The organism is Bacillus sp. BPN334 (assembly GCF_008368885.1).
GTDB classification, from domain to species: Bacteria; Bacillota; Bacilli; order Bacillales; family Bacillaceae_G; genus Bacillus_A; species Bacillus_A wiedmannii.
This window is the reverse complement of the sequence record NZ_QOZW01000027.1, coordinates 1-55,914: the sequence shown is the minus strand read 5'-3', so window position 1 is coordinate 55,914 and position 55,914 is coordinate 1. Positions and strand designations below refer to the sequence as shown.

Annotated in this window: 72 protein-coding genes and 2 other annotated features (1 of these 74 only partly in view); of the genes, 70 read left to right on the top strand and 2 right to left on the bottom strand. The window is 39.1% G+C overall.

Translation table 11 applies throughout. The features are described 5' to 3' along the window. The 68 genes from DN393_RS30640 to DN393_RS30305 form a co-directional block, all read left to right on the top strand. Positions 1–155, top strand: partial view of a protein-arginine kinase McsB gene (locus DN393_RS30640; RefSeq protein WP_061672638.1) — the 3' end only. It extends 910 nt beyond the left edge of the window; 155 of the gene's 1,065 nt are visible here — the last part of the coding sequence; its start codon lies off the left edge, out of view; its stop codon occupies positions 153–155. A 21-nt stretch (positions 156–176) separates the two neighbouring features. Then, positions 177–2,612 carry an ATP-dependent protease ATP-binding subunit ClpC gene (clpC, locus tag DN393_RS30635; RefSeq protein ID WP_000971181.1) on the top strand — a complete coding sequence of 812 codons (2,436 nt, stop codon included), beginning with the start codon at positions 177–179 and terminating at the stop codon, positions 2,610–2,612. A gap of 96 nt (positions 2,613–2,708) precedes the next feature. Continuing rightward, positions 2,709–4,085, top strand: a complete 1,377-nt coding sequence (gene radA, locus DN393_RS30630; protein WP_001085204.1) for a DNA repair protein RadA — start codon at positions 2,709–2,711, stop codon at positions 4,083–4,085. 3 nt (positions 4,086–4,088) lie between these two features. Beyond that, positions 4,089–5,162, top strand: coding sequence for a DNA integrity scanning diadenylate cyclase DisA (gene disA, locus DN393_RS30625; protein ID WP_000392165.1), 1,074 nt, complete (start codon positions 4,089–4,091; stop codon positions 5,160–5,162). Between the two features lie 160 nt (positions 5,163–5,322). Beyond that, a complete protein-coding gene (locus tag DN393_RS30620) occupies positions 5,323–6,426 on the top strand; it encodes a PIN/TRAM domain-containing protein (RefSeq protein ID WP_000919687.1) in 1,104 nt (367 codons plus the stop codon). Between the two features lie 16 nt (positions 6,427–6,442). Continuing rightward, positions 6,443–7,123: a 2-C-methyl-D-erythritol 4-phosphate cytidylyltransferase gene (ispD, locus tag DN393_RS30615; protein WP_064475094.1), complete on the top strand. Its 681-nt coding sequence runs from the start codon at positions 6,443–6,445 to the stop codon at positions 7,121–7,123. A gap of 115 nt (positions 7,124–7,238) precedes the next feature. Continuing rightward, a complete protein-coding gene (ispF, locus tag DN393_RS30610; protein ID WP_000488386.1) occupies positions 7,239–7,715 on the top strand; it encodes a 2-C-methyl-D-erythritol 2,4-cyclodiphosphate synthase in 477 nt (158 codons plus the stop codon). Positions 7,716–7,804: 89 nt separating this feature from the next. Then, on the top strand, positions 7,805–9,262 hold the full coding sequence (gene gltX / locus DN393_RS30605; RefSeq protein ID WP_064475095.1) for a glutamate--tRNA ligase: 1,458 nt from the start codon (positions 7,805–7,807) through the stop codon (positions 9,260–9,262). A gap of 47 nt (positions 9,263–9,309) precedes the next feature. Further along, positions 9,310–9,556 (top strand) — a binding site (T-box leader). 147 nt (positions 9,557–9,703) lie between these two features. Then, on the top strand, positions 9,704–10,369 hold the full coding sequence (gene cysE / locus DN393_RS30600; protein WP_098103321.1) for a serine O-acetyltransferase: 666 nt from the start codon (positions 9,704–9,706) through the stop codon (positions 10,367–10,369). Beyond that, positions 10,350–11,747 (top strand): cysteine--tRNA ligase, encoded by a 1,398-nt coding sequence (gene cysS, locus DN393_RS30595; RefSeq protein WP_064475097.1) that lies wholly within the window; start codon positions 10,350–10,352, stop codon positions 11,745–11,747. The genes cysE and cysS overlap by 20 nt, the downstream gene beginning before the upstream one ends. Positions 11,748–11,749: 2 nt before the next feature. Then, the gene (locus tag DN393_RS30590) at positions 11,750–12,157 is read left to right on the top strand and encodes a Mini-ribonuclease 3 (RefSeq protein WP_087979119.1); all 408 of its coding nucleotides are present in this window, start codon (positions 11,750–11,752) and stop codon (positions 12,155–12,157) included. Then, a complete protein-coding gene (gene rlmB / locus DN393_RS30585) occupies positions 12,154–12,897 on the top strand; it encodes a 23S rRNA (guanosine(2251)-2'-O)-methyltransferase RlmB (protein ID WP_000093757.1) in 744 nt (247 codons plus the stop codon). Before DN393_RS30590 ends, rlmB begins: the two co-directional genes overlap by 4 nt. A gap of 3 nt (positions 12,898–12,900) precedes the next feature. Then, complete coding sequence (locus DN393_RS30580) at positions 12,901–13,413, top strand: NYN domain-containing protein (RefSeq protein ID WP_000997888.1); 513 nt, start codon at positions 12,901–12,903, stop codon at positions 13,411–13,413. 67 nt (positions 13,414–13,480) lie between these two features. After that, positions 13,481–14,140 carry an RNA polymerase factor sigma-70 gene (locus DN393_RS30575; protein ID WP_000387198.1) on the top strand — a complete coding sequence of 220 codons (660 nt, stop codon included), beginning with the start codon at positions 13,481–13,483 and terminating at the stop codon, positions 14,138–14,140. A 128-nt stretch (positions 14,141–14,268) separates the two neighbouring features. Continuing rightward, positions 14,269–14,415 (top strand): 50S ribosomal protein L33, encoded by a 147-nt coding sequence (gene rpmG, locus DN393_RS30570; protein WP_002070160.1) that lies wholly within the window; start codon positions 14,269–14,271, stop codon positions 14,413–14,415. A 32-nt stretch (positions 14,416–14,447) separates the two neighbouring features. Further along, positions 14,448–14,627: a preprotein translocase subunit SecE gene (gene secE, locus DN393_RS30565; RefSeq protein ID WP_001241321.1), complete on the top strand. Its 180-nt coding sequence runs from the start codon at positions 14,448–14,450 to the stop codon at positions 14,625–14,627. Between the two features lie 131 nt (positions 14,628–14,758). Then, the gene (gene nusG, locus DN393_RS30560) at positions 14,759–15,292 is read left to right on the top strand and encodes a transcription termination/antitermination protein NusG (protein ID WP_000415794.1); all 534 of its coding nucleotides are present in this window, start codon (positions 14,759–14,761) and stop codon (positions 15,290–15,292) included. Between the two features lie 167 nt (positions 15,293–15,459). Then, entirely contained in the window at positions 15,460–15,885 is a 426-nt protein-coding gene (gene rplK / locus DN393_RS30555; RefSeq protein WP_001085872.1) for a 50S ribosomal protein L11, read from the top strand. A 176-nt stretch (positions 15,886–16,061) separates the two neighbouring features. After that, positions 16,062–16,754, top strand: coding sequence for a 50S ribosomal protein L1 (gene rplA / locus DN393_RS30550; RefSeq protein WP_002096939.1), 693 nt, complete (start codon positions 16,062–16,064; stop codon positions 16,752–16,754). Positions 16,755–16,803: 49 nt separating this feature from the next. Continuing rightward, positions 16,804–16,947, top strand: a sequence feature (ribosomal protein L10 leader region). Between the two features lie 39 nt (positions 16,948–16,986). After that, the gene (gene rplJ / locus DN393_RS30545) at positions 16,987–17,487 is read left to right on the top strand and encodes a 50S ribosomal protein L10 (RefSeq protein WP_000048721.1); all 501 of its coding nucleotides are present in this window, start codon (positions 16,987–16,989) and stop codon (positions 17,485–17,487) included. A 67-nt stretch (positions 17,488–17,554) separates the two neighbouring features. After that, positions 17,555–17,914: a 50S ribosomal protein L7/L12 gene (rplL, locus tag DN393_RS30540; RefSeq protein ID WP_000159737.1), complete on the top strand. Its 360-nt coding sequence runs from the start codon at positions 17,555–17,557 to the stop codon at positions 17,912–17,914. A 75-nt stretch (positions 17,915–17,989) separates the two neighbouring features. Continuing rightward, the gene (locus tag DN393_RS30535) at positions 17,990–18,589 is read left to right on the top strand and encodes a class I SAM-dependent methyltransferase (protein WP_064475099.1); all 600 of its coding nucleotides are present in this window, start codon (positions 17,990–17,992) and stop codon (positions 18,587–18,589) included. A gap of 291 nt (positions 18,590–18,880) precedes the next feature. After that, the gene (gene rpoB / locus DN393_RS30530; protein ID WP_064475100.1) at positions 18,881–22,414 is read left to right on the top strand and encodes a DNA-directed RNA polymerase subunit beta; all 3,534 of its coding nucleotides are present in this window, start codon (positions 18,881–18,883) and stop codon (positions 22,412–22,414) included. 37 nt (positions 22,415–22,451) lie between these two features. After that, on the top strand, positions 22,452–26,063 hold the full coding sequence (rpoC, locus tag DN393_RS30525; RefSeq protein WP_000567948.1) for a DNA-directed RNA polymerase subunit beta': 3,612 nt from the start codon (positions 22,452–22,454) through the stop codon (positions 26,061–26,063). A 113-nt stretch (positions 26,064–26,176) separates the two neighbouring features. Next, positions 26,177–26,425: a 50S ribosomal protein L7ae-like protein gene (locus DN393_RS30520; RefSeq protein ID WP_000121828.1), complete on the top strand. Its 249-nt coding sequence runs from the start codon at positions 26,177–26,179 to the stop codon at positions 26,423–26,425. 114 nt (positions 26,426–26,539) lie between these two features. Next, positions 26,540–26,962 (top strand): 30S ribosomal protein S12, encoded by a 423-nt coding sequence (gene rpsL, locus DN393_RS30515; protein WP_001142341.1) that lies wholly within the window; start codon positions 26,540–26,542, stop codon positions 26,960–26,962. Between the two features lie 29 nt (positions 26,963–26,991). Further along, positions 26,992–27,462: a 30S ribosomal protein S7 gene (gene rpsG / locus DN393_RS30510; RefSeq protein WP_001137489.1), complete on the top strand. Its 471-nt coding sequence runs from the start codon at positions 26,992–26,994 to the stop codon at positions 27,460–27,462. A gap of 208 nt (positions 27,463–27,670) precedes the next feature. Continuing rightward, positions 27,671–29,749 carry an elongation factor G gene (gene fusA / locus DN393_RS30505; protein ID WP_000196381.1) on the top strand — a complete coding sequence of 693 codons (2,079 nt, stop codon included), beginning with the start codon at positions 27,671–27,673 and terminating at the stop codon, positions 29,747–29,749. A gap of 117 nt (positions 29,750–29,866) precedes the next feature. Continuing rightward, complete coding sequence (tuf, locus tag DN393_RS30500) at positions 29,867–31,057, top strand: elongation factor Tu (RefSeq protein ID WP_001029616.1); 1,191 nt, start codon at positions 29,867–29,869, stop codon at positions 31,055–31,057. Between the two features lie 402 nt (positions 31,058–31,459). Next, positions 31,460–31,768: a 30S ribosomal protein S10 gene (rpsJ, locus tag DN393_RS30495; protein ID WP_001040595.1), complete on the top strand. Its 309-nt coding sequence runs from the start codon at positions 31,460–31,462 to the stop codon at positions 31,766–31,768. A gap of 34 nt (positions 31,769–31,802) precedes the next feature. After that, entirely contained in the window at positions 31,803–32,435 is a 633-nt protein-coding gene (gene rplC / locus DN393_RS30490; protein WP_000160209.1) for a 50S ribosomal protein L3, read from the top strand. A gap of 25 nt (positions 32,436–32,460) precedes the next feature. Beyond that, positions 32,461–33,084, top strand: a complete 624-nt coding sequence (gene rplD / locus DN393_RS30485) for a 50S ribosomal protein L4 (RefSeq protein ID WP_001127258.1) — start codon at positions 32,461–32,463, stop codon at positions 33,082–33,084. After that, positions 33,084–33,374, top strand: coding sequence for a 50S ribosomal protein L23 (gene rplW / locus DN393_RS30480; protein ID WP_001205558.1), 291 nt, complete (start codon positions 33,084–33,086; stop codon positions 33,372–33,374). The genes rplD and rplW overlap by 1 nt, the downstream gene beginning before the upstream one ends. Before the next feature lie 28 nt (positions 33,375–33,402). Then, entirely contained in the window at positions 33,403–34,233 is an 831-nt protein-coding gene (rplB, locus tag DN393_RS30475) for a 50S ribosomal protein L2 (RefSeq protein WP_000511583.1), read from the top strand. 60 nt (positions 34,234–34,293) lie between these two features. Continuing rightward, positions 34,294–34,572 carry a 30S ribosomal protein S19 gene (gene rpsS, locus DN393_RS30470; RefSeq protein ID WP_000124454.1) on the top strand — a complete coding sequence of 93 codons (279 nt, stop codon included), beginning with the start codon at positions 34,294–34,296 and terminating at the stop codon, positions 34,570–34,572. Between the two features lie 17 nt (positions 34,573–34,589). Next, positions 34,590–34,931, top strand: a complete 342-nt coding sequence (rplV, locus tag DN393_RS30465) for a 50S ribosomal protein L22 (protein WP_001148024.1) — start codon at positions 34,590–34,592, stop codon at positions 34,929–34,931. Between the two features lie 3 nt (positions 34,932–34,934). Beyond that, positions 34,935–35,594, top strand: a complete 660-nt coding sequence (gene rpsC, locus DN393_RS30460; protein ID WP_000529958.1) for a 30S ribosomal protein S3 — start codon at positions 34,935–34,937, stop codon at positions 35,592–35,594. A gap of 1 nt (position 35,595) precedes the next feature. Further along, the gene (gene rplP / locus DN393_RS30455) at positions 35,596–36,030 is read left to right on the top strand and encodes a 50S ribosomal protein L16 (protein ID WP_000928969.1); all 435 of its coding nucleotides are present in this window, start codon (positions 35,596–35,598) and stop codon (positions 36,028–36,030) included. Beyond that, complete coding sequence (gene rpmC / locus DN393_RS30450; RefSeq protein ID WP_000855718.1) at positions 36,020–36,220, top strand: 50S ribosomal protein L29; 201 nt, start codon at positions 36,020–36,022, stop codon at positions 36,218–36,220. The genes rplP and rpmC overlap by 11 nt, the downstream gene beginning before the upstream one ends. Positions 36,221–36,240: 20 nt before the next feature. Continuing rightward, a complete protein-coding gene (gene rpsQ / locus DN393_RS30445) occupies positions 36,241–36,504 on the top strand; it encodes a 30S ribosomal protein S17 (protein ID WP_000004106.1) in 264 nt (87 codons plus the stop codon). Between the two features lie 43 nt (positions 36,505–36,547). Next, positions 36,548–36,916, top strand: a complete 369-nt coding sequence (gene rplN / locus DN393_RS30440; RefSeq protein ID WP_000615912.1) for a 50S ribosomal protein L14 — start codon at positions 36,548–36,550, stop codon at positions 36,914–36,916. A 38-nt stretch (positions 36,917–36,954) separates the two neighbouring features. Continuing rightward, complete coding sequence (gene rplX / locus DN393_RS30435) at positions 36,955–37,266, top strand: 50S ribosomal protein L24 (protein ID WP_000558201.1); 312 nt, start codon at positions 36,955–36,957, stop codon at positions 37,264–37,266. 26 nt (positions 37,267–37,292) lie between these two features. Beyond that, a complete protein-coding gene (rplE, locus tag DN393_RS30430; RefSeq protein WP_001080829.1) occupies positions 37,293–37,832 on the top strand; it encodes a 50S ribosomal protein L5 in 540 nt (179 codons plus the stop codon). Positions 37,833–37,865: 33 nt separating this feature from the next. Further along, on the top strand, positions 37,866–38,051 hold the full coding sequence (gene rpsN / locus DN393_RS30425) for a 30S ribosomal protein S14 (RefSeq protein WP_001085700.1): 186 nt from the start codon (positions 37,866–37,868) through the stop codon (positions 38,049–38,051). Positions 38,052–38,080: 29 nt separating this feature from the next. After that, positions 38,081–38,479: a 30S ribosomal protein S8 gene (gene rpsH / locus DN393_RS30420; protein WP_000245511.1), complete on the top strand. Its 399-nt coding sequence runs from the start codon at positions 38,081–38,083 to the stop codon at positions 38,477–38,479. A 32-nt stretch (positions 38,480–38,511) separates the two neighbouring features. After that, positions 38,512–39,051, top strand: a complete 540-nt coding sequence (gene rplF, locus DN393_RS30415) for a 50S ribosomal protein L6 (protein ID WP_064475101.1) — start codon at positions 38,512–38,514, stop codon at positions 39,049–39,051. A gap of 31 nt (positions 39,052–39,082) precedes the next feature. After that, positions 39,083–39,445 (top strand): 50S ribosomal protein L18, encoded by a 363-nt coding sequence (rplR, locus tag DN393_RS30410; protein ID WP_000628818.1) that lies wholly within the window; start codon positions 39,083–39,085, stop codon positions 39,443–39,445. Positions 39,446–39,466: 21 nt separating this feature from the next. Continuing rightward, on the top strand, positions 39,467–39,967 hold the full coding sequence (rpsE, locus tag DN393_RS30405) for a 30S ribosomal protein S5 (protein WP_000554646.1): 501 nt from the start codon (positions 39,467–39,469) through the stop codon (positions 39,965–39,967). 13 nt (positions 39,968–39,980) lie between these two features. Continuing rightward, on the top strand, positions 39,981–40,163 hold the full coding sequence (rpmD, locus tag DN393_RS30400; RefSeq protein WP_001085231.1) for a 50S ribosomal protein L30: 183 nt from the start codon (positions 39,981–39,983) through the stop codon (positions 40,161–40,163). Positions 40,164–40,196: 33 nt separating this feature from the next. Continuing rightward, complete coding sequence (gene rplO / locus DN393_RS30395) at positions 40,197–40,637, top strand: 50S ribosomal protein L15 (protein ID WP_000766083.1); 441 nt, start codon at positions 40,197–40,199, stop codon at positions 40,635–40,637. Next, positions 40,637–41,938 (top strand): preprotein translocase subunit SecY, encoded by a 1,302-nt coding sequence (gene secY, locus DN393_RS30390; RefSeq protein WP_000490119.1) that lies wholly within the window; start codon positions 40,637–40,639, stop codon positions 41,936–41,938. The genes rplO and secY overlap by 1 nt, the downstream gene beginning before the upstream one ends. 56 nt (positions 41,939–41,994) lie before the next feature. Next, a complete protein-coding gene (locus DN393_RS30385) occupies positions 41,995–42,645 on the top strand; it encodes an adenylate kinase (RefSeq protein WP_001048998.1) in 651 nt (216 codons plus the stop codon). Next, positions 42,645–43,391 carry a type I methionyl aminopeptidase gene (map, locus tag DN393_RS30380; protein WP_000582542.1) on the top strand — a complete coding sequence of 249 codons (747 nt, stop codon included), beginning with the start codon at positions 42,645–42,647 and terminating at the stop codon, positions 43,389–43,391. Before DN393_RS30385 ends, map begins: the two co-directional genes overlap by 1 nt. Positions 43,392–43,459: 68 nt before the next feature. Beyond that, the gene (infA, locus tag DN393_RS30375; protein ID WP_001029884.1) at positions 43,460–43,678 is read left to right on the top strand and encodes a translation initiation factor IF-1; all 219 of its coding nucleotides are present in this window, start codon (positions 43,460–43,462) and stop codon (positions 43,676–43,678) included. 35 nt (positions 43,679–43,713) lie between these two features. Then, positions 43,714–43,827, top strand: a complete 114-nt coding sequence (rpmJ, locus tag DN393_RS30370) for a 50S ribosomal protein L36 (protein ID WP_000868344.1) — start codon at positions 43,714–43,716, stop codon at positions 43,825–43,827. Positions 43,828–43,848: 21 nt separating this feature from the next. Next, on the top strand, positions 43,849–44,214 hold the full coding sequence (gene rpsM / locus DN393_RS30365; RefSeq protein WP_000090790.1) for a 30S ribosomal protein S13: 366 nt from the start codon (positions 43,849–43,851) through the stop codon (positions 44,212–44,214). 24 nt (positions 44,215–44,238) lie between these two features. Continuing rightward, positions 44,239–44,628 (top strand): 30S ribosomal protein S11, encoded by a 390-nt coding sequence (gene rpsK, locus DN393_RS30360; protein WP_000101797.1) that lies wholly within the window; start codon positions 44,239–44,241, stop codon positions 44,626–44,628. A 180-nt stretch (positions 44,629–44,808) separates the two neighbouring features. After that, complete coding sequence (locus DN393_RS30355; protein WP_000569644.1) at positions 44,809–45,753, top strand: DNA-directed RNA polymerase subunit alpha; 945 nt, start codon at positions 44,809–44,811, stop codon at positions 45,751–45,753. A gap of 35 nt (positions 45,754–45,788) precedes the next feature. Next, positions 45,789–46,151, top strand: a complete 363-nt coding sequence (gene rplQ / locus DN393_RS30350; protein ID WP_000331490.1) for a 50S ribosomal protein L17 — start codon at positions 45,789–45,791, stop codon at positions 46,149–46,151. A 103-nt stretch (positions 46,152–46,254) separates the two neighbouring features. Beyond that, positions 46,255–47,097, top strand: a complete 843-nt coding sequence (locus tag DN393_RS30345; protein WP_064475103.1) for an energy-coupling factor ABC transporter ATP-binding protein — start codon at positions 46,255–46,257, stop codon at positions 47,095–47,097. Continuing rightward, positions 47,073–47,954, top strand: a complete 882-nt coding sequence (locus DN393_RS30340; RefSeq protein WP_000406519.1) for an energy-coupling factor ABC transporter ATP-binding protein — start codon at positions 47,073–47,075, stop codon at positions 47,952–47,954. The genes DN393_RS30345 and DN393_RS30340 overlap by 25 nt, the downstream gene beginning before the upstream one ends. After that, positions 47,942–48,736 (top strand): energy-coupling factor transporter transmembrane component T family protein, encoded by a 795-nt coding sequence (locus tag DN393_RS30335; protein ID WP_064475104.1) that lies wholly within the window; start codon positions 47,942–47,944, stop codon positions 48,734–48,736. Before DN393_RS30340 ends, DN393_RS30335 begins: the two co-directional genes overlap by 13 nt. A gap of 14 nt (positions 48,737–48,750) precedes the next feature. Further along, a complete protein-coding gene (gene truA, locus DN393_RS30330) occupies positions 48,751–49,494 on the top strand; it encodes a tRNA pseudouridine(38-40) synthase TruA (protein ID WP_002096935.1) in 744 nt (247 codons plus the stop codon). A gap of 152 nt (positions 49,495–49,646) precedes the next feature. After that, entirely contained in the window at positions 49,647–50,084 is a 438-nt protein-coding gene (gene rplM / locus DN393_RS30325) for a 50S ribosomal protein L13 (protein WP_001260795.1), read from the top strand. Between the two features lie 21 nt (positions 50,085–50,105). Continuing rightward, positions 50,106–50,498: a 30S ribosomal protein S9 gene (gene rpsI / locus DN393_RS30320; RefSeq protein WP_000079986.1), complete on the top strand. Its 393-nt coding sequence runs from the start codon at positions 50,106–50,108 to the stop codon at positions 50,496–50,498. Between the two features lie 161 nt (positions 50,499–50,659). Continuing rightward, the gene (locus DN393_RS30315; protein ID WP_001101006.1) at positions 50,660–51,088 is read left to right on the top strand and encodes a YbaK family protein; all 429 of its coding nucleotides are present in this window, start codon (positions 50,660–50,662) and stop codon (positions 51,086–51,088) included. 66 nt (positions 51,089–51,154) lie between these two features. Next, positions 51,155–51,868 (top strand): N-acetylmuramoyl-L-alanine amidase CwlD, encoded by a 714-nt coding sequence (cwlD, locus tag DN393_RS30310; protein ID WP_000822446.1) that lies wholly within the window; start codon positions 51,155–51,157, stop codon positions 51,866–51,868. 143 nt (positions 51,869–52,011) lie between these two features. After that, positions 52,012–53,079 (top strand): Mrp/NBP35 family ATP-binding protein, encoded by a 1,068-nt coding sequence (locus DN393_RS30305; RefSeq protein WP_064475105.1) that lies wholly within the window; start codon positions 52,012–52,014, stop codon positions 53,077–53,079. Between the two features lie 56 nt (positions 53,080–53,135). Here the strand turns inward: DN393_RS30305 and gerD are convergent, their stop codons facing one another. Beyond that, a complete protein-coding gene (gene gerD, locus DN393_RS30300) occupies positions 53,136–53,753 on the bottom strand; it encodes a spore germination protein GerD (RefSeq protein ID WP_064475106.1) in 618 nt (205 codons plus the stop codon). A 139-nt stretch (positions 53,754–53,892) separates the two neighbouring features. On the opposite strand from gerD, the gene kbaA reads away from it, so the two are divergent. Continuing rightward, complete coding sequence (kbaA, locus tag DN393_RS30295; RefSeq protein ID WP_046958112.1) at positions 53,893–54,504, top strand: KinB signaling pathway activation protein KbaA; 612 nt, start codon at positions 53,893–53,895, stop codon at positions 54,502–54,504. A gap of 128 nt (positions 54,505–54,632) precedes the next feature. On the opposite strand, the gene pdaB is transcribed toward kbaA, so the two are convergent. Continuing rightward, positions 54,633–55,397 carry a polysaccharide deacetylase family sporulation protein PdaB gene (gene pdaB, locus DN393_RS30290; protein ID WP_064475108.1) on the bottom strand — a complete coding sequence of 255 codons (765 nt, stop codon included), beginning with the start codon at positions 55,395–55,397 and terminating at the stop codon, positions 54,633–54,635. A 170-nt stretch (positions 55,398–55,567) separates the two neighbouring features. Between pdaB and DN393_RS30285 the strand changes: the two genes are divergently transcribed. Further along, positions 55,568–55,786, top strand: coding sequence for a hypothetical protein (locus DN393_RS30285; protein ID WP_000900298.1), 219 nt, complete (start codon positions 55,568–55,570; stop codon positions 55,784–55,786). Positions 55,787–55,914 lie beyond the last annotated feature (128 nt).

The following is a 55,914-nucleotide window of genomic DNA, read 5'->3' as shown; positions in this document are numbered from 1 at the left end:
TAAAAGGTGTATCGAGAAATATTTTGACTGAGCTAATGGTTCTTACACAACCAGGCATTTTACAACAATATGCAGGTGGACCTTTAGGACCAGAAGAAAGAGATTATCGAAGAGCAACCTTAATCCGTGAGCGATTACGTATTGAAAAAAACTAAGCGCAAGTAGGAGGGATTTCTATGATGTTTGGAAGATTTACAGAAAGAGCACAGAAAGTATTAGCTTTATCTCAAGAGGAAGCAATTCGTATTGGGCATAATAATATTGGAACAGAACACATTTTACTTGGGCTTGTACGCGAAGGGGAAGGAATTGCAGCAAAAGCGTTAATTGCTCTTGGATTAAGTCCAGAGAAGGTTCAAAAAGAGGTAGAAGCGTTAATTGGACGCGGAACAGAAGCTTCTCAAACTGTACATTATACACCGCGTGCTAAAAAGGTTATTGAGTTGTCTATGGATGAAGCTCGTAAATTAGGTCATTCTTACGTTGGAACAGAACATATCTTACTTGGTTTAATCCGTGAAGGTGAAGGTGTAGCAGCACGTGTTTTAAATAACTTAGGTGTTAGCCTAAATAAGGCAAGACAACAAGTATTGCAACTTCTTGGAAGTAATGAAGCAAGTTCAGGTCACCAAGGTGGTTCTTCAACGAATGCCAATACACCGACACTGGATAGCTTAGCACGTGATTTAACAGTTGTTGCACGTGAAAATCGTCTAGATCCTGTTATCGGTCGTGGTAAAGAAATTCAACGTGTAATTGAAGTTTTAAGCCGTAGAACAAAAAACAATCCTGTATTAATTGGAGAACCTGGTGTAGGTAAAACGGCAATTGCAGAAGGATTAGCACAACAAATTGTAAATAATGAAGTTCCTGAAACATTAAGAGATAAGCGTGTTATGACACTAGATATGGGTACAGTTGTAGCTGGAACGAAATATCGTGGTGAATTTGAAGATCGTTTAAAGAAAGTTATGGATGAAATCCGTCAAGCTGGAAACATTATTCTATTTATTGATGAACTTCATACATTAATTGGTGCAGGTGGAGCAGAAGGTGCAATTGATGCATCAAACATTTTAAAACCATCTTTAGCACGCGGAGAGTTACAATGTATCGGGGCGACAACCTTAGATGAATATCGTAAATATATTGAAAAAGACGCGGCTTTAGAAAGACGTTTCCAACCAATTCACGTTGATGAGCCAAGTTTAGACGAATCAACTCAAATCTTGAAAGGTTTACGTGATCGTTACGAAGCGCATCACCGTGTATCTATTACAGATGATGCAATTGATGCAGCTGTAAAGCTTTCAGACCGCTATATTACAGATCGTTTCTTACCAGATAAAGCAATTGATTTAATTGATGAAGCTGCTTCAAAGGTTCGCTTACGCTCTTATACAACACCACCAAATCTAAAAGAGCTTGAAGTAAAGCTTGAGGAAATTAGAAAAGAAAAAGATGCAGCTGTGCAAAGTCAAGAATTTGAAAAAGCTGCTTCCTTACGTGATATGGAACAACGTTTACGTGAGAAGTTAGAAGATACGAAGCGTCAATGGAAAGAGCAACAAGGAAAAGAAAACTCAGAAGTGACAGTAGAAGATATTGCAAATGTCGTTTCTACGTGGACTCGTATACCTGTTTCTAAACTTGCACAAACAGAGACTGATAAATTATTAAACTTAGAATCCATTCTTCACAACCGTGTTATTGGTCAAGATGAAGCGGTAGTAGCTGTAGCAAAAGCTGTTCGTCGTGCTAGAGCAGGATTGAAAGATCCGAAACGTCCGATTGGTTCATTTATTTTCTTGGGACCAACAGGTGTAGGTAAAACGGAACTAGCAAGAGCATTAGCAGAATCTATGTTCGGTGATGAGGATGCAATGATTCGCATCGATATGTCTGAGTACATGGAGAAGCATTCGACTTCTCGTTTAGTTGGATCTCCTCCAGGATATGTTGGATATGAAGAAGGTGGACAATTAACAGAAAAGGTTCGCCGTAAGCCATATTCAGTTGTTCTATTAGATGAAGTAGAGAAAGCTCATCCTGATGTGTTTAACATTTTACTACAAGTATTAGAAGATGGTCGCTTAACGGATTCTAAAGGGCGTACAGTTGATTTCCGTAATACAATTGTTATTATGACATCTAACGTTGGTGCAGATGCGTTAAAACGTAATAAACATCTTGGATTTAACGTACAAGATGAGAGCCGCGATTATTCAGATATGAAAGGTAAAGTAATGGATGAACTGAAAAAGGCATTTCGTCCAGAATTCTTAAACCGTATTGATGAAATTATCGTGTTCCATATGCTTGAGAAAAAACATATTCAAGAGATTGTAACACTTATGGTGAATCAGTTAGTGAAGCGCTTAAAAGAGCAAGAGATTGAATTGCATTTAACAGAAGGAGCGATTTCAGCCATTGCTGATAAAGGATTTGACCGAGAATACGGTGCTCGTCCGCTTCGTAGAGCAATTCAGAAACATGTAGAAGATAGACTATCGGAAGAACTTTTAAAAGGTGCTATTGAGAAAGGACAAAAAGTTATCTTTGATGTTGAAGGGGAATCATTTGTCATTCATAGTGCTGAAAAGGTAAAATAAGTATAGACAAACTAAGAGGGCTACGAGATAGCCCTCTTTCTTGTACGAGAAGGATAAATTGTTTATAGATGAAAGTGAAGTGAAATATAAAACGATATGGCTAAAAAGAAAACAAAATTCACATGTCAAGAGTGTGGTTATCAGTCACCAAAATATATGGGGAAATGCCCTGGTTGTGGTCAATGGAATACGCTTGTTGAAGAGATGGAACCGGTTGTATCATCAAGACGCCTTAATTATGCCAATGCAATTCAATCGGAAGTAACAAAACCAAGACGTCTAACAGAAGTAGAAACAAAATCTGAGGCACGTATTGAAACGAAATTCCAAGAGTTTAACCGTGTACTTGGCGGTGGGATTGTAGATGGATCCTTAGTACTTATTGGTGGAGACCCTGGGATTGGGAAATCAACATTGTTATTACAAATTTCATCGCAATTAGCAGATTCTTCATATGATGTACTATACATATCAGGTGAGGAGTCAGCAAAGCAGATTAAACTTCGTGCAGATCGTTTGCATGTAAAGGGTAGTAATCTATTTGTTGTAGCAGAAACGGATCTACAGCGAATTGCAGCGCACATTGAAGAGATGAATCCAGCTTTTGTTGTTATTGACTCTATTCAAACGATACATTTACCTGAAGTGACGTCAGCCCCAGGAAGTGTAGCGCAAGTACGTGAATGTACAGCGGAATTAATGAAACTTGCAAAAACGAAAGGAATTCCTATTTTTATCGTCGGACATGTAACAAAAGAGGGGGCAATTGCAGGACCTCGTATGTTAGAACATATGGTCGATGCAGTTCTTTACTTTGAAGGAGATCGTCATCATACATATCGTATCTTGCGAGCTGTGAAGAATCGTTTTGGTTCCACGAATGAAATGGGTATTTTTGAAATGAAAGAGCTTGGTCTTGCGGAAGTCTTAAACCCTTCTGAAATTTTTCTTGAGGAAAGACCCGTTGGAGTCGCAGGATCAACAGTAGTTGCCTCAATGGAAGGAACAAGACCGGTTTTAGTAGAAATACAAGCATTAATCTCCCCTACTAGTTTTGGAAACCCTCGAAGAATGGCGACGGGAATTGATCATAACCGTGTATCGCTTATTATGGCAGTGCTAGAAAAAAGAACAGGTTTATTATTGCAAAACCAAGACGCATATTTAAAAGTAGCAGGTGGTTTGAAATTAGATGAACCAGCAATTGATTTAGCTGTGGCTTTAAGTATTGCTTCAAGTTTTAGAGATAAACCCACGACACCAACTGATGCAGTAATAGGAGAAGTGGGATTAACTGGAGAAATAAGAAGAGTATCAAGAATTGAACAACGTGTACAAGAAGCAGCTAAATTAGGATTTCAACGTGCCATTATTCCTAGAAAAAATTTGGGGGGATGGACAATTCCGGATGGGATTGAGGTAGTAGGTGTATCTAATTTAGGGGAAGCGCTTCGTTTGACATTAGGAGGCTAGGCTATGGAAGAAAACAAGCAACGTGTCAAAAGTATGATTAATATTTTACAGCTCGTGGCCCCAGGAACACCACTGCGCGAAGGGATAGATAATGTGCTTCGCGCACAAACAGGGGGACTAATTGTTCTTGGATATAATGAACAAATTAAAAGTATTGTTGATGGGGGATTTCACATTAATTGTGCATTCTCTCCTGCTAGTTTATACGAATTAGCAAAAATGGATGGGGCACTTATTTTAAATGAAACTGGAAGTAAAATTTTAATTGCAAATGCACAGTTAGTTCCAGAGGCATCTATTGATTCTATTGAAACAGGTATGCGCCACCGGACGGCAGAGCGTGTAGCAAAGCAGACAGGTAGTCTCGTTGTGGCTATTTCACAAAGACGTAACGTAATTACACTATATCAAGGGAATTTACGTTATACACTAAAGGATATAGGTGTTATTTTAACAAAGGCAAACCAAGCTATTCAAACGTTAGAAAAATATAAGGCTGTATGGAATGATGGTATTACGAATTTGGGCATTCTAGAATTTGAAGAAGTCGTTACAATGTCCGAAGTGGTTCATGTGTTACATAGTGTTGAAATGGTACTGCGGATTAAAAATGAAATATTGAGCTATATTCATGAGCTAGGAACAGAAGGTAGGTTAATTCGTTTACAACTTACAGAACTACTAGCTGATTTAGAGGCAGAGGCAGCGTTATTAATTAAAGATTATTATCAAGAAAAAACACAAGACCATCATCAAATTTTGAAAAAGTTACAAGATCTTGCGAATACACAACTTCTAGAGGATAGCGATTTAGTTAAATTGCTTGGCTACCCAGGACAAATGAGTTTAGAAGAAAGTGTGACGCCGAGAGGATACCGAATCACAAGCAAAATTTCGCGCGTTCCGCCACTTATCATTGAAAATTTAATTAATCGATTTAAGACCTTGCAAGGTGTTTGTCGAGCAACTATTAATGAATTGGATGATGTGGAAGGAATTGGAGAAGTCAGGGCGAAGAAAATACGAGAAGGCCTAAAAAGAATCCAAGAGCATCTCTATATGAGTAGACACAATTAAGAATATTACATTGATTCTATAATATAACGACACTAGAACATTTTTGGTATATGATATGGTATATTGGTAAATAAAACTATTTATAAAAAAACACGTCCGCTTTTGCATTCGGCGTTTTGATTAGCGAAACAATGGTTAATAATGAGTAGGAGGTGGTTGGATGTTAAAACGAATTGTACAGCTCTTCTTTCTAGTAATTGGCGGAGCGTTAGGGATTTACTTAATCCCAAAAGTTATTAATGTATTAGACATGGGTGCTGTTCCTTTATTGGAAGGATCGTATGTTCGTGCAATTATTGGTGCAATTATTTTATTTTTAACAACATTTTGGCTTGTAGATTATATTGTTCAACTTATTAAGCATATTGAAGAGGCTCTTGTAAAGGCGCCTGTAGCGGATGTTTTATTTGGTACATTAGGATTAATCTCTGGTCTTATTGTTGCATATTTAATTTTAATACCAATTCGTGAATTTACAATTCCAGTTATTAGTACAGTGTTGCAAGTGTTCTTTACTCTTTTACTTGGATATTTAGGATTCCAAGTAGGGTTTAAAAAGAGGAATGAATTGCTAGGATTATTTACATTACCACAACGTGGGAAGAAGAAAAATAATAATAGTGAGAATGAAGAAACTGAGGTAGAAGAATCTACAACTCATTGGAAAATTCTCGATACGAGTGTAATTATCGATGGGCGTATTGCTGATATTTGCCAAACAAAGTTTTTAGAAGGAACAATTGTGATTCCACAATTCGTGTTAGAAGAACTTCAGCACATTGCCGATTCTTCTGATGCTTTAAAGCGTAATCGTGGTCGCAGAGGATTAGATATTTTAAATCGTATTCAAAAAGAGATGCCGATTCCGGTAGAAATTTATGAAGGCGATTTCGATGATATTCAAGAAGTGGATAGCAAACTTGTAAAGTTGGCGAAAATCACTGGTGGAACGGTAGTAACGAATGATTTCAACTTAAACAAAGTTTCTGAATTACAAGGGGTAACGGTGTTAAATATTAACGATTTAGCTAATGCAATTAAACCTGTTGTACTCCCAGGTGAAGAACTGAGTGTTTATGTTGTCAAAGATGGAAAAGAACAAAATCAAGGTGTTGCATATTTAGATGATGGTACGATGATTGTAGTAGAAGATGGTAGAGAATATGTAGGTTCACAACTCAATGTGCTTGTTACTAGTGTGTTACAAACATCGGCTGGGCGCATGATTTTCGCCAAACGTAAATTATTAGAAAAAGCATTATAAGTAGAGGATTATTAATATGTATACATTAATTATTCCAGCAGCTGGTCAAGGTAAGCGGATGGGTGCTGGTAAAAACAAGTTGTTCTTACTTATTAATGAAGTACCGATTATTGTGCATACGTTACGTGCTTTTGAAAAAGATAAAGCATGCAAAAGTATTATTATGGCAATTAACGAAGAAGAACGTCCGTATTTTGAAGAATTAATGCAGAAGTATCCAATTGAAAAGCCAGTACAATTTATTCAGGGCGGAGCCGAAAGACAAGATAGTGTATATAACGCTATTCAGCATACTAGTGATGTTGAGTATGTTCTTGTACATGACGGCGCGCGTCCATTTGTAACGAATAAAGTGATTCAAGATGTATTAACTGCAGCGGAAAAATATGGAGCGTCCATTTGTGCGGTACCAGTGAAAGATACAGTTAAGAAAGTAGAGCTGGGTATCGTTGTCGAAACGGTAGAAAGATCTCAGCTTAAAGCTGTACAAACACCACAAGGGTTCGCTGTTTCTCTTTTGTTAGAAGCTCATAGAAGTGCAAAACAGGGTTGTTTCCTTGGTACAGATGATGCAAGCCTCGTAGAACGTATCGGGAAGCAAGTAGGTGTAGTAGAGGGGAGTTACTATAATATTAAAGTGACGACTCCAGAGGATTTAGTAATTGCTGAAAGTTTCCTTCATGTTCAAAAGAAATGACAGTGATGATTATAGCGAAAAAAAGCTCGGCAACAGCCGGGCTTTTCTTTATAAGGATAGCGATATAATATAGAATCATAAAGCTCTGTAGTTTAGCTTGAGGAGGATGTAAAAAATGTTTCGAATTGGACAAGGTTTTGATGTGCATGAGTTTGCGGAAGGTAGACCGTTAATTATTGGTGGAATTACAATTCCTCATGAGAAAGGATTAATTGGTCATTCAGATGCAGACGTATTGTTACATACGATTGCGGATGCATGTTTAGGTGCGATTGCAGCTGGAGATATTGGAAAGCATTTCCCTGATACAGATCCTGCCTTTAAAGATGCTGATTCAGCTGTATTGCTGCAAAAGGTTTGGGAATTTGTACGTGAACAAGGTTACGAGTTAGGGAATCTAGATTGTACAATTATTGCTCAAAAGCCAAAGATGGCACCACATATTGAAAGTATGCGTAAACGTATTAGTGAACTATTAGAAACGTCTATTGACAATATCAATGTAAAGGCAACAACAACAGAAAAATTAGGATTTACAGGTAGAGAAGAAGGAATTGCTTCTCAAGCAGTTGTTTTATTACAGAAAAAATAATGGTTTTTAATTCGTAAGATGGATAATCACATTTTTTTGGTGTACAATTATAGAATGTGTTGACATTAAGAATGGAAGGTGTACCAATTATGGAAAAGCAAGTGAGAGTGCGCTATGCGCCAAGTCCAACAGGACACTTACATATCGGAAATGCGCGTACGGCATTATTTAATTATTTATTTGCTCGTCATCAAGATGGTAAGTTTATTATTCGTATTGAAGATACTGATGTGAAACGTAATGTTGCTGGTGGAGAAGAAAGCCAATTAAAATACTTGAAATGGCTCGGTATGGACTGGGATGAAGGTGTTGATGTTGGTGGTGAATTTGGACCATATCGTCAAACAGAGCGTTTAGATATTTATAAAAAATTATATGAAGATTTACTAGAGCGTGGTTTAGCTTACAAATGTTATATGACAGAAGAAGAGCTAGAAGCAGAACGTGAAGGACAAATCTCTCGTGGTGAAACACCTCGTTATGCAGGTAACCACCGTGATTTAACTGAAGTACAAGTGAAAGAATTTGAAGCTGAGGGACGTATTCCAAGTATTCGTTTCCGTGTACCAGTTGATCGCGACTACACGTTTAAAGATATCGTAAAAGATGAGGTTGCATTCCATTCAAATGATTTCGGTGATTTCGTTATCGTGAAAAAAGATGGAATACCAACTTATAACTTTGCGGTAGCAGTAGATGATCACTTAATGGAGATTACACATGTACTTCGTGGTGATGATCATATTTCAAATACGCCAAAACAAATGATGATTTACGAAGCTTTCGGTTGGGATATTCCGCAATTTGGTCATATGACTTTAATTGTAAACGAAAGCCGTAAAAAATTAAGTAAGCGTGATGAATCTATTATTCAATTTATTGAGCAATATAAAGAGCTTGGATATCTTCCAGAAGCAATCTTTAACTTTATTGCACTACTAGGTTGGTCGCCAGTAGGAGAAGAAGAAATCTTCTCTCAAGAAGAGTTTATCAAAATGTTCGATGCAGCTCGTTTATCAAAATCACCTGCATTATTTGATTCTCAAAAATTAAAATGGATGAACAACCAATATATGAAAAAGCAAGATTTAGATACGGTGGTAGAATTAAGCTTACCGCATCTAGTGAAAGCTGGACGTATAGGTGAAACTTTAAGTGAACAAGAGCAAGCTTGGATTCGTGATGTAATTGCGTTATATCATGAACAAATGAGTTTTGGAGCTGAAATTGTAGAGCTTTCTGAAATGTTCTTCAAAGATCATGTTGATCATGAAGAAGAAGGACAAGAAGTATTAAAAGGTGAACAAGTACCAGAAGTACTTCGTGCATTTGCGGGTCAAGTAGAAGCGCTAGAAGCGATGGAACCAGCAGCAATTAAGGCGGCTATTAAAGCGGTGCAAAAGGAAACAGGTCATAAAGGTAAAAACTTATTTATGCCAATCCGTGTTGCAACTACTGGTCAAACACATGGTCCAGAGCTTCCTAATGCTATTGCACTTCTTGGAAAAGAAAAAGTTTTAAATCGTCTTCAAAAAGTAATTGGTTAACATTTTCTAGGTTTAGAAATATAATAAGTATACTTAAAACCTAATAAGGAAAAGCGACGAGAAGGAGAAGTAGAAAATCAGGCTTTTTACAGAGAGAACCACCTTTAGGCTGGAAGTGGTTTATAAGCGGATTTTTGAAATGCCCCTTCGAGTCTTCTGCTGAACAGCGAATTGTTTTGCGAAACGTTTTAGGGCGTAAAGTAAGCAGAAGCGGTGTACACCGTTATCAGAGATGAGTTTGAGGCTTTTTTTAGCCTAAACAGAGTGGAACCGCGCTTAAAAGGCGTCTCTGTCAATATGACAGAGGCGTCTTTTTTTATACCGTAAAAGTGGATATGAGTATAAGTTTTATCCCTGTGTATAAAGATTTAGGGGGATAAGTAGGGAGTAAAGGGAGTTAGTTCACTCGAAAAAGCAGCCCATAAAGGGGAGGGAACATCGATGTTTAAGAGGCTTCGGGAAGATATTGAAGTCATTTTTGAACAGGATCCAGCGGCAAGAAGTTATTTCGAAGTCATTTTGACTTACTCTGGATTACATGCAGTTTGGGCCCATCGAATTGCACATGCTTTTTATAAAAAGAATTTCTTCTTTATTGCACGTTGGATCTCGCAAGTTAGTCGTTTCTTTACTGGTATTGAGATTCATCCAGGAGCAACAATTGGTCGTCGTTTTTTCATAGACCATGGAATGGGGGTTGTAATTGGAGAAACGTGCGAAATTGGTGATAATGTAACGATCTATCAAGGTGTTACATTAGGTGGTACGGGTAAAGAAAAGGGGAAGAGGCACCCTACAATTCAGGATAATGTATTAATTGCAACAGGTGCTAAAGTACTAGGTTCTATTACAGTCGGAGAGAATTCTAAAATTGGAGCAGGGTCTGTCGTATTAAAAGAAGTGCCCGCACATTCTACAGTTGTAGGTATACCTGGCCGAGTCGTTGTTCAAAATGGAGTAAAGATCGGTCAAGAATTAAATCATTCTGACCTTCCAGACCCAATTTTTGATAAGTTAAAGATTATGGAAGTAGAACTTGATAAATTGAAAAAACAACTTGAAGTAAAGGGAGAAAGGAAGGATAAAAATGACTATTCACATTTATAATACGTTAACGCGTCAAAAAGAAGAGTTTACTCCATTAGAAGAAAATAAGGTAAAGATGTATGTGTGTGGACCTACAGTTTATAACTATATTCACATTGGGAATGCAAGACCACCTATGGTATTTGATACGGTACGCCGTTATTTAGAATATAAAGGGTATGATGTGCAGTATGTATCTAACTTTACTGACGTAGATGATAAATTAATTAAAGCAGCAAATGAATTAGGTGAAGATGTGCCGACAATTGCTGACCGTTTCGTTGAAGCGTATTTTGAAGATGTAACGGCACTAGGTTGCAAACATGCAACAGTTCATCCCCGTGTAACGGAAAATATGGATATCATTATTGAATTTATTCAAGAACTTGTGAATAAAGGATATGCATATGAATCAGAAGGTGATGTGTACTTTAGAACGAAGGAATTTGAAGGATACGGTAAATTATCGCATCAACCAATCGCCGACTTACGTCACGGTGCACGCATTGAAGTAGGAGAAAAGAAACAAGACCCTCTTGATTTTGCTTTATGGAAAGCTGCGAAAGAAGGAGAAATCTTCTGGGAAAGCCCTTGGGGTAAAGGTCGTCCAGGCTGGCATATTGAATGCTCGGCAATGGCGCGTAAATACTTAGGAGATACAATCGATATTCATGCTGGTGGTCAAGACTTGGCATTTCCTCATCATGAGAATGAAATTGCGCAGTCTGAGGCATTAACAGGAAAAACATTTGCACGTTATTGGATGCACAATGGATATATTAATATTAATAATGAGAAGATGTCTAAGTCACTGGGGAACTTCATTTTAGTTCACGATATCATTAAGCAATATGATCCACAGCTAATTAGATTCTTTATGCTATCGGTACATTACCGTCACCCAATTAATTTCAGTGAAGATTTACTACAAAGTACAAATAACGGACTGGAAAGAATTAAAACGGCTTACGGTAATTTAAAACACCGTATGGAAAGTAGTACTGATTTAACAGATCATAATGAGAAATGGTTAGCGGAACTGGAAAAATTCCAGACTGCATTTGAAGAAGCAATGAATGATGACTTCAACACTGCTAATGCAATCACTGAGTTATATAATTTAGCAAATCATGCAAATCAATATTTACTGGAAGAACATACGTCTACAGTTGTAATTGAAGCATACGTAAAACAACTTGAAACATTATTTGATATTTTAGGGTTAGAATTAGCGCAAGAAGAGTTGCTTGATGAAGAAATTGAGGTACTTATTCAAAAGCGCATTGAAGCTCGTAAAAATCGTGATTTTGCATTATCGGATCAAATTCGCGATGATTTAAAAGACCGTAATATTATTTTAGAAGATACCGCTCAAGGTACAAGATGGAAAAGAGGATAAGAATGATTGATGCAAAGCAATTAAACAGCTTAGCGTTAGCATATATGGGTGATGCGGTATATGAACAATATATCCGCTATCACCTACTTCAAAAAGGGAAAGTTCGTCCTAATCAATTGCATCGATTAGGGACAAGCTTTGTTTCGGCAAAAGCACAGGCGAAAGTTGTTTATCATTTATTAGAGACGGCATTTTTAACAGAGGAAGAAGAGGCGGTACTAAGAAGAGGGCGTAATGCAAATTCAGGTACTGTTCCGAAGAATACTGATGTACAAACATATCGATATAGTACAGCCTTTGAAGCGCTAATTGGCTATCATCACTTATTAAATAATCGTGAAAGATTAGACGAAATTGTATATAAGGCAATTGATGTTTTAGAAGAAAAGGAAGGGGGCACATCATCATGAGTAGTGAATATATTATCGGACGTAACCCTGTAATTGAAGCGTTACGATCAGGAAGAGATATTAATAAAATTTGGATCGCGGAAGGTGCTGCCAAAGGACAAATACAAATTGTACTAGCACTAGCGAAAGAAAATAAGATTATTTTACAACATGCACCAAAGAAGAAGTTAGATCAATTAGTTGAGGGGAACCATCAAGGTGTAATTGCTCAAGTGGCTGCATATCAATACGCTGAGCTAGAAGATCTATTTAAAGTAGCAGAGAAGCGTAACGAAGATCCGTTCTTCTTAATTTTAGATGAAATTGAAGACCCGCATAACCTAGGTTCTATTATGCGTACTGCGGATGCAACGGGAGCTCATGGAATTATTATTCCGAAAAGAAGAGCTGTGGGACTTACTGCATCAGTTGCGAAAGCATCGACTGGAGCGATTGAATATATTCCTGTTGCACGTGTAACGAATTTATCTCGTACAATCGATGAATTAAAAGAACGTGGACTTTGGATTGCTGGTACAGATGCAAAAGGGAAAACGGATTACCGCAATTTAGATGGTAAAATGCCAATTGGATTAGTAATTGGAAGTGAAGGAAAAGGTATGAGTCGTATTATTGGTGAAAAATGTGATTTCCTAATTACTTTACCGATGGTCGGTAAAGTTACATCCTTAAATGCTTCAGTAGCCGCAAGTTTGTTAATGTATGAGGTATATCGTAAGCGTCACGAAATTGGTAAATAAAAAATGAACGATATTTTAATCGTTGACGGTTACAACATTATCGGAGCTTGGGGAGACTTGAAGAAACTACGGGATGTAGATTTGCAATCATCAAGGGATGCACTGATTGATAAGATGGCGGATTACCAAGGTTACACAGGTACAAAGGTAATGATAGTTTTTGATGCTTATACGGTCCAAGGTATTGAAAAAAAGATGAAACAATCGCGTGTGGAAGTCATATTCACGAGAAAGAATCAAACTGCAGATGAAAAGATAGAGCAACTAGCGATTGAGCTTAGAAATATAAATACGCAAATATATGTTGCGACTTCTGATTATACGGAACAATGGGTTATATTTGCGCAAGGTGCTCTTCGGAAATCTGCACGTGAATTAGAGTTGGAAGTACAAGCGATGGAGCAACAAGTAAGAAGGCGTACACAAGACACAAAAGAAAAGCAACCCGCCATGCGAAAGATATTTAGTAAAGATATTACAGAAAAATTAGAAAAATTAAGAAGAGGAGAGCGTTGAAGCATTGACGCTCTTTATCTTTTTACTGTATAATATTGCTAAATAAATAGCGGTCGGAGGGATCAAGGTGGAAGCAGGCTTCGTAAGTGTAGGCGACGTTACATTTCGTGATTTAGAGGATGAGGCAATCGTTGAGTTAGTTCGAAAAGGTAATACTGACGCTCTAGAATATTTGATTCACAAATATAAGAACTTTGTTCGCGCGAAATCAAGATCTTATTTCTTAGTGGGTGCCGATCGAGAAGATATTGTTCAAGAAGGTATGATTGGATTGTTTAAAGCGATTCGTGATTATAAAGAGGACAAGCTGTCTTCATTCAAAGCATTTGCTGAACTGTGTATCACTCGGCAAATTATTACCGCTATTAAAACAGCAACAAGGCAAAAACATATTCCGTTAAATTCGTATGTGTCTCTAGATAAACCGATTTATGATGAGGAATCTGATCGGACATTATTAGATGTTATTTCGGAAGCGAAGGTAACGGATCCTGAAGAAATGATTATAAGCCAGGAAGAATATACAGACATAGAATCTAAAATATCTGAATTATTAAGCGATTTGGAAAGAAAAGTGCTTTCTTTATATCTAGATGGTCGTTCTTATCAAGAGATTTCGGAACAGTTAAATCGACATGTGAAATCTATTGATAACGCTTTACAGAGGGTGAAGCGGAAATTGGAACGATATATGGAAATGAGAGAGAGTACCACTTTAAATTCATAACAAATGCTACAGGTGTAAAAAATCACCTGTTTTCTTTTTGTAGAGAGTACAAAAGGCATGTCATTGACATTGTCTTTTGTTGTATGATACATTTTTAGGGACATAATGTTACAAGGTTGGTGTAACTAATGAGGAAAAAAGTTGTACTCTCATGTGAAGAGTGTAAAAATCGAAACTACTCTACGATGAAAGATACGAGCTCAGTAGAGCGACTTGAAATAAAGAAGTTTTGTAAAACATGCAATCAGCATACAGTTCACAAGGAAACAAAATAAATAATTGAAATAATACACTGGAGGTCCCGTAGATGCGTTTAACGAACTTTTTCGGCGATGTAGGTCGCGAAATGAAAAAAGTAAGTTGGCCTAAAAAAGATGAATTACTCCGTTCAACAGCGACTGTTATCGCTACAGTTGTCTTCTTTGCGATTTTCTTCGCAGTGGTTGATATGGGCATTTCTTCTTTAATTCGGTTAATTCTTGGTTAATTCTTGAATAAGAAGCACTTATCCATGATATAATGTTATTTATAAGAACTGTGTAAAAGCCCGGTGAACGGGTTTTTTCATTTGCGCAAAAAAATGTACGTCAGGGAGGGAAGGACGCTCGTCCTAAATGAATGGAAAAAAGTTGGTATGTTGTCCATACTTATTCTGGATATGAAAATAAAGTAAAAGCAAACCTAGAGAAGCGTGTAGAATCAATGGGTATGCAAGATAAAATTTTCCGTGTTGTTGTCCCGGAAGAAGTAGAAGTAGAAATGAAAAACGGCAAAGAAAAATTAATGAAAAGAAAAGTGTTCCCAGGTTATGTATTAGTAGAATTAATCATGACTGATGACTCTTGGTATGTTGTACGTAACACGCCAGGTGTAACTGGGTTCGTTGGTTCTTCTGGTTCTGGATCTAAACCATCACCTCTATTAGAAGAGGAAGTTGTTACCATTATGAAGCATATGGGAATGGATAACGAAGTGGTTGATTTCGACTTTGAACTTCATGAGACAGTGCGTGTAAATGAGGGGCCATTCGCAGATTATACAGGTGCTATTGAAGAAATTGATGTGGAGAAGAAAAAGGTTAGCGTGCTTGTGGACATGTTTGGTCGCGAGACTCCAGTTGAGCTTGACTTCCATCAAATTGAAAAATTATAAAATGAAACTTGAAATGAATTGTAAAAAGTGATAATATCTTTTAAGTCAGTACGTCTTCGTTACCGGAGACGTTTTTTGAAAGATTTTATCCTTACAGATAAAATATGACGTGGGAGGGCAAATCACTGTCCAATTGACCACATCACGGACTTAAGGAGGTGTGTCTCGTGGCTAAAAAGGTAATTAAAATGGTAAAGCTTCAAATTCCTGCAGGTAAAGCTAACCCAGCTCCACCAGTTGGTCCAGCATTAGGACAAGCAGGTGTTAACATCATGGGCTTCTGTAAAGAGTTTAACGCTCGTACAGCTGATCAAGCTGGTCTTATCATCCCTGTTGAAATTACGGTATTTGAGGACCGTTCATTCACTTTTATTACTAAAACTCCTCCTGCTGCTGTTCTTCTTAAGAAAGTAGCTGGTATTGAGTCTGGTTCTGGTGAACCAAACCGTAATAAAGTGGCAACTGTTAAGCGTGATAAAGTACGCGAAATCGCTGAAACTAAAATGCCTGACCTAAACGCTGCTAGTGTAGAAGCTGCAATGCGTATGGTTGAAGGTACTGCACGCAGTATGGGCATCGTTATCGAAGACTAATTCGATTTGTTTTTAAAAAAGGTTGCGGGTCTGGAATTCCAATTCGCAACCTTTATTATCGTAAATGATTATCGTTTTTAAATAAATGGATGGCGCGCATCCTCAGGTTATACCTGAAAATAAGCGTAAACGTGGGAGGTTATTCCGCTAAAACCACATTCGAGGAGGAAATAAAAATGGCTAAAAGAGGTAAAAAGTACGTAGAAGCTGCAAAGCTTGTTGATCGTGCAACTGCTTACTCTGCAACAGAAGCAGTAGAATTAGTAAAGAAAACAAACACAGCTAAATTTGATGCGACTGTAGAAGTTGCATTCCGTTTAGGTGTTGACCCTAAGAAAGCTGACCAACAAATCCGTGGTGCAGTTGTTCTTCCACACGGTACTGGTAAAGTACAACGTGTATTAGTATTCGCTAAAGGTGAAAAGGCTAAAGAAGCTGAAGCTGCTGGAGCTGACTTCGTAGGCGATGCTGATTACATCGGTAAAATCCAACAAGGTTGGTTCGATTTCGATGTAGTAGTAGCAACTCCTGACATGATGGGTGAAGTTGGTAAACTTGGTCGCGTATTAGGACCTAAAGGTTTAATGCCAAACCCTAAAACTGGAACAGTTACTTTCGATGTAACTAAAGCTGTTAACGAAATCAAAGCTGGTAAAGTTGAATACCGCGTTGATAAAGCTGGTAACATCCACGTTCCAATCGGTAAAGTATCTTTCGAAGATGCTAAATTAGTAGAAAACTTCGGAACAATTGCTGACACTTTACAAAAAGTTAAGCCAGCTGCTGCAAAAGGTACTTACATGAAGAACGTAACAGTTGCTTCTACAATGGGACCTGGCGTACGTGTAGACGTTTCTACATTAGCGTAAATTTTGGAAGTTGACTTCATAAAGAAGTTTTTATATAATCATTTATGTTGTGAATTTAATTAGTGTACCGTAGACAGTAGGTGTCAATAGACTTAATTTCCTACCTAGGTGTTAATATACGAAACGGAAATTTTTTCTGTGACTATATGCCTCCATGTCTACAAGTTGGGCATGGAGGTTTTTAGTGCACTTTCGGTACATCTTCTATATAATCTACAGGAGGTGTAATAACATGAGCAAAGTAATCGAAACTAAACAACAAGTTGTAACTGAAATCGCGGACAAACTTCGCGAAAGTAAATCTACAATCGTTGTTGACTACCGTGGTTTAACAGTTTCTGAAGTAACAGAATTACGTAAAAACTTACGTGAAGCTGGCGTTGAGTTCAAAGTTTACAAAAACTCTTTAACTCGTCGTGCTGCAGAATCTGCTGAAATGGCTGAGTTAAACGAATTCTTAACAGGACCAAACGCAATCGCGTTCAGTAACGAGGATGTAGTTGCTCCTGCGAAAGTATTAAACGACTTCGCTACAAAACATGAAGCTTTAGAAATTAAAGCTGGTGTAATCGAAGGTAAACTTGTAACACTTGATGAGGTTAAAGCTATCGCTACTCTTCCATCACGTGAAGGCTTACTTTCTATGCTTCTTAGCGTTCTTCAAGCTCCAATCCGTAACCTTGCACTTGCTACTAAAGCAGTTGCAGAACAAAAGGAAGAGCAAGGCGCTTAATTTTTTAAAAGATAATTACTTGTTATCTATAAAACAATACAAACCTATTTAAGGGAGGATATTTACAATGACTAAAGAACAAATCATTGAAGCAGTTAAATCTATGACTGTATTAGAACTTAACGACTTAGTAAAAGCTATCGAGGAAGAATTCGGCGTAACTGCTGCTGCTCCTGTAGCTGTAGCTGGTGGCGCTGGTGAAGCTGCTGCTGAGAAAACTGAATTTGACGTAGTACTTGCAAGTGCTGGCGCTCAAAAAATCAAAGTTATCAAAGCTGTACGTGAAATCACTGGTCTTGGCTTAAAAGAAGCTAAAGAATTAGTTGACAACACTCCAAAAGCAATCAAAGAAGGCGTTTCTAAAGAGGAAGCTGAAGAAATGAAAGCTAAACTTGAAGAAGTTGGCGCTGCTGTAGAAGTTAAGTAATTAACTTTTGATGCTTTAAAAAAGCTCGCTCTCATGCGAGCTTTTTTTTTAACTGTAAAGAAAAGAGGTGGCCATATGGCAGACCATTATTTTTCTAACGACCCTTCTAGTAAAAGTGATCGTAAGCGATGGGAATTTCCGCTTCGTGGATCTCGATTTACTTTCTTATCTGACCGTGGGGTGTTCTCGAAAAACGAAGTGGACTTTGGTTCTCGTCTTTTAATTGAAGCGTTTCAAGTGCCAGATATTAAAGGTGATATATTAGACGTAGGTTGTGGATATGGACCAATTGGTTTATCGTTGGCGAAAGAGTTTCAAGACCGTAAAGTTCACATGGTGGATGTGAATGAAAGGGCGCTTGAGCTTGCGAAAGAAAATGCCGCTAACAATAGAATTGGAAATGTACACATTTTTCAAAGTAGCGTCTATGAAAATGTAGATGGTATGTATGCTGCTATTCTATCTAATCCTCCAATTCGTGCAGGTAAAGATATCGTGCATGAGATTTTAGAAAAGGCTGTAGAGTATTTAGTTCCAGGTGGAGAGTTGTGGATTGTTATTCAAAAGAAGCAAGGTGCACCATCTGCACTGAAGAAACTAGAAGAAGTATTTTCTGAAGTCGAAGTTGTAGAAAAGAAAAAAGGATATTATATCATAAAATCAAAAAAACGTTGACGGTTATTTTTGGCTATGTTAACATTATACAATGCCAATATATGATTTTCTGCGTTGAGAAAGATGTATATTTTTGTTTCTCTTGGAAAAGATAGTAAAATCAGCAGATTATGAAACAGAATGATGGTTTTCTTATAGAAGCCATTTTTCTTTTTTGAGCAGGTAGAAAGACTCAACGTATTTATCTTTAAGAGAAAAAAACTACGCTAATAGCAGTAGTTGTATTTATTTGTGATTTTGCACAAATTTTTTTGTGCATTTATAATACTCATGATTTGAGGGGTGAAGCAGTTGACAGGTCAACTAGTTCAATACGGACGCCACCGCCAACGAAGAAGTTATGCCCGTATTAGTGAAGTATTAGAGTTACCAAATCTTATCGAAATTCAAACCTCTTCTTATCAGTGGTTTCTTGATGAGGGTTTGCGAGAAATGTTCCAGGACATTTCTCCGATCGAAGACTTTACGGGAAATCTATCGCTTGAATTTATCGACTACAGCTTAGGTGAACCTAAATACTCTGTAGACGAATGCAAAGAGCGTGATGTGACGTATGCAGCACCACTTCGTGTAAAAGTGCGTCTAATCAACAAGGAAACTGGTGAAGTAAAAGAACAAGATGTGTTCATGGGAGATTTCCCACTCATGACAGAGACTGGAACATTCGTAATTAACGGTGCAGAACGTGTTATCGTTTCCCAGTTAGTTCGCTCTCCAAGCGTATACTATAGTGGCAAAGTGGATAAAAACGGAAAACGTGGTTTTACTGCTACTGTAATTCCAAACCGCGGAGCTTGGTTAGAGTATGAAACAGATGCTAAGGATGTTGTATATGTGCGTATTGACCGTACGCGTAAACTTCCTGTAACTGTTTTGTTACGCGCATTAGGGTTTGGCTCTGATCAAGAAATCACCGAGCTTTTAGGTGATAACGAATACTTAAGCAACACATTAGAAAAAGACAACACAGATAGCACAGAGAAAGCATTGCTTGAAATTTATGAGCGTCTACGCCCTGGTGAACCACCAACAGTAGAAAATGCAAAGAGCTTACTTGTGTCTCGTTTCTTTGATCCGAAGCGCTATGATTTAGCAAATGTAGGTCGCTATAAGATCAACAAAAAGCTACACATTAAAAACAGATTGTTTAATCAACGTTTAGCTGAAACATTAGTGGATCCAGAAACTGGTGAAATTTTAGCGGCAGAAGGAACAATCTTAGATCGTCGTACACTTGATCGCATTTTACCTTACTTAGAGAAAAACATTGGATTCAAAACAGCGAAACCAATGGGTGGAGTGGTAGAAGGCGATGTTGAGCTGCAATCTATTAAGATTTATGCTCCTGAGTCAGAAGGCGAACGCGTAATTAATGTAATTGGTAATGCAAATATTACTCGCGATGTAAAACACATCACACCAGGTGATATCCTTGCTTCTATCAGTTACTTCTTCAACCTACTATACAAAGTGGGGGATACAGATGATATCGACCATTTAGGAAACCGTCGTCTGCGTTCTGTTGGAGAACTATTACAAAATCAATTCCGTATCGGTCTTTCTCGTATGGAACGTGTTGTTCGTGAGAGAATGTCGATTCAAGATACAAATGCAATTACACCACAAGCGTTAATTAACATTCGCCCGGTTATTGCATCTATTAAAGAGTTCTTCGGAAGTTCTCAGTTATCTCAGTTCATGGATCAAACAAACCCATTAGCAGAGTTAACTCACAAACGAAGACTATCTGCATTAGGACCCGGTGGTTTAACGCGTGAGCGCGCAGGCTTTGAAGTGCGTGACGTTCACTACTCTCACTATGGTCGTATGTGTCCGATTGAAACACCAGAGGGACCAAACATCGGTTTGATTAACTCATTATCATCGTTCGCGAAAGTAAATGAGTTTGGTTTCATTGAAACACCATACCGTCGTGTTGATCCAGAATCTGGTCTTGTAACAGGGCAGGTTGATTACTTAACAGCAGATGAAGAAGATAATTATGTTGTAGCCCAAGCGAATATGAAATTATCTGAAGAAGGAGAATTCCTTAGCGAAGATATCGTAGCTCGTTTCCGTGGTGAAAACATTGTCACAAATAAAGAACGCATCGACTACATGGATGTATCTCCAAAACAAGTAGTGTCGGCAGCGACAGCTTGTATTCCGTTCTTAGAAAACGATGACTCTAACCGCGCACTTATGGGAGCGAACATGCAACGTCAGGCGGTTCCGTTAATGAATCCGGAATCTCCGATTGTAGGTACAGGTATGGAGTACGTATCAGCAAAAGACTCAGGTGCTGCAGTAATCTGTAAACATCCTGGTGTTGTTGAACGCGTAGAAGCACGTGAAGTTTGGGTACGTCGCTATGTAGAAGTTGACGGTCAAACAGTAAAAGGCGACTTAGATCGCTACAAAATGCAAAAATTCATTCGTTCTAACCAAGGAACTTGCTACAACCAACGTCCAATCGTAAGTGTTGGAAATGAAGTTGTAAAAGGTGAGATTCTTGCGGATGGTCCTTCTATGGAATTAGGTGAACTAGCACTTGGACGTAACGTGCTTGTTGGCTTCATGACTTGGGACGGTTATAACTACGAGGATGCGATCATTATGAGTGAGCGCCTTGTAAAAGATGATGTGTACACTTCTATTCATATTGAAGAATATGAGTCAGAAGCTCGTGATACGAAGCTTGGACCAGAAGAAATTACACGTGACATTCCAAACGTTGGGGAAGATGCATTACGCAACCTTGACGAGCGCGGTATCATTCGCGTTGGTGCGGAAGTAAAAGATGGAGATTTACTTGTTGGTAAAGTAACACCTAAAGGTGTAACAGAATTAACAGCTGAAGAACGTCTATTACATGCTATCTTTGGAGAAAAAGCACGTGAAGTACGTGATACATCACTACGTGTACCACACGGTGGTGGCGGTATTATCTTAGACGTAAAAGTATTCAACCGTGAAGATGGCGATGAATTGCCACCAGGCGTGAATCAACTTGTACGTGCATATATCGTTCAAAAACGTAAAATCTCTGAAGGTGACAAGATGGCCGGACGTCACGGTAACAAAGGTGTTATCTCTCGTATTTTACCAGAAGAAGATATGCCTTACTTACCAGACGGTACGCCAATCGATATCATGTTAAACCCATTAGGGGTACCATCTCGTATGAATATCGGTCAGGTATTAGAGCTTCATCTTGGTATGGCAGCAAGATACCTTGGTATTCACATTGCAACACCAGTATTCGATGGTGCTCGTGAGGAAGATGTTTGGGGCACGATTGAAGAAGCTGGTATGGCAAATGACGCGAAAACAATCCTGTATGACGGACGTACTGGTGAACCATTCGATAACCGCGTATCTGTTGGTGTCATGTATATGATCAAACTTGCGCACATGGTTGACGATAAACTTCATGCTCGTTCTACTGGACCATACTCACTTGTAACGCAGCAGCCTCTTGGAGGTAAAGCTCAGTTCGGTGGACAGCGTTTCGGTGAGATGGAGGTTTGGGCACTTGAAGCTTACGGTGCTGCTTATACTCTTCAAGAAATCTTAACAGTGAAGTCTGATGATGTTGTTGGACGTGTTAAGACGTATGAAGCAATTGTTAAAGGCGAAAATGTTCCAGAACCAGGCGTTCCTGAATCATTCAAAGTATTGATTAAAGAGCTGCAAAGTTTAGGTATGGACGTTAAAATGATGTCTAGCGACGATAAAGAAATCGAAATGCGTGATACAGAAGATGACGATGATCATCAATCAGCAGATAAATTGAATGTCGAAGTTGAGGCAACTAAAGAATAATTGGGATAACCTGTAGACTAAAAGGGAGGTAGGCCCCTTGATAGATGTAAATAACTTTGAATATATGAAGATTGGACTTGCTTCACCTGACAAGATTCGTTCTTGGTCATACGGTGAAGTTAAGAAACCAGAAACAATTAACTATCGTACGTTAAAGCCTGAAAAAGATGGCTTGTTCTGTGAGCGTATTTTCGGACCACAAAAGGACTGGGAATGTCATTGCGGAAAATACAAACGTGTACGTTATAAAGGTGTAGTTTGTGATCGATGTGGCGTTGAAGTAACGCGTGCAAAAGTTCGTCGTGAACGTATGGGTCATATCGAATTAGCTGCTCCTGTATCTCATATTTGGTATTTCAAAGGTATCCCGAGCCGCATGGGACTTGTCTTAGACATGTCCCCTCGCGCGCTTGAAGAAGTAATTTATTTCGCTTCTTATGTTGTAACAGAAAGTGGAGATACACCACTTGATAAGAAGCAATTACTTTCTGAAAAAGAATACCGTGCATATCGTGATCGATATGGTAGCACATTCCAAGCTGCTATGGGTGCGGAAGCGATTAAAAAGCTACTACAAGACATCGATTTAGATAAAGAAGTAGACTTCTTAAAAGAAGAATTAAAAACAGCGCAAGGACAACGCCGTACTCGTGCTATTAAACGTCTAGAAGTATTAGAAGCATTCCGTAACTCTGGAAATCACCCATCTTGGATGATCCTAGATGTTCTTCCAGTTATCCCACCAGAACTACGCCCAATGGTACAGTTGGATGGTGGACGTTTTGCTACTTCTGACTTAAACGACTTATACCGTCGTGTAATTAACCGTAATAATCGTTTAAAACGTCTATTGGACTTAGGTGCACCAAGCATCATCGTTCAAAACGAAAAACGTATGTTACAAGAAGCTGTAGACGCATTAATCGATAATGGTCGCCGTGGCCGTCCAGTTACTGGACCAGGTAACCGTCCATTAAAATCACTATCTCACATGCTTAAAGGTAAACAAGGACGTTTCCGTCAAAACTTATTAGGTAAACGTGTTGACTACTCTGGCCGTTCTGTAATCGTTGTAGGACCGAACTTAAAGATGTACCAATGTGGATTACCAAAAGAAATGGCGCTTGAATTGTTTAAGCCTTTCGTTATGAAAGAGTTAGTTGGAAAAGGTTTAGCACACAACATTAAGAGTGCTAAACGTAAAATCGAGCGTGTACAACCTGAAGTTTGGGACGTTTTAGAATCTGTGATCAAAGAGCATCCAGTACTTCTAAACCGCGCACCAACACTTCACCGTCTTGGTATCCAGGCGTTTGAACCTACATTAGTAGAAGGTCGCGCAATTCGTCTTCACCCACTTGTATGTACTGCATACAACGCGGACTTTGACGGTGACCAAATGGCAGTTCACGTACCGTTATCATCAGAGGCACAAGCAGAAGCTCGTATTCTTATGTTAGCGGCACAAAACATCTTGAATCCAAAAGACGGAAAACCAGTTGTTACTCCATCTCAGGATATGGTATTAGGTAACTACTACTTAACACTTGAGCGTGAAGGCGCAATCGGTGAAGGTATGGTCTTCAAAGATGCAAACGAAGCAATACTTGCATACCAAAATGGATATGTACATCTGCACACACGTGTTGCAGTTGCTGCAAGTTCAGTAAATAATGTAACATTTACTGAAGAGCAAAAAGGTAAGCTTCTATTAACAACAGTTGGTAAATTAATATTTAACGAAATCTTACCAGAGTCGTTCCCTTATATTAATGAACCGACAAACTCAAACCTTGAAAAAGAAACACCAGCGGAGTATTTCGTTGAAAAAGGTGCGAACATTAAAGAAATTATTGCTAGTCGCGAAGAAGTGGCGCCATTTAGCAAGAAGATCCTTGGTAACATCATTGCGGAAGTATTCAAACGTTTCCAAATTACGGAAACATCTCGCATGCTTGACCGCATGAAAAACTTAGGATTTAAGTACTCTACAAAAGCTGGTATTACAGTTGGGGTATCTGACATTCTTGTATTAGGCGAAAAAGATGAAATTCTCCATGAAGCACAAGCAAAAGTAGATAATGTAATTAAACAATTCCGTCGCGGTTTAATCACGGAAGAAGAACGTTACGATCGCGTTATCTCTATTTGGAGTAATGCAAAAGATGTTATCCAAGGAAAACTGATGAAATCCTTGAATAAACGCAACCCAATCTTCATGATGAGTGATTCCGGTGCCCGTGGTAACGCATCGAACTTTACTCAGCTTGCTGGTATGCGTGGTCTGATGGCCAATCCATCTGGTCGTATTATCGAACTTCCAATTAAATCAAGTTTCCGTGAAGGTTTAACAGTACTTGAGTACTTCATCTCTACGCATGGTGCGCGTAAAGGTCTTGCCGATACAGCACTTAAAACTGCCGATTCTGGTTACTTAACACGTCGTCTTGTAGACGTTGCACAAGATGTAATTGTCCGTGAAGATGATTGTGGAACAGATCGTGGTCTATTAATTGGTGCGATTAAAGAGGGTAATGAAGTAATTGAGTCATTATATGATCGTCTTGTTGGACGTTTTGCAAGAAAAACTGTAAAACATCCTGAAACAGGTGAAGTATTAGTTAGTGAAAACCAACTAATTACTGAAGATATTGCTCATATCGTTGAAAATTCGGGTGTTGAAACTGTAAACATTCGTTCAGCGTTCACGTGTAACACTCGCCACGGTGTATGTAAGAAGTGTTACGGTCGTAACTTAGCAACTGGTACAGACGTAGAAGTAGGAGAAGCGGTAGGTATTATCGCAGCTCAATCTATCGGTGAGCCAGGTACACAGTTAACGATGCGTACGTTCCATACAGGTGGGGTTGCCGGAGATGATATCACTCAAGGTTTACCTCGTATCCAAGAGATCTTCGAAGCTCGTAACCCGAAAGGTCAGGCAGTTATCAGTGAAATCGATGGTGTTATCGCAGCGATTAACGATGTTAAAGATCGCCAAGAAGTAGTTGTACAGGGTGAAGTTGAAGCTCGTACGTATGCTATTCCTTACGGTGCGCGTCTGAAAGTAACTCTAGGACAGCCAATTAGCCACGGTAAAGAGTTAACAGAAGGTTCTATTGATCCGAAAGAATTACTAAAAGTAACGGACATTACGGCGGTTCAAGAATACTTACTACGTGAAGTTCAAAAAGTATACCGTATGCAAGGGGTAGAAATTGGTGACAAACACGTAGAAGTAATGGTACGTCAAATGTTACGTAAAGTTCGTGTAAGTGATGCGGGTGAAACAGATGTATTACCAGGAACACTACTAGATATCCATCAGTTTACTGATGCAAATGCGAAGGTGTTACTGAAAGGTAAACAACCAGCAACGGCTAGACCTGTTCTACTTGGTATTACAAAAGCTTCACTTGAAACTGATTCATTCTTATCTGCAGCATCGTTCCAAGAAACGACACGTGTCTTAACTGATGCAGCGATTAAGGGTAAACGCGATGAGCTTCTAGGATTGAAAGAAAATGTTATTATCGGTAAACTTGTTCCTGCTGGAACAGGTATGAATCGTTATCGCAAAGTGGATCTTGTAAAAACAACACAAGGTGACATGAATGTAGAAAACGATGAAGTTTATGTGGAACAGTAAAATTTTCCGTCGTAAATTTTGTATAAAAACAGTTAATCCTAGTTGACATTGTATGAGTCAAAATGTTACTATAATCAAGGTTGCTCCTGAACGATGCTTTGGAGGATATTTATATGTCTTATCAAAAAGTGTCAAATGCTGAAAATGTAGTCGTTGGTCATAAACGCACATTGGAGGCAATCAAAAATGGTATAGTTAAAGAAGTTGTTATTGCGGAAGATGCTGATATGCGGTTAACCCATATGATTATTCGTACCGCCTTGCAACATAACATACCCATAACCAAAGTTGAATCAGTTCGTAAGCTTGGAAAAGTTTCGGGGATTCAAGTGGGAGCTTCAGCAATAGGAATAATAAGTTAAAACTGTTTTTGTGAGGAGAGAGCATTTGCTCTCCCTTGCAAAAACTTTGTTTTCAACTAATAATGAACCACCTGGATATGTGGTCATACAAACATGCGAAGGGAGGATAATCAAATGCCTACTATTAACCAATTAGTGAGAAATGGTCGTACTGATAAAGTATGGAAATCTAAATCACCTGCGTTAAACAAAGGGTTCAACTCTTTAAAGAAAAAATCAACTGATATCTCTGCACCTCAAAAACGTGGTGTATGTACTCGTGTTGGTACAATGACTCCAAAGAAACCTAACTCAGCGTTACGTAAATACGCTCGTGTACGTTTAACAAACGGTATCGAGGTTACAGCTTACATCCCAGGTATCGGTCATAACCTACAAGAGCATAGCGTAGTATTAATTCGCGGTGGTCGAGTAAAGGATTTACCAGGGGTACGTTACCACATCGTTCGTGGTGCGCTTGATACAGCTGGTGTTGACAAACGTATGCAAGGACGTTCTAAATATGGTACTAAGCGACCAAAACCTGCTAAAAAATAATAAATTTATAATGAAAGGAGGAACTCAATATGCCTCGTAAAGGACCTGTTGCGAAACGTGACGTGTTACCAGATCCAATGTACAAGTCTAAGCTAGTAACACGCCTTATCAACAAAATGATGGTTGACGGTAAAAAAGGTAAATCTCAAACAATTCTTTATAACGCTTTCGATATCGTTCGTGAACGTTCAGATAAAGACCCTATGGAAGTATTCGAGCAAGCTCTTAAGAACATCATGCCTGTTCTTGAAGTACGTGCTCGTCGTGTTGGTGGTGCTAACTACCAAGTTCCAGTTGAGGTTCGTCCAGAACGCCGTACAACTTTAGGTCTTCGCTGGTTAGTAAACTATGCTCGTCTTCGTGGTGAAAAAACTATGGAAGAGCGTCTAGCTTACGAAATCTTAGATGCAGCTAACAACGCTGGTGCATCTGTTAAGAAACGTGAAGACACTCATAAAATGGCAGAAGCTAACAAAGCATTTGCTCATTACCGTTGGTAGGATTCAACGTAAAATAAATGTAAGCATAAACCGCTTTATTTGTCGCTTATGGAAGTGTGGAGAGGGAGAATGCCTCTCCCTTTCGTTGGGCGCTCGTTTTACATAATGAGGGTACTGGACATACTGACATGTGTAACAATATAAAGTGGCTTTTTTGCTACTTAAAATAAAAAAATCCAATCCATATATGGAAGGAGCAAGACACCAAATGACAAGAGAGTTCTCTTTAGAAAACACTCGTAATATTGGTATCATGGCTCACATCGATGCTGGTAAAACAACAGCAACTGAGCGTATTCTGTATTATACAGGACGTATTCATAAAATCGGTGAAACTCATGAAGGTGCATCTCAGATGGACTGGATGGAGCAAGAGCAAGAGCGTGGTATCACAATTACTTCTGCTGCAACTACAGCTCAATGGAAAGGTCACCGTGTAAACATCATTGACACTCCAGGACACGTAGACTTCACAGTAGAAGTAGAACGTTCTTTACGCGTACTTGATGGTGCGGTAGCAGTACTTGATGCACAATCTGGTGTAGAACCACAAACAGAAACTGTTTGGCGTCAGGCTACTACTTACGGTGTACCTCGTATCGTATTCGTTAACAAAATGGATAAGATTGGTGCGGATTTCTTATACTCTGTAGGAACAATCCACGATCGTTTACAAGCAAACGCACACCCAATTCAGTTACCAATCGGTGCTGAAGATGAGTTCAATGGTATCATTGACCTTGTTGAAGAATGTGCTTACATGTACGGTAACGATTTAGGAACAGACATCGAGCGTGTTGAAATTCCTGAAGAGCACAAAGAATTAGCTGCAGAATACCGTGGAAAGCTTATTGAAGCGGTAGCTGAGCTTGATGAAGAAATGATGATGAAGTACCTAGAAGGTGAAGAAATCACTGTAGAAGAGCTTAAAGCTGGTATCCGTAAGGCTACAACTTCTGTAGAATTCTTCCCAGTAATCTGTGGTTCTGCATTCAAAAATAAAGGTGTTCAAATTCTGTTAGACGCAGTTATCGACTACCTACCATCTCCATTAGATGTACCAGCTATTAAAGGTACTCTTCCGGATACAGATGAAGAAATCGAACGTAAGTCTAGCGATGAAGAACCATTCGCAGCTTTAGCATTCAAAATCATGACTGATCCTTATGTTGGTAAGTTAACGTTCTTCCGTGTGTATTCTGGTGTGTTAAACTCTGGATCATACGTGAAAAACTCAACTAAAGGTAAGCGTGAGCGTGTAGGTCGTATCCTACAAATGCACGCTAACAGCCGTGAAGAGATTTCAACAGTTTATGCTGGTGATATCGCTGCTGCTGTAGGTTTAAAAGATACTACTACTGGTGATACTCTTTGTGATGAGAAGAGTCTTGTTATCCTTGAGTCTATGGAATTCCCAGAGCCAGTTATCTCTGTAGCTATCGAACCAAAATCTAAAGCTGACCAAGATAAAATGGGTACAGCATTATCTAAGCTTTCTGAAGAAGATCCAACATTCCGTGCTCACACTGACCAAGAAACTGGCCAAACAATCATCGCTGGTATGGGTGAACTTCACCTTGATATCATCGTTGACCGTATGCGCCGTGAATTCAAAGTGGAAGCAAACGTTGGTGCTCCTCAGGTAGCATACCGTGAGACTTTCCGCGCTGCTGCGAAAGTTGAAGGTAAGTTCGCTCGTCAATCTGGTGGTCGTGGACAATTCGGTCACGTTTGGATTGAGTTTGAACCTAATGAAGAAGGTAAAGGTTTTGAATTCCAAAACAAAATCGTCGGTGGTGTAGTTCCACGTGAATACATCCCAGCTGTTGGAGCGGGTCTTGAAGACTCACTTAAAAATGGTGTACTAGCTGGTTATCCACTAGTTGACATCAAAGCTGCGTTAGTTGACGGATCTTACCATGATGTCGATTCATCTGAGATGGCGTTCAAAATCGCTGCATCTATGGCACTTAAAGCTGCGGTTTCTAAATGTAGCCCAGTAATTCTTGAGCCAATGATGAAAGTTGAAGTTGTAATTCCTGAAGAGTACATGGGTGACATTATGGGCGACGTAACATCTCGCCGTGGACGTGTAGAAGGTATGGAAGCTCGCGGTAACGCACAAGTTGTTCGCGCTATGGTTCCACTTTCTGAAATGTTCGGTTATGCAACGGCATTACGTTCTAACACTCAAGGACGCGGAACATTCTCAATGACATTTGATCATTATGAAGAAGTACCGAAGTCTGTTTCTGAAGAAATTATTAAAAAAAATAAAGGTGAATAATTGATTTTTATCGATTGTTCAAGTATAACTACTTATGTAAGCTTAGAAAGTGGGACGTAAGTTTCACTTTCTAGTCTAAATATAAAATAACCTATATAAACTAAGGAGGAATTTAGAATGGCTAAAGCTAAATTCGAACGTTCTAAACCCCATGTTAACATCGGTACAATCGGCCACGTTGACCATGGTAAAACTACATTAACTGCTGCGATCACTACAGTTCTTGCAAAAGCTGGTGGTGCTGAAGCACGCGGATACGATCAAATCGACGCTGCTCCAGAAGAAAGAGAGCGCGGAATCACAATCTCAACTGCACACGTTGAGTACGAAACTGAAACTCGTCACTATGCACACGTTGACTGCCCAGGTCACGCTGACTATGTTAAAAACATGATCACTGGTGCTGCTCAAATGGACGGCGGTATCTTAGTAGTATCTGCTGCTGATGGCCCAATGCCTCAAACACGTGAGCACATCCTTCTTTCTCGTCAAGTAGGTGTTCCTTACATCGTTGTATTCTTAAACAAATGCGACATGGTAGACGACGAAGAATTATTAGAATTAGTAGAAATGGAAGTTCGCGACCTATTATCTGAATACGGATTCCCAGGCGACGACATTCCTGTAATCAAAGGTTCTGCTCTTAAAGCTCTTCAAGGAGAAGCTGATTGGGAAGCAAAAATCATTGAATTAATGACTGAAGTTGATGCTTACATCCCAACTCCAGAACGTGAAACTGACAAACCATTCTTAATGCCTATCGAGGATGTATTCTCTATCACAGGTCGTGGTACAGTTGCAACTGGTCGTGTAGAGCGCGGAATCGTTAAAGTTGGTGACGTAGTAGAAATCATCGGTCTTGCTGAAGAAAATGCTTCTACAACTGTAACTGGTGTAGAGATGTTCCGTAAACTTCTTGACCAAGCTCAAGCTGGAGACAACATCGGTGCTTTACTTCGTGGGGTTGCTCGTGAAGACATCCAACGTGGACAAGTTCTTGCTAAAACTGGCTCTGTAAAAGCTCACGCTAAATTCAAAGCTGAAGTTTTCGTATTATCTAAAGAAGAAGGTGGACGTCACACTCCATTCTTCGCTAACTACCGTCCTCAGTTCTACTTCCGTACAACTGACGTAACTGGTATCATCCAATTACCAGAAGGTACTGAAATGGTAATGCCTGGTGACAACATCGAAATGACTATCGAACTTATCGCTCCAATCGCTATCGAAGAGGGAACTAAATTCTCTATTCGTGAAGGTGGACGTACAGTAGGTTACGGTGTAGTTGCTACAATCGTTGCTGAGTAATCTTTAAATAGATTATTAAAAAACTCAAGGGATTCTCCCTTGAGTTTTTTTATTGTTTATTAATATAGAAGGAAGAGGTGTGTTTTCTATCTTTGAATGAGTTTCTTCTATAGTATATAAAACAAGAAGTAACATCCATAAACTGTAAGTTGAATAAGAGCAGATGAAAACTTGAAATTCTTTAAAGTGCCATGTATAATAGCAAAAGTAGAGAAAAGCAGATGCAAACAAAAAGATGCTTGCATCTAGACGAATAACATTGTATAATAAACAATGTTGGTCTTTGACTGCGATGAAGTGGAAGGTTGCTGACACACCCGGCCGCTTTGCCATGGCATGGTGTGGGGAAATTTCCATGGAGAAGGTCTATTTTAGAAATAGGCGAACGAAGGAGGGAAAATAATGGCAAAAGAAAAAATTCGTATCCGTTTAAAAGCTTATGATCACCGTATTCTTGATCAATCAGCTGAGAAAATTGTAGAAACAGCTAAGCGTTCTGGGGCAACAGTTTCTGGTCCGATCCCATTACCAACTGAGAAGACTATTTACACAATTCTTCGTGCTGTTCATAAGTACAAAGATTCTCGTGAGCAATTCGAAATGCGCACACACAAACGTTTAATCGATATCGTGAGTCCTACTCCACAAACAGTAGATTCATTAATGCGTTTAGACTTACCGTCTGGTGTAGATATCGAAATCAAACTATAATTCATATAACTTAAAAATGTAGGAGGTGTAACTCATGACCAAAGGAATCTTAGGAAGAAAGATCGGTATGACTCAAGTATTTGCTGAGAACGGTGAGTTAATCCCAGTAACAGTTATCGCTGCTAATCCAAACGTTGTTCTTCAAAAGAAAACAACTGAAACTGATGGCTACAATGCAATCCAGTTAGGATTTGAAGATAAACGTGAAAAGTTAACTAACAAACCTGAACAAGGCCACACTGCTAAAGCATCTACAACTCCTAAGCGCTTCATTCGCGAAATCCGCGATGCAGACGTGGACGGATTAGAGGTTGGTCAAGAGGTAAAAGTTGAAGTTTTCGCTGCAGGTGAAATCGTTGACGTAACAGGAATTTCTAAAGGTAAAGGTTTCCAAGGTGTTATCAAACGCCACGGACAATCTCGCGGACCTATGTCTCATGGTTCTCGCTATCACCGTCGTCCAGGTTCAATGGGCCCAGTTGCTCCGAACCGTGTATTCAAAGGCAAAAAACTTGCTGGACGTATGGGTGGAGACCAAGTTACTATCCAAAACTTAGAAATCGTTCAAGTTGACACTGAGCGCAACTTATTACTAGTAAAAGGTAACGTTCCAGGTGCTAAGAAATCTCTTGTAGTTGTTCAAGGCGCTGTGAAGGTTAGCAAATAATTCACAATAGGAAGGAGGAATTCCAATGCCAAAAGTTACTGTATATAACCAAACTGGTTCACAGGTTGGTGAAATCGAATTAGCTGAAGCTATTTTCGGTATCGAACCAAATGAAGCTGTACTTTTCGAAGCTGTAATGATGCAACGTGCATCTTTACGTCAAGGTACACACAAAGTAAAAACTCGTTCTGAAGTTCGTGGTGGTGGTCGTAAACCATGGCGTCAAAAAGGAACTGGACGTGCTCGTCAAGGGTCTATCCGCTCTCCTCAATGGCGTGGTGGTGGTACGGTATTCGGACCTACACCAAGAAGCTATGCGTACAAACTTCCTAAGAAGGTTCGTCGTTTAGCAATCAAATCTGCATTAGCTACTAAAGTAGTTGAGAACAACATTGTAGTTCTTGAAGACCTAGTGTTAAATGCACCAAAAACAAAAGACATGCTAGCAGTACTTAAAGGATTAACTGTTGAGAAGAAAGCTCTTATCGTAACTGCTGATGCAAACGAATCTGTAGAGTTATCTGCTCGCAATATCCCTGGAGTAACAGTAATCACTGCTGATGGCGTAAACGTTTTAGACGTGCTTCATCATGATAAGCTAATCATGACAAAAGCGGCAGTGGAAAAAGTAGAGGAGGTGCTTGCATAATGAGAGATCCTCGTGATATCATTAAGCGCCCAGTTATCACTGAACGTTCTATGGAAATGATGGCTGAAAAAAAATACACGTTCGATGTGGACGTTAAATCTAATAAAACAGAAGTTAAAGATGCTCTTGAAGCGATCTTTGGTGTTAAAGTAGAAAAAGTGAACATCATGAACTACAAGCCGAAAGCAAAACGCGTTGGTCGTCACGCTGGTTTTACTAGCCGTCGTCGTAAAGCAATCGTTAAGCTAACTGCTGACAGCAAAGAAATCGAAATCTTCCAAGGCGTTTAATTCTTACTAAAGAAGGAGGGAAATTGAGATGGGAATTAAAAAGTATAATCCAACTACTAACGGTCGTCGTAATATGACTACGAATGATTTCGCTGAAATCACGACTGACAGACCAGAAAAGTCATTACTTGCTCCTTTAAGCAAGAAGGCTGGTCGTAATAACCAAGGTAAAATTACTGTACGTCATCAAGGTGGCGGACATAAGCGTCAATACCGTATCATCGACTTTAAGCGTAACAAAGATGGAATTCCAGGACGCGTTGCTACGATCGAATACGATCCAAACCGCTCTGCGAATATCGCATTAATTAACTACGTTGACGGTGAAAAACGTTACATTCTTGCTCCTAAATCTTTAGAAGTAGGTATGGAAGTTATGTCTGGCCCAGAAGCTGACATCAAAATCGGTAACGCATTACCATTAATCAACATTCCAGTAGGTACTGTTGTTCATAATATCGAGCTTAAGCCTGGTCGTGGCGGACAATTAGTTCGTTCTGCTGGTACATCTGCTCAAGTACTTGGTAAAGAAGGTAAATACGTACTTGTACGTTTAACTTCTGGTGAAGTACGTCTTGTATTATCTGCTTGTCGCGCTTCAATCGGTCAAGTAGGTAACGAACAACACGAACTTATCAAAATCGGTAAAGCAGGTCGCTCTCGCTGGTTAGGTAAACGCCCAACAGTTCGTGGTTCTGTAATGAACCCGGTTGATCACCCACACGGTGGTGGTGAAGGACGTTCTCCAATCGGACGTAAGTCTCCAATGTCTCCATGGGGTAAACCAACTCTTGGATTCAAGACTCGTAAGAAAAACAAAGCGTCTGACAAATTCATCGTTCGTCGTCGTAAAAAATAATGGGATTGTAGTACGGTTCATTTCTAGAACCGTACGCCAATCACGAAGGGAGGCACCAAAATGGCTCGTAGCTTAAAAAAAGGACCATTTGTCGATGATCACTTAATGAGCAAAATGGAAAAATTAGTTGCATCTGAGCAAAAACAAGTTGTTAAAACTTGGTCTCGCCGTTCAACAATCTTCCCTCAGTTCATCGGACACACAATCGCTGTATATGATGGTCGTAAACACGTACCTGTATACATCACTGAGGATATGGTTGGCCATAAGTTAGGTGAATTCGCACCAACTCGTACGTATAAAGGTCACCTTGCTGACGATAAGAAAACTAGAAGATAATGAGAGGAGGCACTTCAATGCAAGCTAAAGCAGTAGCGAGAACAGTTCGTATTGCTCCTCGTAAAGTTCGTTTAGTAGTAGACTTAATCCGAGGTAAGCAAGTGGGTGAAGCGATTGCTATCCTTAACCACACACCAAAAACTGCTTCTCCAGTTGTAGAGAAAGTTTTAAAATCTGCAATCGCAAATGCAGAGCACAATTATGAGATGGATATTAACAACCTAGTTGTTGAAAAAGTTTTCGTTGACGAAGGTCCAACGTTGAAACGTTTCCGTCCACGTGCAATGGGTCGTGCAAGCCAAATTAACAAACGCACAAGCCACATTACAGTTGTGGTATCAGAAAAGAAGGAGGGATAATCGATGGGTCAAAAGGTTAATCCAATTGGTCTTCGTGTCGGCGTTATCCGTGACTGGGAATCTCGTTGGTTCGCAGAGAAAGATTATGCTACATTATTACATGAAGACATCAAAATCCGTGAGTACATTACTGTACGCTTAAAAGATTCTGCTGTTGCTAAAGTAGAAATCGAACGTGCAGCAAATCGTGTAAATGTTACAATTCACACTGCAAAACCTGGTATGGTAATTGGTAAAGGTGGTACTGAAGTTGAAGCACTTCGTAAAGCACTTAACCAATTAACAGGCAAGCGTGTACACATCAACATTTTAGAAGTTAAGAGAGCTGATCTTAACGCTAAATTAGTAGGCGAAAACATCGCTCGTCAATTAGAAAACCGTGTATCATTCCGTCGTGCACAAAAGCAAGTTATTCAACGTGCTATGCGTGCAGGTGCTAAAGGTATTAAAACACAGGTTTCTGGTCGTCTTGGCGGAGCTGATATCGCTCGTGCAGAATCTTACAGTGAAGGAACTGTTCCACTTCATACACTTCGCGCTGATATTGACTATGCAGCAGTTGAAGCTGATACAACATACGGTAAATTAGGCGTAAAAGTATGGATCTACCGTGGAGAAGTCCTTCCTACAAAAAAGAAAGCTTCTGAGGAAGGAGGAAAATAATATGTTAATGCCAAAACGCGTAAAATATCGTAGAGAGCATCGTGGTAAAATGCGTGGTCGTGCAAAAGGTGGAACTGAAATTGCTTTCGGTGAATTCGGTTTACAAGCACAAGCTGCTTCATGGATTACAAACCGTCAAATCGAAGCTGCTCGTCGTGCAATGACTCGTTACATGAAACGTGGCGGTAAAGTATGGATTAAAATTTTCCCTTCTAAACCTTACACTGCAAAACCTCTAGAAGTACGTATGGGTTCCGGTAAAGGGGCACCAGAAGGCTGGGTAGCAGTAGTAAAACCTGGGAAAATTATGTTCGAAATCGCGGGTGTATCTGAAGAGGTAGCACGCGAAGCATTACGTCTTGCAGCTCACAAGTTACCTGTGAAATGTAAATTCGTAAAACGTGAAGAAAATGGTGGTGAATCTAATGAAAACTAATGATATTCGTGAATTAACCACTGCCGAAATCGAAACAAAAGTTAAAGCTTTAAAGGAAGAATTGTTCAATCTTCGCTTCCAACTTGCTACAGGACAATTAGAGAATCCAACTCGCATTCGTGAAGTGCGTAAAGCAATTGCTCGTATGAAAACTGTAGTTCGTGAAAGAGAGATCGGAATTAATCGATAAATTGAGGGGAGGTTTGCATAGTGAGCGAACGTAACCAACGCAAAGTTTATACTGGTCGTGTTGTGTCTGACAAAATGGACAAAACGATTACAGTTTTAGTTGAAACTTACAAAACTCATTCCTTGTACGGAAAACGTGTTAAGTATTCTAAGAAGTACAAAGCCCATGATGAGCAAAACCAAGCGAAACTTGGCGATATCGTTAAAATCATGGAAACTCGCCCGCTTTCTGCTACTAAGCGTTTCCGTTTAGTTGAAATCGTTGAAGAAGCGGTTATTATCTAAATAGACGAATCGGAATTTTTAGTCCGAAGGGAGGTTTCATAACATGATCCAACAAGAATCTCGTTTGAAAGTTGCTGACAACTCTGGTGCACGTGAACTTTTAACAATTAAAGTATTAGGCGGCTCTGGTCGTAAATATGCTAACATTGGTGACATTATCGTTGCTACGGTAAAACAAGCAACACCAGGTGGCGTTGTTAAAAAAGGTGACGTTGTTAAAGCAGTAGTGGTACGTACGAAGAGCGGAGCTCGTCGTCCGGACGGTTCTTATATCAAATTTGATGAAAACGCAGCGGTTATCATCAAAGACGATAAGAGCCCACGTGGTACTCGTATCTTCGGACCAGTAGCTCGTGAATTACGTGATAGCAACTTCATGAAGATCGTTTCTTTAGCTCCAGAAGTTCTATAATTTAAGGTATTGCCTTGCTAAGGAGGTGCAGAATTAAGATGCATGTAAAAAAAGGTGATAAAGTACAGGTAATCACTGGAAAAGACAAAGGAAAACAAGGCGTTATCCTTGTGGCTTTCCCAAAGCAAAACCGTGTTATCGTTGAGGGTGTTAACATCGTTAAAAAACACTCTAAGCCATCTCAATTAAATCCACAAGGTGGAATTATTACTAAAGAAGCACCTATTCACGTTTCTAACGTTATGGTTTTAGATCCGAAAACAGGTGAACCTACTCGTGTAGGCTTCAAAGTAGAAGATGGTAAAAAAGTTCGTATTGCAAAAAAATCTGGTGAATTATTAGATAAATAATTTTCTTAAGAAAGGAGGTCACTTCATTGAATCGCCTTAAAGAGAAGTTCCAAAAGGAAATTACTCCTGCTCTAGTGAGCAAGTTTAACTATAAATCTGTGATGGAAGTACCGAAAATCGAAAAGATCGTAATCAACACTGGTGTTGGTGACGCGGTATCTAACTCAAAAGCTTTAGACAATGCAGTAGAAGAATTAACACAAATCGCAGGTCAAAAACCTGTTGTAACTCGTGCTAAAAAATCAATCGCTGGTTTCCGTCTTCGTGAAGGTATGCCAATCGGTGCGAAAGTAACTTTACGCGGCGAGCAAATGTATGAGTTCTTCGACAAATTAGTATCAGTTTCTTTACCACGTGTACGTGATTTCCGTGGTGTTTCTAAGAAATCATTCGATGGTCGTGGGAACTACACATTAGGTGTTAAAGAGCAACTTATCTTCCCTGAGATCGATTATGATAAAGTAAGCAAAGTCCGCGGTATGGACATCGTAATCGTTACTACAGCGAAAACTGATGAAGAAGCTCGTGAACTTTTAACACAATTCGGTATGCCATTCCAAAAATAATGGAAGCCAACGCTAAGTAGAGGAGGCGAAAACGTGGCTAAAAAATCTATGATAGCGAAACAAAAGCGTACTCCTAAGTTTAAAGTACAAGAGTATACACGTTGCGAACGCTGCGGTCGTCCGCATTCTGTATACCGCAAATTTAAGCTTTGCCGTATTTGTTTCCGTGAACTTGCATATAAAGGTCAAATTCCTGGTGTTAAAAAAGCTAGTTGGTAAAACCCACAAATGGGAAGGAGGTAAAACACATGGTGATGACAGATCCAATTGCAGACATGCTTACTCGCATCCGTAATGCGAACATGGTACGTCATGAGAAATTAGAGGTTCCTGCTTCTAAAATCAAAAAAGAGATCGCTGAACTTTTAAAACGTGAAGGTTTCATTCGTGATGTAGAATACATCGAGGATAACAAACAAGGTATCCTTCGTATTTTCCTGAAATATGGTGCAAACAATGAACGTGTAATCACTGGATTAAAACGTATCAGTAAACCTGGCTTACGCGTTTACGCTAAAGCTGATGAAGTACCACGTGTACTTAACGGATTAGGTATCGCTCTTGTTTCTACATCTAAGGGAGTAATGACAGACAAAGACGCTCGTCAATTACAAACTGGTGGAGAAGTAGTAGCATACGTTTGGTAATATATATTTAAAACGAACGGAGGTGTGACCACATGTCTCGTATTGGTAAAAAGATTCTTGAAATCCCTGCAGGTGTTACTATTACAATTGCAGAAGACAATACTGTAACAGTAAAAGGCCCTAAAGGTGAATTAACTCGTAAATTCAATGCTGATATGTCTATCAAAATTGAAGAAAATACACTAACAGTTGAGCGTCCATCTGAACAGAAGGAACACCGTGCATTACACGGTACAACTCGTGCTTTAATCGGAAACATGGTTGAAGGTGTAACTGCAGGTTTCGCACGCGGACTTGAATTAGTCGGTGTTGGTTACCGTGCTCAAAAACAAGGAGATAAACTTGTTTTAAGCGTAGGTTATTCTCATCCAGTAGAAATGACTCCGGAAGCAGGTCTTGAAGTTGAAGTACCTGTACCAACTAAAATCGTAATCAAAGGTATCGACAAGCAACGTGTTGGCGAATTTGCTGCTAACATCCGTGCTGTACGTGCTCCTGAGCCTTATAAAGGTAAAGGTATTCGTTACGAAGGCGAAGTTGTTCGTCGTAAAGAAGGTAAAACTGCTAAGTAAACCCGTTAGGTGAGAGAAAGGAGTGACAAGAATGATCACTAAAGCTGATAAAAATGCGACTCGTAAGAAAAGACATGCACGTGTACGTGCTAAACTTACTGGTACTGCAGAACGTCCACGTTTAAACGTGTTCCGTTCTAACCAACATATTTACGCTCAAGTTATTGATGATGTAAATGGTGTAACGTTAGTAAGTGCATCTACTCTTGATAAAGACCTTGCTCTTAACGGTACTAGCAATACTGAAGCTGCTACGAAAGTAGGAGAATCAGTTGCTAAGCGTGCTGTAGAGAAAGGCGTTAAAGAAGTAGTATTCGATCGCGGTGGTTACTTATACCATGGCCGTGTTAAAGCTCTAGCTGAGGCTGCTCGTGAGGCTGGATTACAATTTTAATGGTCAAAGGAGGGAAAATTGATGCATCGCATTGACCCAAGTAAATTAGAACTTGAAGAACGTGTAGTTACGATAAATCGTGTCGCGAAAGTTGTTAAGGGTGGTCGTCGTTTCCGCTTTGCTGCACTAGTTGTAGTTGGCGATAAAAACGGTCATGTTGGATTCGGTACTGGTAAAGCACAAGAGGTACCAGACGCAATCCGCAAAGCTATCGAAGACGCTAAGAAAAACTTAATCGCTGTACCATTAGTTGGTACAACAATTCCACACACAATCAACGGTCATTTTGGAGCTGGTGAAGTATTCTTAAAACCTGCTGCTGAAGGTACTGGTGTTATTGCTGGTGGACCTGTTCGTGCGGTACTTGAATTAGCTGGTGTACAAGATATTCTTTCGAAATCTCTTGGTTCTAACACACCAATCAACATGATTCGCGCTACTGTGAACGGATTAAGCGAACTTAAGCGCGCTGAAGATGTTGCAAAATTACGCGGTAAATCTGTAGAAGAGCTACTAGGTTAAGGAGGGAAAACAAATGGCGAAAAAGTTAGAAATTACCCTCACTCGTAGTGTAATTGGTCGTCCACAAGATCAACGTGCGACGGTAGAAGCTTTAGGTCTTAAAAAGTTGAATTCAACTGTAGTTAAGGAAGAAACTCCTGCTATTCTTGGTATGATCAACAAAGTTTCTCACCTTATAACTGTAAAAGAAGCTTAAGGATAACTCATTAATATAAGGAGGTGCCTGGGAATGAAACTTCATGAATTAAAACCTGCAGAAGGTTCTCGTAAAGTACGTAACCGTGTCGGTCGTGGTATCGGTTCTGGTAACGGTAAAACTGCTGGTAAAGGTCATAAAGGACAAAACGCACGTTCTGGTGGCGGTGTTCGTCTTGGCTTCGAAGGTGGTCAAACTCCATTATTCCGTCGTTTACCAAAACGCGGCTTCACAAACATTAACCGTAAAGAGTTTACTATTGTAAACTTATCAACGTTAAATCGTTTTGAAGATGGTACAGAAGTAACACCTGAATTATTGCTGGAAACTGGCGTTATCAGCAAGTTAAACGACGGTGTTAAAATTCTTGCAAGCGGCGCAGTAGAGAAAAAATTAACTGTTAAAGCGCACAAGTTCTCTTCAAGTGCTAAAGAAGCAATTGAAGCAGCTGGCGGATCAGTTGAGGTGATCTAATGTTTCGTACAATCTCCAACTTTATGCGCGTTGCTGAGATAAGACGTAAAATATTATTCACTTTAGCGATGTTAATCGTATTCAGGATTGGCACGTTTATCCCAGTGCCATTTACAAATGGAGACGTACTGAAAGCACAAGATCAATTAAATGCCTTAGGTATCCTAAATACATTTGGCGGTGGCGCCTTGAAAAACTTCTCCATCTTTGCGATGGGAATCATGCCGTATATTACAGCATCCATCATCGTGCAATTATTGCAGATGGATGTTGTTCCTAAATTTTCGGAATGGTCGAAGCAAGGTGAAATGGGCCGTCGTAAACTAACGCAATTCACGCGTTATTTTACAATTGTTCTTGCGTTTATTCAGGGGTTTGGTATGTCAATCGGTTTTAACGGTATGGTAGGTGGGCAATTAATTTTGAATCCTGGTTGGAGCACTTATTTATACATTGCTACGGTACTGACTGCTGGTACTGCATTTTTAATGTGGTTAGGTGAACAGATTACAGCTAAAGGTGTAGGTAATGGTATTTCCATCCTTATCTTTGGCGGTATTGCCGCAGCGATCCCAAGTGTTATATCTCAAGTGTATCAACAACAGTTTCAAAATATCGGAGATCAATTGTTCATGAGTATCGTTAAAGTTGCATTGATCTTACTAGCTGTGCTAGCGGTTATTGTTGGTGTTATTTTCATTCAACAGGCTGTTAGAAAGATCCCAATTCAATATGCGAAGCGTGTAACAGGAGGGAATGGGAATCATGCTGGAGCACAAAACACACATTTACCGCTTAAGGTAAATAGTGCGGGTGTTATTCCAGTCATTTTTGCTGTTTCATTCTTAATTACGCCTCCAACTATTGCACAGTTCTTCCCGAATCATGATGTATCGCAGTGGATCATTGCAAACTTTAACTATTCTCACCCAGTGGGAATGATCATATATGTTGCGCTCATTGTAGCCTTCACATATTTCTATGCGTTTGTTCAGGTTAATCCAGAGCAAATGTCAGAGAATCTAAACAAACAAGGTGGATATGTTCCAGGTATTCGTCCGGGTAAGAATACGGAACAATATCTAACAAAAATCTTGTATCGTTTGACCTTTGTAGGATCAATTTTCCTAGCAGCGATTGCAATCTTACCAGTTATCTTTACGAAATTGGGAAATCTTCCTCCATCTGCACAGATTGGTGGAACGAGTATGTTAATCGTTGTCGGCGTTGCTTTAGAAACAATGAAGCAGCTAGAAAGCCAACTGGTAAAACGCCATTACAAAGGGTTTATCAAGCAATGAGTAAGTGGGAAGAATCGTCTTCCCTACATGCTCATGTACTCTGAGGGGGAACAAGGATGAACTTAATTTTAATGGGGCTTCCTGGTGCTGGTAAAGGTACACAAGCCGAACAGATTGTTGCCAAGTATAACATCCCTCACATTTCAACAGGAGATATGTTCCGTGCAGCTATGAAGGCTGAAACTGAAATGGGTCTACAAGCAAAATCTTTTATTGATAAAGGTGCACTTGTTCCAGATGAAGTTACAATCGGAATCGTTCGTGAACGTTTAAGTCAGGAAGACTGCGTAAGAGGTTTCTTACTAGACGGTTTCCCACGAACTGTTGCACAAGCATCAGCTCTTGAAGAGATTATGAAAGATCTTGGTAAAAAAATCGACTATGTTTTAAACATTAATGTGGATTCAGGGTTGTTATTAACACGCCTTACAGGCCGTCGTATTTGTAAAGAGTGCGGTGCGACTTACCACTTAGAATTCAATCCGCCAGCAAAAGCTGATGTGTGCGATAAATGTGGTGGCGAATTATATCAACGCTCTGATGACAATGAAGAAACTGTGGCAAATCGTTTAGATGTAAATATTAAGCAAACAAAACCTTTGCTTGATTTCTACGAAGAGCTTGGTTACTTACAAAGCATTAATGGTGAGCAAGATATCAATAAAGTATTTGCTGATATCGATGTTCTCATCGGAGGCTTAGCGTAATGATCATCTGCAAAACTCCTCGCGAGATAGAAATCATGCGAGAAGCTGGCAGGATCGTTGCTTTAACTCATCAAGAGTTGAAACAGCATATTACTCCAGGAATTACAACGAAAGAGCTCGATCAAATAGCGGAAAAGACGATTCGAAAATATGGTGCTACGCCATCTTTTAAAGGATACAACGGATTTCCGGGGAGCATATGTGCTTCTGTAAATGAAGAGCTTGTACACGGAATTCCAGGGAAGCGCAAGCTCGAAGAGGGCGATATCATCAGTATCGATATTGGTGCGAAATACAATGGGTACCATGGAGATTCTGCATGGACGTATCCAGTTGGAAACATTTCTGAATCTGTTCAAAAGCTACTTGATGTCACAGAAAAATCGTTGTATCTTGGTCTAGAACAAGTAAAACCAGGCGAAAGATTATCAAATATCTCACATGCGGTTCAAACCCATGCTGAAGAGAATGGGTTCTCGATCGTTAGGGAGTATGTTGGTCACGGAATCGGGCAAGACTTACATGAGGACCCTCAAATCCCGCACTATGGTCCACCAAATAGAGGCCCTAGATTAAAGCCGGGAATGGTCATCTGTGTTGAGCCGATGGTGAATCAAGGAAGACGATATGTAAAAACACTATCTGATGACTGGACAGTGGTAACGGTAGATGGTAAATGGTGTGCACACTTTGAGCACACGATTGCTCTTACAGAAGCAGGATACGAAATCCTTACCACTTTATAAGTAGCTGGCTCTCCGGGATTTCAGAGCAGTGTAAAATGTTACTGATTTGAAGAAGGGAGAACTATTGAATGGCTAAAGATGATGTAATTGAAGTCGAAGGTACCGTTCTTGAAACGTTGCCAAATGCTATGTTCAAAGTAGAATTAGAGAATGGGCATGTCGTATTGGCTCACGTTTCTGGTAAAATCCGTATGAACTTCATTCGTATTTTACCAGGAGACAAAGTTACGGTAGAATTATCTCCGTACGATTTAAATCGTGGTCGTATTACGTACCGTTTTAAATAATATAGCACTCCGTAATCTTTAAGGAGGTTCGAGACATGAAAGTAAGACCGTCAGTTAAACCAATCTGCGAAAAATGTAAAGTTATTCGTAGACGTGGAAAAGTAATGGTTATTTGTGAAAACCCTAAACATAAACAAAAACAAGGTTAATCAGAAGGAGGTGCATTCAGAATGGCACGTATCGCAGGTGTAGATATTCCTCGAGACAAACGCGTTGTTATTTCTTTAACTTACGTATTCGGCATTGGTCGCACAACTGCTGAAAAAATTCTAACTGAAGCTGGTATTTCTTCAGAAACACGAGTTCGTGATTTAACGGAAGACGAACTAGGACGTATCCGTGATATCATCGATCGTATTAAAGTTGAGGGAGACCTTCGTCGTGAAGTATCTCTTAACATTAAACGTCTAATGGAGATCGGTTCTTACCGTGGTCTTCGTCACCGTCGTGGTTTACCAGTTCGTGGTCAAAACTCTAAAAACAATGCTCGTACACGTAAAGGTCCACGTCGTACAGTAGCAAATAAAAAGAAATAATAAGTAAAGGAGGTTGAACTAACAATGGCACGTAAAACAAACACTCGTAAAAAACGTGTGAAAAAGAATATTGAAGCTGGTATAGCTCATATTCGTTCTACTTTCAACAACACAATCGTAACACTTACAGATACTCATGGTAACGCACTTTCTTGGTCTAGTGCTGGTGCACTTGGTTTCCGTGGATCTCGTAAGTCTACTCCATTCGCTGCGCAAATGGCTGCTGAAGCTGCTGCTAAAGTTGCAATGGAGCACGGTTTAAAAACTTTAGAGGTTACTGTTAAAGGTCCTGGTGCTGGTCGTGAAGCTGCAATTCGTGCTCTTCAAGCTGCAGGTCTAGAAGTAACAGCAATTAGAGATGTTACTCCAGTTCCTCATAATGGATGTCGTCCACCAAAACGTCGTCGTGTGTAATTTTTCTGTATAGAATTTTCCCTTTTGTCTATAATGGATATGATGCATTATCGAGAAATTTCGTACAGAAACATCGCTTGTTGTGCACAATCGGGAACTGCCTAAGGGGGACTTTCGGTTAGACAGGGGGTATCCCTTTGTTTAACCGGGGTTTCGACGTTTTGAAGGAGGGTTTAGTTAATGATTGAAATCGAAAAGCCGAAAATCGAAACGGTTGAACTTAACGAAGATGCTAAATATGGTAAATTCGTAATTGAACCGCTTGAGCGTGGATATGGTACTACTTTGGGTAACTCCTTACGTCGTATTCTTTTATCCTCACTCCCTGGTGCCGCTGTTACTGCTATCCAAATCGATGGCGTATTACATGAATTTTCAACAGTTGAGGGCGTAGTAGAAGACGTTACGACGATCATCTTAAACTTGAAAAAGTTAGCTCTTAAAATCTACTCTGAAGAAGAGAAGACGTTGGAAATTGATGTGCAGGGCGAAGGTATTGTCACAGCTGCTGATATTACTCATGATAGTGATGTAGAAATCTTAAATCCAGATTTACACATTGCAACGTTAGCAAAAAATGCGCATTTCCGCATGCGTTTAACTGCAAAGCGTGGCCGTGGGTATACGCCAGCTGATGCAAATAAAAGCGAAGATCAACCAATAGGAGTAATTCCTATTGATTCTATTTATACTCCAGTATCACGTGTGACTTACCAAGTGGAAAAGACACGTGTCGGACAAGTGGCTAATTATGATAAGCTTACGCTTGATGTATGGACGGATGGAAGCATCGGGCCAAAAGAAGCTATCTCTTTAGGTGCCAAAATCTTAACTGAGCATTTAAATATCTTTGTTGGTTTAACTGATGAAGCACAAAATGCTGAGATTATGGTCGAGAAGGAAGAAGATCAAAAAGAGAAAGTTCTTGAGATGACTATCGAAGAACTAGATCTTTCTGTTCGTTCTTATAATTGCCTAAAACGTGCAGGAATTAATACTGTACAAGAGCTTGCGAACAAAACAGAAGAAGATATGATGAAAGTTCGTAACTTAGGACGTAAATCCTTAGAAGAAGTTAAACATAAACTTGAGGAATTAGGTTTAGGTTTACGTAAAGACGACTGAGGATTTAAACCCATCAACAAAGGAGGGAACTACGAATGGCATACAGAAAATTAGGCCGTACAAGTGCGCAACGTAAAGCTATGTTACGTGATTTAGCTACTGATTTAATTATCAACGAGCGCATCCAAACGACAGAAACTCGTGCAAAAGAACTTCGTTCTGTAGTGGAAAAAATGATCACTTTAGGTAAACGCGGAGATCTTCACGCTCGTCGTCAAGCAGCAGCTTTCATTCGCAATGAAGTAGCTAACGCTGAGACTGGTCAAGATGCACTTCAAAAATTATTCGCTGATGTAGCTCCACGCTATGCTGAGCGCCAAGGCGGATACACTCGTATTGCAAAAATTGGTCCACGTCGCGGAGACGCAGCACCAATGGTAATTATCGAGTTAGTATAATGATAATTAAAAGGGCAGGACAGTTCTTTTCAAGAAACTGGTCATGGCCCTTTTTTTTAAATATAAAAATAGGCTAACTTGGCGAAGGAAAGGGTGCCTTGTATTGAAAAAAGAGAAACTTCGGACAGAAAATATATCATTTCAATATCCTGGGGCAGCCACTTATGCATTAAAAGATGTTTCATTTTCCTTGTATGAGGGAGAATGGGTATCTGTTATTGGACAAAACGGTTCAGGGAAGTCTACACTTGCAAAATTATTGAATGGTTTGTTTTTGCCGGAAACAGGGACTATTACAGTAAATGATACAATGGTTTTATCTGAGGAAACGGTATGGGATGTTCGAAAACAAATTGGTATGGTATTTCAAAATCCAGATAATCAATTTGTTGGAACGACAGTGCAAGACGACGTTGTCTTTGGCTTAGAGAATATCGGAATGCCAAGAGAGAAAATGGTAGAAAGATTAGATCAGGCCCTCAAACTTGTCCGTATGGAAGATTTTCTTAATGATGAACCTCATTCGTTATCTGGTGGGCAAAAGCAGCGAGTGGCAATAGCAGGCGTTTTAGCACTTCAGCCATCTATTTTGATATTAGATGAAGCAACGTCAATGCTAGATCCTCAAGGGAGACGTGAAGTAGTAGAAACGGTTAGACAACTTGTTAATCAAAAAGGTATTACCGTGTTATCAATTACGCACGATTTAGAAGAAGCGGCACAATCAGACCGTGTCATTATTTTAAATAAGGGAGAAATATTAGAGGAAGGGACTCCAAAGCAAATCTTCAAGTCCTCTCATATGCTCCAAGAAATTGGATTAGATGTACCCTTTTCAGTGAAAATAGCAGAATTATTAAAAAGAAATGAAATTCTCTTGCAAAATACGCATCTTACAATGGAAAGCTTGGTGAACGAACTTTGGAGATTACATTCCAAAAAGTAGAACATCGTTATCAATATAAAACTCCATTTGAAAGACGCGCACTTTATGATGTAGACGTGTCGTTTCCAAGTGGGGGCTATTATGCCATTATCGGTCATACTGGTTCAGGTAAGTCGACGATGATTCAACATTTAAATGGTTTATTGCAGCCGACGAATGGCACAGTTCAAATTGGTGAACATTTCATTTCGGCAGGAAAGAAAGAAAAAAAGCTAAAGCCACTACGTAAAAAGGTAGGGGTTGTCTTTCAATTCCCAGAACATCAGTTGTTTGAAGAGACTGTGGAGAAAGATATTTGTTTCGGCCCTACTAATTTTGGGGTATCTGTAGAAGAAGCGAAGCAAAAGGCAAGAGAGGCAATTGAACTTGTAGGGTTAGAGCCGGAACTGTTAACACGTTCACCGTTTGAGTTAAGTGGTGGGCAAATGAGGCGTGTTGCGATAGCGGGTGTATTGGCGATGGAACCCGAAGTGCTTGTATTAGATGAACCTACAGCAGGACTAGATCCAAAAGGGCAGAATGAACTTATGGAGATGTTTTATAAGCTGCATAAGGAAAAAGGTCTTACAGTTATCCTAGTAACACATAATATGGAGGATGCTGCTAAGTATGCGGAGCAGATTGTAGTCATGCATAAAGGAACGGTCTTTTTGCAAGGAAGTGCAGAGGAAGTATTTTCACATGCTGATGAACTAGAGAAAATTGGCGTGGATCTTCCTATGTCTTTAAAGTATAAACGTGCAATTGAAGAGAAGTTTGGCATTTCAATCCCAAAGGCTACCTTATCTTTAGAGGATCTTACTCATGAAGTTGTGCAGGTGTTACGAAAAGGTGGTCATGAATCATGCAGCAGTTGATTATTGGAAGATATATTCCAGGGAAGTCTCTTATTCATCAACTCGACCCACGTACGAAGCTGCTGATTGTCTTTTTATATGTATTTGTTGTTTTCTTAGCAAATAATGCGATTTCATATGGATTTTTATTTTTATATGCACTCATTGCTTTATTTTTTGCAAAAGTGCCGATTCGTTATGTACTTTCGGGCTTAAAACCAATTCTATGGATTTTTCTTTTTACATTTTTCCTGCATATTTTTACAAATAAAGAAGGGGAAGTACTATTCCAGCTTGGTTGGTTTTCGATACATGAAAAAGGATTAGAGCAAGGGATATACATTTCTATACGATTCTTCGTTATTATTTTAATGACGACATTATTAACGTTAACGACGACACCTATTGAGATTACAGATGGTTTGGAGACGTTATTAAAGCCGTTGAAACGTATAAAAGTTCCTGTTCATGAAATCGCATTAATGATGTCAATTTCTCTTCGTTTTATTCCGACATTAATGGATGAAACGAGTAAAATAATGAAGGCACAAGCTTCACGTGGTATTGATTTCGCAGGAGGACCGATAAAAGATAGGATGAAAGCTATTATCTCACTACTCGTTCCTCTATTTATCAGTGCTTTTAAGCGTGCTGAGGACTTAGCGATTGCTATGGAAGCACGTGGGTATCAAAATGGCGAAGGACGTACTAAATTTAGGCAACTACGCTGGAAAACAAGCGATACAGTAACGATTATAAGCTTACTTTGTTTAGCTTGTATTTTGGCATGGGTGCGATCGTAATGGAGAATAGAGAAATGGATAGAATAAAATGTACGGTTGCATATGATGGCATGCATTTTTGTGGTTATCAAATTCAGCCGCAGCATCGTACTGTTCAACAAGAGATTGAGAAAGCTTTGCAGAAATTGCATAAAGGAGAACTTGTTCGTGTTCAGGCATCGGGCAGAACGGATTCTACCGTTCACGCCAAAGGACAAGTCATACACTTTGATACACCGTTGTCTCTTGAAGAGTGGCAATGGAGTAATGCATTAAACACAATGTTGCCAGATGATATTGTTATCAGACAGGTAGAGAAAAAAACAGAAGAATTTCATGCGCGTTACGGTGTCGAGAGAAAAGAATATCGTTATCGTGTATTATTATCAAAGACTGCGGATGTATTCCGTAGAAATTACGTATATCAATATCCATATCCGCTCGAAATAAGCTCTATAAGAAAAGCGATTCCTTATTTTATTGGAACGCATGATTTCACTTCTTTTTGTTCGGCAAAAACTGACAAAAAAGATAAAGTGCGAACGATTTATGAAATTGAGTTAATTGAGCAAGGCGATGAATTAATTTTTCGTTTTGTAGGTAATGGATTTTTATATAATATGGTCAGAATTATTGTTGGTACGTTACTGAGCGTAGGGCAAGGAAAGCTTGATCCTGATAGCATTCCAGAGATTTTAGCGAAACAAAATCGTCAGTTTGCTGGAAAGATGGCTCCAGGTCATGGACTTTACTTATGGCAGGTAAACTATAACAACTAATCCTGGTGTAACATTTGCTTGACATTAGAAACTCAAAAGTATATCATAACATATGGTATTGTTTCTAAAACCACGATTAGCCCCGGAAGGAAATCGTGTTTAAGATAAACAATAGATTTTTTCTATGGAAAAGATAACGAGGAGGGAAACACATGCGTACGACTTTTATGGCAAAAGCTAACGAAGTTGAGCGTAAATGGTATGTGGTTGATGCTGAAGGTCAAACTTTAGGTCGCCTATCTACTGAAGTAGCATCTATTTTACGCGGTAAAAACAAACCTACATTTACACCACACGTTGACACGGGTGATCATGTAATTATTATTAACGCTGAGAAAATTCATTTAACAGGTAATAAATTAAACGATAAAATTTACTACCGTCACACTAACCACCCAGGTGGACTTAAGCAAAGAACAGCTCTAGAAATGCGTACAAACTACCCTGTACAAATGTTAGAGCTTGCAATTAAAGGGATGCTTCCAAAAGGACGTTTAGGACGTCAAGTATCTAAGAAATTAAACGTGTATGCTGGAGCAGAGCATCCACACCAAGCACAAAAACCAGAAGTTTACGAACTTCGCGGATAATCAATTAAAGGAGGGCTTACTTTGGCACAGGTTCAATACTATGGCACTGGACGTCGTAAGAGTTCAGTAGCGCGCGTACGCCTAGTTCCAGGCGAAGGACGCGTTATCATTAACGGTCGTGATTTTGAAAACTATATCCCATTTGCTGCATTACGTGAAGTAGTGAAACAACCTCTAGTTGCAACAGAAACTTTAGGTAACTACGATGTACTTGTAAACGTAAATGGTGGTGGATACACTGGTCAAGCTGGTGCTATTCGTCACGGTATTTCTCGCGCTTTATTAAAAGCTGATCCAGAATACCGTCTAACACTAAAACGTGCAGGTCTATTAACTCGTGACGCACGTATGAAAGAGCGTAAAAAATACGGTCTTAAAGGCGCACGTCGTGCACCTCAGTTCTCAAAACGTTAATTTTTGCGAACTACAAACCCCAACCATTTTGGTTGGGGTTTTTTTATGTTTTATTCCTCTTTTGTAATTTTGTAGTTTGGAATATTTTAGTGCTATTCTCTCGCGTATGCTTCTTCTTTAGAAGTTTAGACTAATACGTATTAGGGAGGTTTATAAGTACTATGAATGTCATTGTCAGCTTACAAGAAAAACAAAAAGAAAAGCAGTTGAAATATGAACGGAAGATGCTGCGAGAATTATCATTAAAAACATTACGTTCAAATATTAGGGATGCCTTTCAGATGCAGGAACTTCATCGTCAGTATGAAGATTACTGTATTGAATTAGGGATAGAGTCGTATTTATTAGGAGCGAGATACAGTAAGTTTGGTTATTATGGTGAATCATTCTTTGATGTGAAATATAGAGCCTTAGAAGAAGAGCAACAATTAACGGAAACATTATTCCAATTTTTAACGAGCATGACTATGCGGGAAATTAAGTTACAAGATGAGGAATTACTTTTTGAATCTTGTCAGCAGTTTATTGGCTTATGGTGGCAAGAAGGATATGAAAAAGGTGAAAGAAGATATCGATTAAAGCTTCATTAAGACAAGCATAAACTTTCCTCTTGTCCCATATAAGTAATTAGAGGGACTAGCTGGAGGAGGAAAGGTATGAAGAGAATTCGAATTATCTCTTTTGCACTCGCTGCGGTTGTTTTGTTTTTTTTAGTCAAACAAGAATTTCAAATTACAAAATCGTGGCGAGCTTGGAATTTACCCTTATCAGGGAAAGTGATTGTATTAGATGCTGGGCATGGTGGGCCAGACGGAGGGGCTGTTGGTGGAAAAGATATTATAGAAAAAGATATTACGCTTGAGATTACAAAGAAGGTACAAGATTATTTACAAGAACAAGGTGCACTAGTTATTTTAACACGTGAGGGAGATTATGATTTAGCTCAGAAAGATACAAAATCATATAGTAGACGTAAAGCAGAGGATTTAAAAAAGCGTGTAGAGATTATTAATAAACCTGATGTAGACTTTTTTGCGAGCATTCATTTAAATGCTTTAACTAGCAGTGGATCGAAAGGCGCACAAACGTTCTACTACCGTTCTTCGGTTGAAAATGAACGTGCTGCGAAATTTATACAAGCTGAATTGAGAACGAGTTTAGAGAATACGAATCGTTCTGCTAAAACAATTTCTCATGTGTATTTATTAAAGTATGCGAAAACACCAGGTGCTCTAATTGAAGCTGGCTTTTTATCGAATGTAAACGAAAGGTATATGTTAAATTCGGAGAAATATCAGCAAAAGGTAGCGGCTGCAGTATATCGTGGTATATTACGTTATTTCACGGAAAAAGGAAATCCTCCAGAATAAGGAGGATTTTTTGAGTTTCTCTCGTTAACGAAGTTTTCCGAAAATATGTTATACTGGAAATGTAAACGCATTTATTTCAAAAATAAAGAGAGATAAATTTAATTAACATTACGTTATTTTTCATACAGGGGGCTGGGCTAACTATGGTAACGAAAGAGCAAGTAGTGGAAGCGTTAGAAGGGATTGTAGATCCGTTTTTACATAAAACGTTAAAAGAAACAGGGGCAATTAAAGAGGTAACAGTCAAGCCTGAGAAGGAACATGTAAGTGTTAAAATTGCAATTGTAAAAACCGGTACAGCGGAACAAATGCAATTGCAATCTGGAATTGTAAAGTTAGTAAAAGAACTAGGGGCAGCAACAGTAGGGCTTCGCTTTGCGGAATTTACAGAAGAGGAATTAGCTCAGTTTGCACCGGAACAGGAAGAAGAGCAAACTGAATCTTTATTGTCGCCAAATTCAAAAACGACATTTTTAGCAGTAGCGAGTGGAAAAGGTGGAGTCGGAAAATCAACAGTTTCTGTTAACCTTGCTATTGCTCTAGCTCGTCTAGGTAAAAAGGTCGGTATCATTGATGCCGATATTTATGGTTTTAGCGTACCGGATATGATGGGGATAGAAAAACGTCCTGTTGTAAGAGGGGATAAAATTATTCCAGTGGAGCGTCTAGGTGTAAAGGTAATCTCAATGGGATTCTTTGTAGAGGATAACGCACCGGTTATTTGGAGAGGACCTATGCTTGGGAAAATGTTAAATCACTTCTTCACAGAAGTAGAATGGGGCGATTTAGACTATTTAGTTTTAGATTTACCACCGGGCACAGGTGATGTTGCGCTAGACTTGCATTCGATGTTGCCGGCTTGTAAAGAGATTATTGTAACAACGCCACATCCAACAGCGGCATTTGTAGCAGCGCGTGCTGGAGCTATGGCTTTACGTACAGAACATAGCATTCTTGGCGTTGTTGAAAATATGGCGTATTTTGAAAGTAAAACAACTGGTGAAAAAGAATATGTGTTTGGAAGAGGTGGAGGAGATAAATTGGCTGCAGAACTTCAAACAGAAGTACTTGGCCGAATCCCGCTTCAACAACCTGATTGGAATAAAGAAGACTTTGCGCCGTCAGTATACGAAGATACACATACGACAGGCCTTATTTATCGCACGATAGCTGAGACAGTGATTGATAAAATAGCTGTTGCGCAAAAATAAAATAATAACGAGTGGACAATACATATATTGTCCACTCATTATTATAATCATTATTTTTACTGCTGTTCCTTTTTACCGTCTTGGGAACCACCTTCACCGCCAGCTTCCTTTTTATCAGATCCACTTTTTTCGGCTTTTTCTACACCTTTACTAATAATGTCAATCATCTTAGCTTGGAAGAGTGGGCTTTCAGCAGTTTCTGTTAATACTTGTTGTAAATATTGACGGTATTCTTTGCTCTTCATCGTTTGTAACATCATTTTTTCTACTTCTGGGTTTTTCATAATTTCTATAACGCCAGCTTGGTATTCAGGGTCTTTTAGTAATGTTTTCATTAAGGTTGTTTGTTCTTTCCCCATACTTTTAGCGAACTTTGATGAGAACTCAGGGTCTTTAAAGAGCTTTTCCCAAAATTGTTGCCCTTTGTCGGATACCATTGCATCTTCAATCGTTTTCTTTACTACTGTTTCATCTAGTATGAGTGCTTGTTTCATTTTTTCATCAGTTAATACATCTTGAATAGCCTTCTTACCTTGATCGGTTTTTAAAATATCAACAATCATTTTCTTTGTTTGATCGTAATCAAGTTCGGACTTTGCTTCTTTTTCTTGTGCACATGCTACAAGTACAAGAAATAGAAAAGAAGAAGTCAAAACGAGCAGCATCCGTTTCATAAGTTGGAACTCCTTTCAGCACAGTTCTCTCTTTTTAATATAAATATCTTTAAGGAATTTATACATGAACATGGCTAGCTTTTTGAAATTGTCATTGATACAATTTAATTAGAAATATAAGGATAATGGGGGATGTGTTGTGAATAGCCGCAAGTGGGTACGACTATTTTTTACGACGTTGTTTCTTGGTGGGATTAGCACGGTCATTATTGGGTTTGTTTTGGAGTGGGACAAGTACGCTAAATTTTTTCAAAATTTCGACGGAAAGGAGATTTTAGCAGTTTCCTTCTGGTTGATGGGTGTAGGATTTATTTTTAGTGTTATAAGTCAAATGGGGTTCTTTGCCTATTTAACAATCCATCGTTTTGGACTGGGGATGTTCAGGTCACCTTCTTTATGGAATGCAGTCCAGCTCTTCTTTATTGCATTCGTTTTATTTGATTTCGTGTACTTAAGATCCGTATTGATTGCAAATGGGGAAGTTTCGTTAGGGAATAACATACTTGTTGCTGGTGTGTTATTTGTGTTTGGGGCGATTGTTGCTTACATAAAAAGTAAAGAAACAAATAGAAAGGCATTTGTGCCCGCTTTGTTCTTTATGGTTGTTGTAACAATTCTTGAGTGGGTACCAGCGCTTCGTATTAATGATACAGATTGGTTGTATTTAATGGTGATACCACTTTTATTATGTAATGCATATCAGTTACTTATATTACATCGTTTAATTGGAAAGACGAGTAAGTCGGCTTAAGTAAGAGAGGTTTTGGGTTTTTATACAGAGGGTAGTTGTACGAATGCAAATATCGGGATGAAAAAAGCTCTATTACCTTAATGATAGGTAGTAGAGCTTTTTATGTGTGAAGGCACGAGGGAAAAGAATTACCTTACATCTTCACTTTTTGTACTTGTGTTAGAAATAAGTTGTGATACCGATATTTGCTCATATCCGTCACTCTTTAATTTTTGCAGAAGCAGTGGTAAAGCTTTATTTGTTTGGAGGGCAGAATCAGATGCATGTAATAAGACGATATCTCCACCTTTTAAATTAGTAGAGACATTGGAAACGATATTGTTTACACCTGGGTTTTTCCAGTCGTTTGAGTTATTACTCCAATGGACGATGGTGTATCCGAGTGATTCTGCTATTTTAAGTGTTGCTTTGTTAAAGTCTCCACTAGGTGGACGTAATAGTTTGACTTGTTTCACACCGAGTTTTGTAAAAACATCTTGTGCTCGTAAAAGATCTCTTCGTATTTCATTTGTCTCTAGAGAAGTGTAGGACGTGTAATTATAACCCATACTACCGATTTCATGTCCATCTTTTATGATGCGTTCAATAACATCAGGGTGTCTTTCTGCCCATGCAGCAGAAAGGAAGAAGGTTGCATTCTTAATGTCTCTTTCTTTAAGTGTATCAAGGATTGGAATTGCTTTTTTGTCTCCCCAACTAATATCAAACGTGAATGCAACTTGTTTTTTAGAGGTGTCTCCTTTGTAAATAACTTTAGGTCCTGTCGCAGTTGAAAAAGCAGATTCATGTGAATATGTTTTCAAAAAGAGAAGCCATGCTGTAAATAAGGAAAGTATCACTATTAAGCTAATGTGTTTAAAAGCTCGTTTACTCGTAATAAAAAAGAAAAACATAATATTACGCCCCTTTGTCCAATCCTTTTCAGTTACATATATGCTTTATATATTAAAAAGAGAACAAAGGATTAATATCGTAAGCAGTGGATATAATGAATGATAGGATTTTGATAAGGGAAAATGAGCGGAACGTTTATTGCTTTGTAAGAAATGATTGAGGTGATGATTTGCTTGGGTTTATGTTAACGAAAGAAGAGAAAAAAGAAATGGAATACATATTGAAGAGAGAGTTAGAAGAACTTTTATTTGATTTTGAAGATGAACGTATTCATGACGTTGTAAAAAAGGCGATGGAAGAAAGATATAAAATCATTTTTTGTTTGTTTCGAAGAGTCGCTAATGCAGAAGAATGTATGCGTTATGTAAGGAAAAGAACTTTTTATTAAAAAGTGTTGACGTTAATGGTTATTATATGATAAATTAATAACCGTCGCTGATGCAGAAACGCAGAAAACGACAAAAAAGAAATTGAAAAACTTAGTTGACATCGAAAAACGAAGATGTTAACATAAGG

Excerpts from the sequence above, each read along its gene's own strand:
- clpC (WP_000971181.1), top strand. The coding sequence starts at position 177 with ATGATGTTTGGAAGATTTACAGAAAGAGCACAGAAAGTATTAGCTTTA.
- radA (WP_001085204.1), top strand. The coding sequence starts at position 2,709 with ATGGCTAAAAAGAAAACAAAATTCACATGTCAAGAGTGTGGTTATCAG.
- disA (WP_000392165.1), top strand. The coding sequence starts at position 4,089 with ATGGAAGAAAACAAGCAACGTGTCAAAAGTATGATTAATATTTTACAG.
- DN393_RS30620 (WP_000919687.1), top strand. The coding sequence starts at position 5,323 with ATGTTAAAACGAATTGTACAGCTCTTCTTTCTAGTAATTGGCGGAGCG.
- ispD (WP_064475094.1), top strand. The coding sequence starts at position 6,443 with ATGTATACATTAATTATTCCAGCAGCTGGTCAAGGTAAGCGGATGGGT.
- ispF (WP_000488386.1), top strand. The coding sequence starts at position 7,239 with ATGTTTCGAATTGGACAAGGTTTTGATGTGCATGAGTTTGCGGAAGGT.
- gltX (WP_064475095.1), top strand. The coding sequence starts at position 7,805 with ATGGAAAAGCAAGTGAGAGTGCGCTATGCGCCAAGTCCAACAGGACAC.
- cysE (WP_098103321.1), top strand. The coding sequence starts at position 9,704 with ATGTTTAAGAGGCTTCGGGAAGATATTGAAGTCATTTTTGAACAGGAT.
- cysS (WP_064475097.1), top strand. The coding sequence starts at position 10,350 with ATGACTATTCACATTTATAATACGTTAACGCGTCAAAAAGAAGAGTTT.
- DN393_RS30590 (WP_087979119.1), top strand. The coding sequence starts at position 11,750 with ATGATTGATGCAAAGCAATTAAACAGCTTAGCGTTAGCATATATGGGT.
- rlmB (WP_000093757.1), top strand. The coding sequence starts at position 12,154 with ATGAGTAGTGAATATATTATCGGACGTAACCCTGTAATTGAAGCGTTA.
- DN393_RS30580 (WP_000997888.1), top strand. The coding sequence starts at position 12,901 with ATGAACGATATTTTAATCGTTGACGGTTACAACATTATCGGAGCTTGG.
- rpmG (WP_002070160.1), top strand. The coding sequence starts at position 14,269 with ATGAGGAAAAAAGTTGTACTCTCATGTGAAGAGTGTAAAAATCGAAAC.
- secE (WP_001241321.1), top strand. The coding sequence starts at position 14,448 with ATGCGTTTAACGAACTTTTTCGGCGATGTAGGTCGCGAAATGAAAAAA.
- nusG (WP_000415794.1), top strand. The coding sequence starts at position 14,759 with ATGGAAAAAAGTTGGTATGTTGTCCATACTTATTCTGGATATGAAAAT.
- rplA (WP_002096939.1), top strand. The coding sequence starts at position 16,062 with ATGGCTAAAAGAGGTAAAAAGTACGTAGAAGCTGCAAAGCTTGTTGAT.
- rplJ (WP_000048721.1), top strand. The coding sequence starts at position 16,987 with ATGAGCAAAGTAATCGAAACTAAACAACAAGTTGTAACTGAAATCGCG.
- rplL (WP_000159737.1), top strand. The coding sequence starts at position 17,555 with ATGACTAAAGAACAAATCATTGAAGCAGTTAAATCTATGACTGTATTA.
- DN393_RS30535 (WP_064475099.1), top strand. The coding sequence starts at position 17,990 with ATGGCAGACCATTATTTTTCTAACGACCCTTCTAGTAAAAGTGATCGT.
- DN393_RS30520 (WP_000121828.1), top strand. The coding sequence starts at position 26,177 with ATGTCTTATCAAAAAGTGTCAAATGCTGAAAATGTAGTCGTTGGTCAT.
- rpsL (WP_001142341.1), top strand. The coding sequence starts at position 26,540 with ATGCCTACTATTAACCAATTAGTGAGAAATGGTCGTACTGATAAAGTA.
- rpsG (WP_001137489.1), top strand. The coding sequence starts at position 26,992 with ATGCCTCGTAAAGGACCTGTTGCGAAACGTGACGTGTTACCAGATCCA.
- fusA (WP_000196381.1), top strand. The coding sequence starts at position 27,671 with ATGACAAGAGAGTTCTCTTTAGAAAACACTCGTAATATTGGTATCATG.
- tuf (WP_001029616.1), top strand. The coding sequence starts at position 29,867 with ATGGCTAAAGCTAAATTCGAACGTTCTAAACCCCATGTTAACATCGGT.
- rpsJ (WP_001040595.1), top strand. The coding sequence starts at position 31,460 with ATGGCAAAAGAAAAAATTCGTATCCGTTTAAAAGCTTATGATCACCGT.
- rplC (WP_000160209.1), top strand. The coding sequence starts at position 31,803 with ATGACCAAAGGAATCTTAGGAAGAAAGATCGGTATGACTCAAGTATTT.
- rplD (WP_001127258.1), top strand. The coding sequence starts at position 32,461 with ATGCCAAAAGTTACTGTATATAACCAAACTGGTTCACAGGTTGGTGAA.
- rplW (WP_001205558.1), top strand. The coding sequence starts at position 33,084 with ATGAGAGATCCTCGTGATATCATTAAGCGCCCAGTTATCACTGAACGT.
- rplB (WP_000511583.1), top strand. The coding sequence starts at position 33,403 with ATGGGAATTAAAAAGTATAATCCAACTACTAACGGTCGTCGTAATATG.
- rpsS (WP_000124454.1), top strand. The coding sequence starts at position 34,294 with ATGGCTCGTAGCTTAAAAAAAGGACCATTTGTCGATGATCACTTAATG.
- rplV (WP_001148024.1), top strand. The coding sequence starts at position 34,590 with ATGCAAGCTAAAGCAGTAGCGAGAACAGTTCGTATTGCTCCTCGTAAA.
- rpsC (WP_000529958.1), top strand. The coding sequence starts at position 34,935 with ATGGGTCAAAAGGTTAATCCAATTGGTCTTCGTGTCGGCGTTATCCGT.
- rplP (WP_000928969.1), top strand. The coding sequence starts at position 35,596 with ATGTTAATGCCAAAACGCGTAAAATATCGTAGAGAGCATCGTGGTAAA.
- rpmC (WP_000855718.1), top strand. The coding sequence starts at position 36,020 with ATGAAAACTAATGATATTCGTGAATTAACCACTGCCGAAATCGAAACA.
- rplN (WP_000615912.1), top strand. The coding sequence starts at position 36,548 with ATGATCCAACAAGAATCTCGTTTGAAAGTTGCTGACAACTCTGGTGCA.
- rplX (WP_000558201.1), top strand. The coding sequence starts at position 36,955 with ATGCATGTAAAAAAAGGTGATAAAGTACAGGTAATCACTGGAAAAGAC.
- rpsH (WP_000245511.1), top strand. The coding sequence starts at position 38,081 with ATGGTGATGACAGATCCAATTGCAGACATGCTTACTCGCATCCGTAAT.
- rplF (WP_064475101.1), top strand. The coding sequence starts at position 38,512 with ATGTCTCGTATTGGTAAAAAGATTCTTGAAATCCCTGCAGGTGTTACT.
- rplR (WP_000628818.1), top strand. The coding sequence starts at position 39,083 with ATGATCACTAAAGCTGATAAAAATGCGACTCGTAAGAAAAGACATGCA.
- rpsE (WP_000554646.1), top strand. The coding sequence starts at position 39,467 with ATGCATCGCATTGACCCAAGTAAATTAGAACTTGAAGAACGTGTAGTT.
- rpmD (WP_001085231.1), top strand. The coding sequence starts at position 39,981 with ATGGCGAAAAAGTTAGAAATTACCCTCACTCGTAGTGTAATTGGTCGT.
- rplO (WP_000766083.1), top strand. The coding sequence starts at position 40,197 with ATGAAACTTCATGAATTAAAACCTGCAGAAGGTTCTCGTAAAGTACGT.
- secY (WP_000490119.1), top strand. The coding sequence starts at position 40,637 with ATGTTTCGTACAATCTCCAACTTTATGCGCGTTGCTGAGATAAGACGT.
- DN393_RS30385 (WP_001048998.1), top strand. The coding sequence starts at position 41,995 with ATGAACTTAATTTTAATGGGGCTTCCTGGTGCTGGTAAAGGTACACAA.
- map (WP_000582542.1), top strand. The coding sequence starts at position 42,645 with ATGATCATCTGCAAAACTCCTCGCGAGATAGAAATCATGCGAGAAGCT.
- infA (WP_001029884.1), top strand. The coding sequence starts at position 43,460 with ATGGCTAAAGATGATGTAATTGAAGTCGAAGGTACCGTTCTTGAAACG.
- rpmJ (WP_000868344.1), top strand. The coding sequence starts at position 43,714 with ATGAAAGTAAGACCGTCAGTTAAACCAATCTGCGAAAAATGTAAAGTT.
- rpsM (WP_000090790.1), top strand. The coding sequence starts at position 43,849 with ATGGCACGTATCGCAGGTGTAGATATTCCTCGAGACAAACGCGTTGTT.
- rpsK (WP_000101797.1), top strand. The coding sequence starts at position 44,239 with ATGGCACGTAAAACAAACACTCGTAAAAAACGTGTGAAAAAGAATATT.
- DN393_RS30355 (WP_000569644.1), top strand. The coding sequence starts at position 44,809 with ATGATTGAAATCGAAAAGCCGAAAATCGAAACGGTTGAACTTAACGAA.
- rplQ (WP_000331490.1), top strand. The coding sequence starts at position 45,789 with ATGGCATACAGAAAATTAGGCCGTACAAGTGCGCAACGTAAAGCTATG.
- DN393_RS30335 (WP_064475104.1), top strand. The coding sequence starts at position 47,942 with ATGCAGCAGTTGATTATTGGAAGATATATTCCAGGGAAGTCTCTTATT.
- truA (WP_002096935.1), top strand. The coding sequence starts at position 48,751 with ATGGATAGAATAAAATGTACGGTTGCATATGATGGCATGCATTTTTGT.
- rplM (WP_001260795.1), top strand. The coding sequence starts at position 49,647 with ATGCGTACGACTTTTATGGCAAAAGCTAACGAAGTTGAGCGTAAATGG.
- DN393_RS30315 (WP_001101006.1), top strand. The coding sequence starts at position 50,660 with ATGAATGTCATTGTCAGCTTACAAGAAAAACAAAAAGAAAAGCAGTTG.
- cwlD (WP_000822446.1), top strand. The coding sequence starts at position 51,155 with ATGAAGAGAATTCGAATTATCTCTTTTGCACTCGCTGCGGTTGTTTTG.
- DN393_RS30305 (WP_064475105.1), top strand. The coding sequence starts at position 52,012 with ATGGTAACGAAAGAGCAAGTAGTGGAAGCGTTAGAAGGGATTGTAGAT.
- gerD (WP_064475106.1), bottom strand. The coding sequence starts at position 53,753 with ATGAAACGGATGCTGCTCGTTTTGACTTCTTCTTTTCTATTTCTTGTA.
- pdaB (WP_064475108.1), bottom strand. The coding sequence starts at position 55,397 with ATGTTTTTCTTTTTTATTACGAGTAAACGAGCTTTTAAACACATTAGC.